The sequence below is a fragment of the Chryseobacterium sp. 2987 genome (assembly GCF_031456375.1).
In the GTDB taxonomy this organism is placed as follows: Bacteria; Bacteroidota; Bacteroidia; order Flavobacteriales; family Weeksellaceae; genus Chryseobacterium; species Chryseobacterium vaccae.
Genome location: NZ_JAVDUN010000013.1, coordinates 1 through 57,671 on the forward strand (window position 1 = coordinate 1; position 57,671 = coordinate 57,671).

Here is a 57,671-nt window from a genome sequence, read left to right on the forward strand (position 1 = left end):
AATACATTCTAATTTGAAAGCAACGCTAAATTTTTCTTTTCTATACATAAAAAAATGCCCCTAAAAAGTGTCTAACTTTTTGGGGGCAGTCCAAGAAAGCAGGATTTTTTTATGACAAAAAAGCAGGTCACAAATAAATGCGACCTGCTCTTAATTCGAAATTCATACAACCCATTTCTGATCTTATGATTTCGGTAAATTCTGTGATTGGTAGAGGGAACTAATTATGTTAAAAAAGGATCTCCGCCTGAAAGCAGTTATGGGTACTAATCATAAAAACATTCGGGAAAAAGTAGAAAATGATGGCGGAGACCATTAAACATAAATAAACTCTGTAAACCAGTCTTCCTCTGATTGACAAGAGCAGTACAAAAGTAGGATTCCGGGCTGTATTTATCCAAAAAAACCTGTAGAATTAAACAACACTTTCTGTAGAAGTAATTCTACCTTAGATTACGTAGAAATAACTAATGAAGGTATGTAAAATGCTTCCTATATGTACATTTATTACTTCTAACTTCTTACCCACCAGTGATAATAATTGTGTAGTCCGTCATATTCAAAACCACAGCGCGGATAAAGTGTATTTCCAATATCATTGGTTTTCTCTGTTTCAAGCATCAGTCCACAGGCTTCCGTTTCCTCGCACCATTGTTTACTTCTGTCTATAAGGCCAACTGAAATTCCTTTTCCTCTGTGATCTGGATGCACAAAAAGATCGCTTAAAAGCCATTGCTTCTGAAGTTTCGTGTAATGGAATAATTTGTAAAGCTGTACAAAACCAACGGCTTTTCCTTCTACAAAAGCAAGAAAAATATCCGATTCATTGTTCAGCAGTCTTTCTTTCAGGAAGGCTTTTCCTTTTTCCACATCAGATTCCTGACGATAAAAAATACGGTACAGATTAAAAAGTTCTGCAGCTTCATTCAGATCTTCAAGACCTGCTTTTTTAATGGTGTAATTCATTGTCGTAATTATTTTTAATTGACTGGAGCAAAAATATTTCTAAATAGGACTACATTTGTATTCCAGATTATAATTATCAAGTAGTCCAGTATGTTTCCATTTGAGCACCTTATTATTATTGATAAAGAAAGCAGTATGCCTATTTACAGGCAGATTGCAGTATCCGTCATTAATGCCGTCAGAAGCGGATCTTTAAAAGCAGGAACCCATCTTCCCGGAACCCGGGAGCTGGCCCGTACCCTAGGGCTACACCGTAAAACAGTTATTGCAGCCTACGAGGAACTTCATGCCCAAGACTGGATTACTATTGTTCCAAGAAAATATACTGCTGTGTCGAACCGGATCCCGGTATTCAAACCCAGGGAATGGTCTCACACGGGTTCTTTACCTGCTTATCAGAACAATTTTGATCTTCCGTTTAAAATGATTCGTGAAACCGAAATGACTGACGCCTGGAATACAGTTCCTGATATTATTATTGACGACGGGCATCCGGACATAAGGCTGTCTCCCATTGATGAGCTCCTGAAAACGTACCGCTCTTATACTTCAAAAAGACATACCATTAAAAATGCGGGTATCGGTACCGGACAAGGTACATTAAAACTCAGGGAAGAGCTTGCCCGTTATCTTTCTGAAACAAGAGGTCTCCATATTAATCCTGAGCATCTTCTGATTACTCATGGCGCCCAAATGAGTATTTATCTTTCAGCACAGCTTCTTTTAGGCCCAGAATCTGCTGTTGTCGTAGGAAAACCCAATTATCCTATAGCCAATGATGTATTTAAACAAACCGGTGCTTCTATTATTGAAATTCCCGTAGATGAGCACGGCATCAATACAGATCTTCTTGAAGACCTCTGTCAGAAGAGAAAGATCAGTGCTATATATGTTATTCCCCACCATCATTATCCAACTACCGTAACGCTCAGTGTAGACCGCAGAATGAAGCTGCTGGAACTCTCTATGCGGTTTTCATTCACCATTATAGAAGATGATTACGACTATGATTATCATTATACCTCTTCTCCATATCTTCCGCTGGCAAGTAGTAATCATAGCGGAAATATTATTTACATTGGTTCCTTTTCAAAAATTCTGGACCCGTCACTCCGTATAGGTTTTATGGTCGCGCCAAAAAATTTTATTGCCCAATGTATTGCATTAAGAAAACTCATTGATGTAGGCGGAGACGGCTATATGCAGAATGCCTTAGCCTCATTAATCAGACAGGGAGAGCTGAAACGGCATCTTAAAAAAGCAAAGAAAATCTATCATCAGCGCAGGAATTTTTTAGATATTGTATTAAAAGAAAAATTAGGGAATTCTGTTTCTTATCCCCTTCCTTCTGGCGGAATGGCCATTTGGATAAAGTTGAATTCCGAGTATTCAGTCCGAAAACTGGCACAAATTCCCGGCCTGGAAATTATCCGTACAGATGAAGAGCAGAATGCTTTCCGTTTTGGTTTTGCCTCAATGGATGAGAAAGAACTGGAGACTGCTGTGGATATTTTGAAAAAATACATTTTGAAGAAATAAAAAGTTGAAACGGGAGATTTTTTTATTAATCGCTAAGCTAAACAAGGAGAAATAATATCGGGCATTTTTTAAGATAAACAAGGCCGCTTCGCTTATATTTGAAATACAAGGTTATAAATAAAAAAGAGAAGCAGTATAGTACTGCTTCTCACTTTGTCTTAGTAGCGGGAACCGGACTCGAACCGATGACCTTCGGGTTATGAGCCCGACGAGCTACCTACTGCTCCATCCCGCGGTGTATTTTTAGAGTGCTTACCGAAAGCACTGTCCTAGTAGCGGGAACCGGACTCGAACCGATGACCTTCGGGTTATGAGCCCGACGAGCTACCTACTGCTCCATCCCGCGATATTGGATTGCAAATGTACGACTTTTTCTTTAAAATCCTAATTTTTCTTTTAAATAAAGGACTTTTATAAAAACTATTTTATTATTTGTATCTTTGTTCTATGGCAAAAATATTGAAAATCTATCCAGACAATCCACAGGAAAATCTTGTGAATGAGGTTATTAAAACACTCAACAACGGCGGACTGATCATCTATCCTTCAGATACGGTGTATGCTTTGGGCTGTAATATTTTTGACATTAAAGCCATGGAAAAACTGGCCCAGATGAAAAAAATCAAACTGGATAAGGCTAAATTCTCTATTATCTGTAATGATCTCAGCCATCTTTCAGACTTTACAAGACCTGTAGAGACCTCCGTTTTCAGATTTCTGAAAAGTCATCTTCCCGGACCTTTTACTTTCATTCTTGAAGCCAATAAAAGTGTGCCGCTGGCTTATAAAAACCACAAAACAATAGGTATCCGTGTGCCGGACCACCCAATCCCACAGCTTATCGTGGAAAAACTGGGACATCCTATTGCTTCTACTTCCATCAAAGATGATGACGAAATCATTGAATACTCTACTGATCCTGAACTCATCGCGGAAAAATATGACCACCTTGTAGATATTGTTATTGATTCCGGGTATGGAGACAATGTGGCTTCTACAATTGTGGATCTTACTTCCGGAGAACCGGAGATTATCCGTCAGGGAAAGGGTATTGTTTAATTCAGGATTTAAATTCAAAGTTCGAGGTTGACAGCTATGGAGCTTAATGGAAAATATTCTGTAGGAATTCTGCTTACTTTTGTTCTTCTGGCTGCTGTGATGCTCTATATTTTTCCTGTCATCAGTATGATCACAGGCGCAAAAAGTGTTACAGCAAACATTTTTTTCATCAGTAGGATCGTCATATGGATCGTTTTAGGGATCATATTTCTTTATGGTATTTTTGTAGAGAAAGGTCCTTTTCTGCTTTGGAAAGAAAAAAAATATCCAGTCTCATTTTATGCAAAAGCCATTATCAGCTTATATTGTATCTGTGCTTTCGGTGGTGCTTTTCTGAATGCAATGGTCAGGTTTTTAATGAATGAGGAAATCAGCGGTAAACTTCTTCAGCTTTCTTTGGTTTTTAAAAACAATTATTTGTTAATCGTTTTTACGTGTTTTACAGCCGGAGCGGTTGAGGAATTTCTGATGCGAGGATATCTACAACCCAGAATTGAGAAAATATATAACAGTCCGGTTTCAGGAGTTATTGTTTCTTCTATTGTATTCGGAATTCTTCACAGCACTTACGGAACCATAAGTCAGGTTGTTGTTCCTTTCTTCATTGGAGCCGTTTTTGCTTTGTTTTATAAAAAATATTCAAATATTAAAATTCTGATCATCTGTCATTTTATGATTGATTTTATTTCTTTGATGATGATGAATTTTATTGATTTTAAACATTTATCTGTATTTTAACATTATGAAAATTATCACTTCGCCGGCGAAATTGATGAACGTTGAGAATTCAACAGATCTTTTGAGATCTACTACTCCGAAATTCATCGAAGATGCGGCATTTATACACTCTTATTTAAAAGAAAAATCACCGAAATACCTTTCCGAGCTGATGGAAATTTCGGCTAAACTGGCGGATGAAAACTGGGAAAGAAACCAAAAGTGGAAAGCAAAACCCACGGCTAAAGAATCCGCTCCGGCTATGTTCGCATTTACAGGAGAGGTGTACAGAGGGCTTGATGCCAAAACGCTGGATCAGAAAGCAGTGGACTATCTTCAGAAAAATTACAGAATGCTTTCAGGGCTGTATGGCCTGCTGAAGCCTTCGGACAAAGTAATGCTTTACAGGCTAGAAATGGGACGCCCTTTTCAATTCGATCAATATAAAAATCTTTATGAATTCTGGAGAGAAAAGATTACAGAACAGCTGAATTCGGAAATGAAAAAAGGAGAAATCCTCCTTCATCTGGCCAGCAATGAATATGGTAAAGTAATCGACAGAAAAAAATTAAACCATAGGGTCATTGATTTTGATTTTTATGAATTAAAAGAAGGAAAGCTGAAAACCATCGTTGTTTATACCAAGCACGCCAGAGGACTTGTGGTAAGATTCTGTGCAGAAACCAATGCACAGACCCTTGATGATGTGAAAGCATTCCATTATGAAGGCTACCTGATTGATGAAGAAAAGTCTACAGATACTAAACTGGTTTTCACAAGATAAATGACTATATCAGCATTCAAAAAATATTTCAGCACTGAGCTTTCTGAATGGTATACCGATTCGGAAAGTGCTTTTCTGACGACCCTATTTATTCAGAAAATTGTTGGATTTGATTCGTTTCATCAGCGAAGATTTTCAGATCAGGAGCTTCTTAAAGCTGATGAGGAACAGCTTATAAAAGTTATACATGAACTAAAAACCGGAAGACCCTATCAGCAGATTCTTGGCGAAACAGAGTTTTACGGAATGATTTTTTTTGTAGATGAAAATGTCCTGATCCCACGTCCTGAAACGGAAGAGCTTCTTGAAATAGCCATCCATAAAATCCGGCATTCAGGGCTTGAGAAGGCTAGAATTCTGGATATAGGAACCGGAAGTGGTGTTATTCCTCTGGTTTTAAAAAAACATTTTCCGTATGCTGAGATCTCTTCAGTTGATTTCTCAGGAAAAGCTCTGCAGACCGCCAGAAGAAACGCTGAACATCATCAGCTGGAAATTAATTTCATTCATGCTGATTATCTCAACTTAGAACTGGATGGTGATTATGACATTATTATTTCCAATCCTCCGTATATCGGAATTGAAGAAGAAACCGAGATTGCAGATTCCGTTAAGGAATTTGAACCCCAAATGGCACTCTTCTCCCCTGTTGCGGATGCTTTGATTTTTTACAGGAAAATTGCTGAAGATTCTAAAAAATTTTTAAAAGACCGCGGATTTCTATTTTTAGAAATTAATCAGAAACTAGGACCGGAAACCTTAGATCTGTATCAATATTTCTCTGAAGCTCAACTCATCAAAGACCTGTCAGACAATAATCGTTTTATTTTCGGAATAAAATAAAAACACTGCACCATGAAAATTATTGCCCATTCAATCCGTTCTGTAAAAATTGCAGAAATAATTGCAGATGAAATCCTTATCAGATCGGCCGAAGATGGTCTGGATCTTCTCGGGGACATTTATTACCAGGGCTTTGACAAGGTTATTATCTATGAAAAGAATATCACGCCTGATTTTTTTGACCTTAAAACCAAAATTGCAGGCGAAATTCTTCAGAAGTTCTCCAATTACCGGATGGGACTTGCCATTGTAGGAGATTTCAGCCAATATGAAAGTAAAAGTATCAGGGATTTTATCTTTGAAAGCAACAAAACCAAGCATATCAACTTTGCAGAAACTATTGAGGATGCTCTTAAAAGACTATCTGAATAACAAAATTACAGGATCGGAAAATAATTTGTCCGAATCTCTCGTTATTGGGAAAACTAAACCATCTATAATGCTGAAAAAAATAAGTTTATTATCAGGAAGCCTTCTATGTTCTTTTTTCTCCGCACAGGAATTTACCCAATATAAAAATGGCCTGATCTACAGTGAAAACGCGATGAACAAGCTTGGGAAAGTTGTCGACTCGCTCAATTTAAAATATAAAACCTGCGATCTGACTAAAGTTTTTTATTCCCAGCTGCATACTATCGGATATGCTGTAAAAATGGATACAGGAAATGTATCAGAGGCTAAAAAAGATATGGACCTGAATATTCCTATTGAGGATTTCATCAGAAAATATCCGGAAGCGGTCATTGAAAAAGACCTTTTAATCATAAAATCAAAAGAAAAAGATGATGAGCGGAATGATATTATTCGGATCAGGGAAATTCCTGTCAATGGTTATTATGCGACGAGTATAGGGTTCAATTATACAAAAGAGCTGTATAATGGACCCTCAAAAAATAAATGGGCTTATAATTATTGGGAAAAAAGCTCAAATTCTGATGAACAGATTTACGGTTTTTTCTTTCCCGAAAACTTTAAAAGTATTCCTCTGGCTCCTAAATATTCCCGGCAGATTATCTATTCTGAATGTTTAATTGACCCTTCTGTTTCCAAATTCAAAGAAGATGCAAAAAGTGAAAGATTTGGTGTATCTTTTCCTAAAGGAGACTTGAAAAAACTTTCAAAACAGGAAAAAGAAAAATTGCTGGACGAATTAAGGTCAATAGAATTAATTGGCAACTGCAGCCAGGATTCGGCACCGAGAATGCAGGGAGTATATATGGCCCTTTTATCCGCAGAAACAGCCAATTGGGAAGTGTTTCTCAAATCGCATCTTGATATTGTGAATGACCGTTTTGAAAGGGTCTCCGATTCCGGATACGCCAGAGAAAGAAGAGGAACTTATATAAAAGAACTGGAATCCCTTAATATCAACGTACCTGATCTTTTGTTTGGAATAACATTCAGAATAGAAAACCCTGTAAACAATCATTATTTTGGAGATGTTTCAAGATTAGGAAAAGCTGTTTCAGAATCAAAAGATGTGGAACTGTTTCTCTCACAGCTTTTGTCCATGATTAGCGATAAAAACCTCGATGACTATAATAGAATTGCTGCCTATTTTTTCTATTTAAACTGTAATTACTCCATCAAAAGTAAAAGAGAAAGAAAGATCAACTCGATGAAACTGATAGAAGCTATAAAAAGGCTTCCAAAATATTTAACGGATCAGATTAAAATTGAAAGTATTCAGGTTTAAAAGAAAAGGAAAAATAAGAGCCTGTATTAAAGTTTTATCAGAACAGCATATTAATACAATATAATTATCAGGTCGCTCCTACGGAGCTCACCTTAGATCATGTATAAATTCTATGAACAGAGTACTCCTAAGGAGCACTTAAAAAGTTCAAATAACATCATATTTTTTTACAGAAATTTATAAATTGATCATCAATTATAACACTTAATATAAGTCTGATTTTCTTATCCCGAATTGAGGCTGACTGAGATAAAAATTTGAATGTTATACAAAAAATCAAATTAGAAATTTTCACAGGCTCTAAATGATTTGATAATAAATTTCTATCTCATCACTTATTTTTCTTTTCAAAAAAACGTACCGCATCTTCCACAGCCTGATCTACAGTCTGATAATGAACTCCCAGTTCCTCAGCAGATTTTCTGTTGGAGTAGAAATTATTGATCCGCAATGCTTTCATATTGGGAGAGCTGAGGCTGGTTCTGATCTTCAGTTTTCGAAGGCCGTCTCCCAGATAACCAAGAAATGCAAGTCCCGAATCAGGGATAGGAATCATTACAGGATTCCGGTTGGTCACCTGGTTTACTTTTTTGAAAAAGTCTTTATAGCTCAGGTTTTCTCCGGCCAGTAAATAATTTTCCCCATTTCGTCCATTTTCAAGGGCTTTTATAACCCCGTTGGCGGCATCTTCTGCGTGTACAAAATTTTTGCCTCCTTTTGGATAGAAGACCATTTTTTTATTCAGAGCCCAGAAGATAATTTTTCCGGAACTGGGCTTATGGTCATAGGCTCCGATCATAAAAGTAGGATTCACAATGATAATCTTTGTCGTCCTGTTCTGCTGAAGAAGATAATTTTCGGTTTCCAGCTTACTTTTGGCGTAGAACGAACGGGTAAAAGGATAGCGTTGTGGTGCTTTTTCACTCCCCCACACTTCTGTGCTGCCATATCCTAAAGTATTGGCTGTACTCACAAACAAAAACGTCCCTACTCCGGCTGCATCCGCCTGTGAAAACAGATGAATCGTTGCATCGTAATTTATTTTTCTGTATTCTTCATAATACAGCAGATCCTGAGCGGTTTCTGCGGCCATATGAATCATTGTATCTACTTCCTGCAGATGTCCTGAAATATCTGAAAACAAATCTCCTTCTACAAACCTGAGGTTTTCATTTTCTTCACCCAGCCAGCTGCTTTTCTTGCGCACCAGAGCAATAACAAAATAACCATATTCTAATAATTTTATAACGGTATTAGTTCCCAGAAGCCCTGTGGCTCCGGTTACAAAAACTTTTTTCATGCTTCGATTTCTTTTTTGATGGCACTGGTCATCAGGGGAAGCTTAATCCAGATCGGAAGGATTTTCATCATCAGCCAGCTAATTGGATTAACCATAATAACGGAATCTTTTTTAAAGAGCTGACGAATACAGTAAGCGGCCACTTTATCAGGATCCAGCAAAGTAAGCCTGCCTAAAAAACCTTGTTTTTCAATTCTCCGGCGCACATCAATATTGGTTTTCATGGCCCCGGGATTTACCACGCTTACACATACATTGGTATCTTTCAGTTCTTCGTGCAGTCCTCTGGAAAAAGAATGAATAAAGGTTTTTGAGGCCGGATATACAGTTTTAAAGCCAATCGGAGAGAACGCAGCCATACTGGATACGTTTAAAATATAGGCTTTGGGCTGTTTCAAGAGATTGGGAAGCAGCTGGTGTGTAATCAGGGAAGTTGCAGCAACGTTTACCTGAAGAATGGTATTGATATAATCCGGAGTGGCATCAATAAATTTTTTGGTCCCTCCCAGTCCTGCGTTATTGATCAGGATATGAATCTCGAAAGAAGTATTCAGCCAGTCTGTAAGCTTCATAACATTCTCGTTCACGGAGAGATCTACTTCATAATAATGAACCTTTATCCGGTAAACTTCTTCCAGCTCTTTGGAAAGTTCTTTTAAATGCTGCCCCGGCAGACTTACCAGAATAAGATTGATCTTATTTTTTGCCAGGTTTTCAGCAAACGATTTTCCGAGTCCCTGACTTGCTCCTGTAACCACCGCATATGATTCTTTGGTATCCATAACACAAAATTTATGGTACAAAGCTATTCCGGAATCTGTGCTGAAATGTTCAGGATTATCTGCGTGAACCTATTTTAAAGCACAAATAAACACAGATTCAAACAATTAAAAATCAACACATTAAACAAACAAGAACGTAAGACTTTATAAATCCGAACCATTTTTATATTCAGAAGGGGTCTGATTGGTCAGTTTTTTAAAGGTGGTATTGAAAGAAGTTTTGGAATTGAAGCCAGCTTCGTAAGCAATACCCAGAATCGATAATTTACTGTCTGCCTCTTTCAGAAGTTTTTTAGCATACTCAATACGGTATTCATTCACATACTGGAAAAAGTTTTTCCCAAATCCTGTATTGATCACATAAGAAAGCTGATGGGTGGATACTGAGAGAAGTTCAGAAAGTTTAATCAGGTTCAGTTCACTGTTGAGATAAGGTTTCTTTTTGTTCATAACCTCTTCAAGAAGCCCTTTGATCTTCAGCAGCTCTTCATCTGGAATCAGTTTTCGTTTGATTTCCTCTTCATCGGAATCATTGTTGATTGAGATCAGTTCTTCGCGCTGTTTTTCTTCTACAGGATAGATTTCCTTCTGCTTCAGGGAATAATAGCCTACAAAATAAATAACGAGCAGAAAGGCCCCGTTGATGAAGAAATTCAGGGAGACGGAATTATAAGACAGATTGTAAACTACATAAATAATGTTGATCACAAAAATGATCAGAATAATATATTCCAGCCAGTTCAGGTTGATTCCTTCTGTATTCGCAGAGAACTGCTGTATTCTTTTCTGGTGCTTTCTGATGGTAACATAAGACAGACCTGTATAAAATAACGCCTGAAAGAGAATCAGCCCAATAAAAACAAACTGAAAAAAAGAGCTGTTATCAACACCTAAGCGTGGCAGCAGAAGATTAATCAGAAAAATGACAGGAAGAATAGAATACTTAAGGTCTGTTACTTTAAATTTAAAAGAAGGATTGGTGAAGAACAAAACACTGAAGTAAAACATAATCGGGGTAAGAAACTGTACGACCTGAACAGAAAGGATGGAATGAATTTCCACCGGAACATCTTTCACCAGCGTTAACACCTCATCGAGCCAGAAACTCGACCACAAAAAGAGAAATATTCCGAACCAGAAATTGGCTTTCCGGTTTACTTTTAACGGATTGGACAGCTTCAGCAGAGACAACAAAACCAATGAGCCATAGATTAAGACAACGATGAAACGGTTTAATTCTGATGTGCTCATTGGTTTTGATATTTTAATCAAAGATAGCTTTTTATCTTATTTTTTTCCTTACAAAGATCTGGTAAGACAGATAAATCAATGGAAGCGACATGGCTCCCAGATAAAGCATATTTTCCACAGCCAGCTGCGGATGCACTGCCACGGCGTATACAAGTCCAAAAAATGCTCCTCCGAGGTGGGCGGCATGGCCCAGATTGTCCCATTGTTTAGGATTCAGCATCATGTAAACGGAGTATCCAAAATACAAAGTTCCGAATATCCAACCCGGAAGAAAGTTCACCTCAATAACGTTCGGGGCCATTGCTATAGCGGCAAAAATAATTCCGGAAACAGCTCCTGATGCTCCGATAGCGGAATACCACGGCTGATTTTTATAGATCAACAGGCTGAACAGGTTTCCAAGGATCATAGAACCGAAATAAATGATCAGAAAGCCTATATCTCCAAAAAAATGGGTTACGGCAGCCTGAAAGAAATACAGTGAAAGCATATTGAAGAACAGGTGCATAAAATCTGCATGCAGAAATGCTGAGCTGATCAATCTTATATATTCCTTACGGTTTTCAATGGCTGCCACATTGAATTTATATTTCTCAAATAAAGCAACATCATTGAAGCCTCTGTAGCTGAACAAACAGGTTGCGGCAATAATGACCAGAACTGGTATACTCATAATTTTTTAATTCTTAATTTTCAGATTCACCGTCCTGGAACAAATCTCCAATAACCCCTCCGTCTTCATCCACAATCCCGTCTCCGGTTTCAGGTTCTTCATACACTTCAGGTTCTTCTTCAGGAGGTTCAGGAATGGTAATATTAATGGCTTTTACTTTAAATTTTGTAAACTGGTTTCCGATAGCTTTTATTCCTTTTACAGCAATAAACTCATCGATATTAATCATTTCAGGATCTCGGTCTTTGCCTTTGTCTTTGGCAAAAATGATCTCAGCTGAAGCTCCATCCGCTACAATTACATTCTCGATAAAGGATTTGGAATGTTCAGACGGCATAAAGGTCTGTACATTCACTGTATTTTCCAGCAGGAATCTTTTGATGAAATAAATATCTTTTTCTCCATCATAATAGATGCAGGTTACCGGCTGCTGCGGCTTCCATTTTTCCAGAACCAGATATTCGTCATCAAAACGGTTACCAAGATCGAAAGAGACCAATTTTACTTCACCGTTGGTGTTAATTGTAAGAATTCGGTCATCACCTTTGAAGCTCCCCAGCAGGGTTCCTCTTCCATCGGCATTCAGTCTTCTCACTGTATCATCAAACCAGATTCGTCGTGGAGCCAGCGTAGAAACGCCTTCTTCTTTCATATCAACCTTCTTTACGGAGTATTTCGTCACCAGATTTCCTTTGGAATCTCTTCCTTTAATGGCAAGATCAGAGAAATCAATCTCCATTTTATTCTTTCTGATTCTTGGATTTGGTTTCAGCAATACAGTCACTGTTTCAGCTTCACCGTTAGGATTGGCTGAGAAATACAGGACTTCCGAACCTTTTTTATCAGAAGCCAGCGGATAATCCGTATTTCGTGTTACCGCAGTAACAAAGAAACGTTTCATATAATATGGTCCTTCTTTTCCTTCACGGTAAATCATGTTGTACACGGTACGTTTATCATTTTTCTTCCAGACTGCAACGTGCAGAATATCTTTTCCGATAAAGGTTTTGGCTTCCACTTTTACCACTTTCATGCTTCCGTCTTTCCTGAATGTAATGATATCATCAATATCTGAACAGTCGAACATGTATTGATCTTTTCGAAGGGATGTTCCGATAAAGCCTTCTTCAAAATTGGCATAGAATTTCTCATTGGCTACGGCTACTTTTGTTGCATCAATGGTATCGAAAATTCTAAGCTCTGTTTTTCTCTGCCTGTCTTTTCCGTATTTCTTCTGAATGTTCAGATAATAATCAATAGCATAAGCAATCAGGTTGCCAAGATTGAATTTAACCTGCTCTATTTTACCTTCAAGGGCGGCTATATTTTCTTTAAATTTATCTAAATCGAATCTTGAAATTCTCTTGATTCTGATCTCAGTAAGTTTTACAATATCTTCTTCTGTTACTGCTCTTAAAAGGTGCTTGGTATGAGGTTTCAATCCTTCATCAATGGTTTTCAGTACTTCATCCCAGCTTTTTACCTCTTCAATATCGTGGTAAATTCTGTTTTCGATGAAAATTCTTTCCAGAGAAGAGAAATGCCAGCTTTCCTGAAGCTCATGAAGTTCTATTTCAAGTTCTTTTTTAAGAAGCGAAACGGTGTGCTCCGTGTTCATTCTCAGGATCTCTGAAACATTCAGGAACATTGGTTTATCCCCAACAATCACGCAGGCGTTCGGAGAAATCGTTACCTGACAGTCTGTAAATGCATACAGGGCATCAATTGTTTTATCCGGTGAAACATCGTTATGAAGATGGATAAGAATCTCGACTGCATCTGAGGTGTTATCTTCAATCTTTTTGATTTTGATTTTCCCTTTTTCATTGGCTTTCAGGATAGAATCAATCAGGTCACTCGTCGTTTTGGAAAACGGCAGCTCGGAGATAACCAGAGTATGCTTATCCGTCTGGGTAATTCTGGCTCTGGCTCTTACTTTTCCGCCTCTGTGCCCGTCATTATACTCTGAAACATCCAGATAACCCGCCGTCAGAAAGTCAGGAAACAGTTCAAATTTCTTTCCTTTCAAGTGAGCTACAGATGCGGCAATCAGTTCATTGAAATTATGCGGAAGGATCTTTGTGGAAAGCCCTACTCCAATTCCTTCTACTCCCTGAGCCAGAAGTAACGGGAATTTTACGGGAAGGTCTATGGGTTCATTATTTCTCCCGTCATAAGACTTTGCCCATTCTGTTGTCTTAGGGTTGAAGACCACTTCCAGTGCAAAAGGGGTCAGCCTGGCTTCAATATACCTCGCTGCTGCCGCAGAATCTCCCGTATAGATATTTCCCCAGTTCCCCTGGGTATCGATCAGGAGTTCCTTCTGCCCGATCTGCACCATGGCATCGGTAATGGAGGCATCACCGTGAGGGTGATACTTCATGGTGTTTCCTACGATATTGGCCACTTTATTGTAGCGCCCGTCTTCCAGCTCCCTCATAGAGTGCATGATCCTTCTCTGTACTGGCTTCAGACCGTCAAATACTGAAGGGATGGCTCTATCAAGGATTACATAGGAAGCATAATCCAGAAACCAGTCTTTATAAAGTCCGGAGACTTTCTTTAAGCTCTCGCCCTCATGGGAGAATTCTTCTGTCGTCATCTGTTATTTTAATCGTTTTTCTCTTTATTGGTTTTTACTACTTTATTCAGAGAGAGTTTTAAATCGTTTACTTCTTTTCTGGTTAAATATGAGATATCATATTTAAGCATGGTAGAACCGTTATTCTTACTGGTAATCTTTACGTATAATCTTTTGAGGAAGAAAATACTCACGATCTCATATTCTATCAGTTTATATTTTGGAAATTCATCATGAAGAGGCTTATCCAAAAAAGGAATGATATTCCTGTTTTTAAAGTTCAGCGCTTCGCCGTCGCTGTCATATTCAAAAATCTGCCTTCCGTTCAGATAAAACACTCCCAGGATTAGAATGGGAACGATCAGCAATAGATAGCTTATCTTTCCTACAGCCTGAAATCTGTATTCATTTAATAAAAATGCAGTGATTCCAAATACGACCATCATCAGCAGCAATGTGTTTACAAAATTATAAACAGATGCTTTGTTGCGGTTGCTTAGTCTCATTTTGGTATTTTGGTGTTTGGTGTCTTTGGTTGTCAGCTTTTAGCTGGTTGCTGCTTCGTCTAAGATTTCTTTTTTATCAATATCAGTGTCTTCTACTACCAGATTTTCAAGGATGAATACCTGTCTGTCCGGAGTATTTTTTCCCATATAGAATTCCAGCAGCTGCTCTATGGTCTGGTCTTTACCTACGACTACAGGTTCCAGGCGGATATCTTTTCCGATGAAGTGCTTAAATTCATCAGGAGAGATTTCACCAAGTCCCTTGAATCGGGTAATTTCAGGATTTTTGCCTAATTCGTTCAGAGCTTTTATCCTTTCCGCTTCTGAGTAGCAGTATCTTGTTTCTTTTTTGTTTCTTACTCTGAAAAGTGGGGTTTGCAGAATGTAGAGGTGTCCGTTTTTGATTAGATCCGGGAAGAATTGCAGGAAGAATGTAATCATCAGCAGACGGATGTGCATTCCATCCACATCGGCATCGGTTGCAATAATTACCTGGTTGTATCTTAAGTCTTCCAGGCTTTCTTCAATATTTAGAGCCGCCTGAAGAAGATTGAACTCTTCATTTTCGTATACTACTTTTTTGGTCAGGCCATAGCAGTTCAATGGTTTTCCTTTAAGAGAAAATACCGCCTGGGTTTCTACATCTCTTGATTTTGTGATGGATCCGGATGCAGAGTCTCCCTCTGTAATAAATATCTGGGTATCTCCTTTTCTTTCAGCCTTCTGATCGTTATAATGCTGTCTGCAGTCTCTCAGTTTTTTGTTGTGTAAAGATACTTTTTTAGCTCTTTCTCTTGCCAGTTTCTGAATTCCGGAAAGTTCTTTTCTTTCTCTTTCGGAGATGAGGATCTTTCTTTGGATCGCTTCTGCAATCTCAGGGTTTTTATGAAGGAAATTATCAAGCTTGCTTTTCAGGAAATCAATGATAAAAGTTCTTACGGTTGGCCCGTTTGGTCCCATATCATTAGATCCTAGCTTTGTTTTGGTCTGTGATTCAAATACCGGTTCTTCTACATTGATGGAGATAGCCGCAATAATGGATTTTCTGATATCTGAAGCATCAAAACTTTTATTGAAGAACTCACGGATTGTTTTTACATAGGCTTCACGGAAGGCATTAAGATGCGTTCCCCCCTGTGTGGTATTCTGTCCGTTTACGAAAGAAAAATAGGTCTCTGTCTGGGATTTATCAGAATGGGTAATGGCCAGCTCTATATCATTGTCTTTCAAATGAACGATAGGATATAGAATTTCGCTTTCCAGTTCTTCTTCAAGTAAGTCTTTAAGTCCGTTTTCAGAATAATAGGTTTCTCCGTTGAAAAGAATTTTCAGCCCGGGATTCAGATACGCATAATTGCGCAGCATTCTCTCGATATATTCTTTTCTGTATTTGAAATGAAGGAAGATATCTCCATCAGGAATGAAGGAAATTTCGGTTCCGTTTCGGTCCGAAGTCTCTTTTTCATCATAGTTTTCTTTGATGAGACCTCTGGAAAATTCAGCCATCTTCATTTTTCCGTCACGGAAAGATCTTACCCGGAAGTAATCTGAAAGGGCATTAACGGCTTTAGTACCTACCCCGTTCAGACCTACAGATTTTTTGAAGGCTTTACTGTCGTACTTTCCTCCCGTATTCATTTTAGAAACGGCATCTACTACCTTTCCCAGGGGAATTCCACGGCCAAAGTCACGGATCGTAACTTTTCCGTCATCCAGTTTTATTTCAATTCTTTTCCCTGATTTCATTCTGAACTCATCAATAGAGTTGTCCAGAATTTCTTTTAGGAGGATATAAATACCGTCATCAGCGGAGGAACCGTCCCCCAGTTTCCCGATGTACATTCCGGGACGCAAACGGATGTGTTCCTGCCAATCGAGGGTTCTGATATTATCTTCTGAGTAGGTTGGATTTATTTCTTGTGACATATATGATTTCAGCAAACATACAAAAGTACGAAATTGTCTAAAATTATCCGAATTTTTTCAAGCTGATTTTTTGAATATTCAACCCTAAACCTTGTGTTTATTAACTTATCATATTATATATTTACATTATTATTCAACATCGCGTGATAAAAAGATTTATTTTTTGCTTTTATTTTATTTTTCCGGCGGTCCTGATTTTATTTTCAGCACAGATTCCCGGGATGGTAAACTATACTGAAGAAGATGGGTTAGAGAGCTCTTACACCTATCATCTAAGGCAGGATAAAAATGGTTTTATCTGGATTGGCAGTGATAACGGGTTGTTCAGATTTGACGGGAAAGAGTTCAAACAATACGGGAAAAAAGAGGGATTAAAAAACGTTGACATCATTTCCTGTGAACCTCTTCCCAATGGCGAGGTTTTCATCCTCCCCTTTCTGAATGACTTTGCTTATTTAAAAAATGGCAAGATGATCAATCTGAATATCAATGATTATATAAAAAATCAGTTTTCAGGTACTATCCCAAAAATCACCCGTGACGGAAACAGGCTTTATTTATATGGATATACTAATCCTCAGAATATTTTTATTTATGAAAATGGGAAAGTAAAAAGAATCCCCATTCCTTTGGACTATACACGAACATTTGGAACTGTAAAATTTGACTTTCAAACTCACAATCTCTATTTGCATGATGGCCTAAAAACTGAAATTCTGGTGTACAATATCGTCAGCGGAAAAAAAAGGACTATAAAAGCAGATAAGGCAGGTCTGATTTGTGAAAAAGATAATTTTCTGGTTTTTAATAACAAAGGAAAGATTGATATTTACCAGCAGTCCGATCCGTTTCATCTCAAGAAAATCCTGTCTTATGATACAAAAGAAAAAATATTCTATGGTGTTATTGATAAAAACAACAAGCTTTGGCTCAATCTTCAAAACGGCGGGGTTCTTTACTTCAACCAATCTTTGCTTGACAATAAAAAAAATCTGCCACCACCTGTAAAAATATTAAACAATTATGTCATCAATAATGTCCTGGTAGATAAGGATGATAATGTATGGTTCAATTCCAGAAACAACGGTGTTTTTTTTATCACAAAATCTCTTTTTACCAACCATATCAATTTATTGGTAAAAAACAACTCCGAATATATTAAGGCTATCGCGAAAGATAATGATAGGATTATCTTGGGATACAACAGTTCTTATGGGGCCATTATTGATAAGAATGGCAAAATACAGGATATGACGCTGGATAAGGATAATAAGGATGAGAACAGATCAGTCTATATCAACCATAATACCGCTATTTTTGGACTTTCAATTAAAATTATCATTCATAATTTTTCTAAAAACACCAATAAACAGCTATTCTATAATATAAAAAATATTGTCCCCTATACATCTGACTCTGTATTTTTCTGTACGGCTAATGATCTGATGGTATATAATTTAAAAAATGAAAAATTAACTACCCTTTTCAGTGAACGTACCTATACGGTTCTGCCTTACGATAAAGATAATTTATTCGTCGGCAGTTTCAGCGATCTGTATAAATTCAATATCAAAACGAAAAAAAAGACCTCATTTTTAAAAGGGTATTATTTTTCAGATCTCAAAAAATTACGGGAAAACACTTATCTGGGCGCTACCAACCTCAACGGGATTATTATTTTCAATGGTAAAGGGATTATAAGAAAGATTGAAAAAAGCAACGGGCTGATTAATGACCAGGTCAAGAAAATAGAAATAGAAAATGAAAATACATTCTGGGCAAGCACCAATTCCGGGATCTCCAGAATTGAATTAACAGAAAACAATCTCCGAATCAATAACTTTACCCAAACCGATGGTCTTCCGTCTAATGCGGTTGCCGGTTCTGTTATAAAAAATGATACCATTTTTATTGGCACCTCCAAAGGATTGGGAATATTCCCGATAAAAAAATTACTGGCTCAGGAGAAATCCATTCATAAAAAGGTCATTATCAATTCTGTAACCATTGAAGATAATGAATATCACAATCCAAAGGAAAACCTGACTGCCCATACCAATAATACGGTCATTTTCAACCTCAGTTTTCTTGATTATGCCTCCCAGGGAAAGATAAGCTATAAATATAAGATTGAAGGGCTTAATGACACCTGGCAAATAAGTAATTCCTCAAAACTCATATTCAGCTCTATACCTCCTGGAGATTATGTCCTGCGGGTTTACGGGTTAGGCTATAATGGAAAGCAGTCTTATGCTTCTACAGATTTTGCTTTTAAAATCAAACCCGAATTCTGGCAGACCTGGTGGTTTAAACTATTGCTGGCCGCCATCGTCACAATTATTCTATCTGCTCTGATTAATTCTTATCTGCAGAAAAAACGTAATAAAAAGCTGGAAAAATTCTATCATGAGAAGAAAATTGCAGAACTTGAACTGCAGGCTATTAAAGCGCAGATCAACCCGCATTTTATTTATAACTGCCTGAATTCCATTAAGTATCTGCTGTTTAAAGAAGATTATGAGGAAACTGAAAATTATCTGGATATATTTTCCCAGCTGATCAGGAAAACACTTCATTATTCTGAAAAAACCTTCATGCCTATCCGCGAGGAAGTAGAATATCTCTCTTTATATATGGATATGGAGAAGCTTCGCCAAAACGAACTTTTCGATTATGAAATCCATCTGTCCGAAGGGGTAAACACAAACTGGGTGATTCCTTCACTGCTCATTCAGCCTTTTGTAGAAAATGCGATCAAGCATGGGATTTCCGGTTTAAGATCTGAAAAAGGTTTCATCAGGGTATCTTTTGATCATACGAATTCTACCCTCTGCATAACGATTGAAGATAATGGCCGGGGAATCCAGTCTAAAAACGAATCTTCCGCCGATGAAAATTCCTTTGGATTAAAATTATCAAAAAAAAGAATCCAGACTTTTAAACAGCTTTTTGAAACCAATATTATCCTGGAAGTCATTAATCTTTCTGAAAAATACGGAAAGCAGGGCACCCAGATAAAACTTTACATTACGCCTTATGAAAACACAAATTTGCATCATTGATGACGAAAAACACGGTAGAGATTATGTCTCCCTGCTATTAAAAAAAGAATTCCCGGAAATCCAGATCAGTTTTGAGGCCTCCAGTGTGGAAGAAGCTTACATTTATCTTACCAAAAATTCACCGGATATTTTATTTCTTGATATCCGGCTGAGTGACGGTACTGCTTTCGATCTGTTATCTAAATTTAAAGAAATTACCTCTCAGATTATTTTTATTACCGCTTTTGAAAATTTTGCCATTCAGGCCATTAAAAACGGAGCCACAGACTATCTTCTGAAACCTATTAAAAAAATTGATTTTATTATTGCGGTTAATAAAGCTCTTGACAATATAAAAAAAATGCAGCCTACCCAAAATACAGTGCTTCAGGATCATAAAATCATCCTCTCTACTCTGCAGGGATTCAAAATAGTGGATATTTCCGATATCGTCCACTGTGAGGCCGATTCAAGCTATACAACCTTTCATCTCGCCAATAAAATTAAAATCATGGTATCTAAGACCCTGCATGAGTTTGAGGCGGTTCTTCTGGAGCATAATTTTTTCAGAATTCATCACAAGCATCTTATTAATATTGCCCATCTGCAGGAATACATTAAAGGCCGGGGCGGACAGGTGGTAATGAGCGACTGCTCCGTACTGGATGTCTCATACCGCAGAAAAAATGATTTCCTTTACAGAATAGGAAAAACGGACTAGTCTTATTTTACGACGCACTTACTTGCTCATCCGTCGCACTTATTAGTTATAAATACTTTTTCAACGGAGTCTTTTCTATTTTAGTCATACTAATCAATAAAAATATTATTATGAAAAAAATAACGGAAAAGGCTCTGAAAAAAAGTCTGATGAATTCCATTAAAGGCAGTAATGGCAGTATTACACCTGGTAATCCGGCCTATACTCCACCAGTTACTCCGATTGTAACACCCGCATATCCTATCAACAGTACGTATTATACACCACCTAATAATGGTCTTCCCAATAACGGCTGGGAGGTTCCGAAATAAAAAAGCAGATCTCGTTCCCCGGTTTGAGATCTGTTTTTTAGTAACATACCATATCAACCACTTAAAAATAAAAACATGAAAACAAAACTTATTCTTTTTAATAAGAGTATTGCCCTGATTCTATTCATATTTTGGGGTAATACTCTATCGGCTCAGGAAGCCCTGCTCAACCCTACAGCAACAGTTTATGATGGATTAAGTGATAATATAAGCACTTTTGAATGTCCTGCTTTCAGTATCGCGGAAACTTATGAGGAATATAATCAGCAGGAATCGGGAGCAGAACTTTTTGCCAAAAGATTTGATACTGATATCACAACATTGAATTCAGGGAAGTGGGAAAAACTAAATGACCTGCACGTATGGCGGTACAGAATCACCTCAAAAGATGCCTATTCTATGATGCTTATATTTAAAAATATGCGTCTTCCGGAGGAGAGCAGCCTTTTCCTTTATAATGAGGATATGAGCTATGTTGTAGGTCCAGTAACTCATACTTATAATACAGAAAGTGGTATATATCCTACTGAACTGATCCCAGGAAGCAGTATTATTGTAGAATTGGTTATTAAAGGAAGCAGCTATCAGGAAAACAATTCTTATTTTACCATTGGTAATGTATCCCATGATTTCTTAGATGTATTTGAGCTGGCAAGCGGAACTGCAGCCCCTGGAAAAATTCTGAAATGCCATAATGATATTAACTGCAGCGCTGGCAATGAATGGCAAACGCATAAAAGAGCTGTTGCTCTGGTTACTATAGGAGGGCAAGGGCTTTGTTCAGGTTCCCTGATTAATAATACAGCCTTTAACGGACGATCTCTTTTCCTTTCCGCTACGCATTGCTACGGATTATTTAACAGCCCGGAGAATAGTGTTTTTTATTTCAATCATGAAAAAGAAGAATGTAATGGCAGTAACCGGGATTACAGAAAGAATGATGATGTCATCAAAATATCAGGAGCCAGTCTGATAAGCTCCAATAATTACGCCGATATGCTTCTTCTTCAACTAAACGACAGAATGCCCTCTTCTTACAGACCTTATTTCCCTGGATGGGACAGATCTGAAGATAATCCTAAAAAAGGTGCTGTTATTCATCATCCTAAGGGAAATCCTAAAAAAATAACGTTGGATAATGATATTATAGCACCTAATACTTCTCCCGTATTAGCCTGGTACGCTGGTACTATGTGGGAATCATGGCCTGATAGCGGTACCATAGAAGGAGGTTCATCAGGGTCTCCCTTGTTTAATCAGAATGGAAGGATCGTAGGCCACACAACAGCAACCAAAATTAACGGATATGACTATGGTTTTTTTGGTGAACGGAAACCTATATATGTATGTCCGCCTAATAATATTTCTCACTTCGGCCGTTTATCTGCATCCTGGAATTATGCAGGGGCATCCAACCAAAGCCTTAAAGATCATTTAGACCCCAATAATACCAATCAAATGTCTATACAAGGGCTTATTCCTGCCGGATGGAGACATCATAAATTTCCGACCAATCTAAATAGCAGAAAAATGCAAAGCGGTGACTACGATGGTGTACACGTAGGATTGGGCAACCAGATATTCTACAGAGCTCTTAGCGGTCAGGTTCAGATGTATTACTGGACTTCTAACGGCTGGCAGCACGCTACTATTCAGCCTAATAATTCATATTCAAATCTGGTTGGTGGTGATATTGCCGTAGGTTTAGGAAACCAGATCTTTTACCGCAGTATGAATGGTAATGTACAAACAATGTACTGGGCGAATAATTCCTGGCAGCATGGTGTTGTAGGAGGTGCTGTTCACTCTGCACCGCACAGTCTGGCACTGGGCGAAAACAATAGTGTCTATTATCGGGGAACGAACGATAAATTGTACATTTTATACTGGAGTAATAATGCATGGCATTCTGGTGACATTTCGGGATCTGTCAGCAACAACACTAAAATTGCAGGAGATGTGGTTGTGGGCAACGGTGCTCAGATATTTTACAGAGGCGGGGACGGAAAGCTGCAAATGTATTATTGGGGTAATAATGCATGGGTACATACCTATGTAGATCCCGCCGGAAGCAATGCTTCTCCTCTTTATAATATACAAAATACTGCAGGAGCAATAAGTATTGATAAAGACAATAATAATACGATTTATTACCGTGGAACAGATAATAATATGCATAGATATTACTGGAACAATACATCCTGGCAGCACCAATGGTTAGGGAGCAACAATGATGCTAAAGTATATGGGGACATTACTGCCGGAGAAGGAAACCAGATTTTCTACCGTGGTATTGATGCAAAAATGCACCTGTATTATCTGGGCAGTAATAACTCATGGGTACATGATTGGATTGAAACCAGCCTGCAAACTCCAAATGCCCATAATGTAGCAGGTTCAATAGGCAAAGGTCCTGGAAACATTTTATTCTACAGAGGAAATAACGGATTTATGCAGCATTATTTCTGGAATGGTGCACAAATGTTGAAAAACAGTAAAGAAAATGAATATTTCAGCATGGATAAAACCCCTCCAAGTCCTACCATACCTAAAGAGATTCCTGCCGGTAACTTTTCAACCATGACTCCTAATCCTGCAAAAGATCATATTATATTAACAGCTGACTGTAAATCTCAAACTACGATTACTATTACCATTACAGATATGCTTGGAAAAACAGCAATGAATTCTTCCCATAAAGCAGATTCAGGAAAAAACACCATTACTCTGGATATTAATAAACTGAATACAGGTGTTTATTTCTTGAAAATACAAGACGCTCAGGGAGCATCTGCTGTACACAAACTAATTAAAGAATAATGAATGAAATGTATCCCGAAATTTAAGTAAGTTTAATTCTTTCAAAATAAATAATACGGAACTTAAATCCTGTAAAAAAGCACAAGACATCATAAAGTTCCAATATAAAGCAGTAGAGATCTTAGAATTTCTACTGTTTTTTTATTTAGCTCAACATAAAAATTCTGCAAATCCCGGAAACCTTTAATTTTTTAATGTTTGTCAATCTAAATATTTCATTAAATTCGATTTCAATAAAAATCGTTTTATGATACAACTTCCTTTATCAAAGCTTTCCAATGTAGGAACTACTATTTTCAGCCAGATGACCCAGTTGGCCAATGAAAATGAAGCTATTAATCTGTCCCAGGGATTTCCGGATTTTATGCCGGATTCTGAACTGCTGGATCATGTAGATTATTTTGTAAAAAAAGGCTTTAATCAGTATGCTCCATTGGGAGGAATGCCCGTATTGAAGGAAGAAATTGCCAGAAAAATAGAAAACAGCCATCGTGCAGTTTACCATCCTGATTCCGAAATAACCGTTACCGCAGGCGGTACACAAGCCATTTTTACAGCCATTGCTGCTTTTGTGAAAAAAGAGGATGAAGTGATTATTTTTGAACCCGCTTATGATTGTTATGAACCAACGGTAGAACTTTTTGGCGGCATTGTCAAACGTTTTGAAATGAAAGCTCCGGATTATAAAATCGACTGGACAGCGGTAAAAGGACTGGTGAGTGAAAATACTAAAATGATTATCCTTAATAATCCGAATAATCCTTCAGGAAAGATTTTAAAGGAAAAAGATCTGCAGGAACTTATCCAACTTGTAAAAGGGACTTCCATTCTTATTTTGAGTGATGAAGTGTATGAAAATATTGTTTTTGACGGAAAACAGCATTTAAGCATCTGTCAATATCCTGAACTTAAAGAAAGAAGTCTTTTGGTGGCTTCATTCGGAAAGCTTTTCCATGTTACAGGATGGAAAACCGGTTATTGTGCCGCTCCCAAAAACCTGACCGATGAGTTCAGGAAAGTACACCAGTTCAATGTTTTCTGTGTAAATACTCCCATCCAGCTGGCATTGGCAGAATACATGAAAAATGATGAACATTATCTTCACCTGAACGCGTTTTTCCAGGAAAAAAGAGATTTTTTGCGAAAGGGACTGGCCGGAACTTCTTTTAAGCTTCTCGACTGTGAAGGCACTTATTTTCAGGCGGTAAAATACGATGCCATTTCAGATCAGAATGATTTTGATTTTGCCAGCGAGCTTACCATCCGTCATAAAGTAGCCAGTGTTCCTTTTTCATCGTTCTATCAGAATAAGAGAAATGACCACGTAATCCGACTGTGTTTTGCAAAAAAACAGGAAACCCTGGAAAAAGCGATTGAACACCTTTCAAAAGTAAAGCCTTTTATATAAGCGGAGAAAGCAGCCTTGCCAGATGTTCAAAGAAGACTTTATATTTAGGTCTTTTTCGCCATGTATCAAGAAAAATCTCTTCACAGTCATTCATATCTTCGAGAAAAATGCTGTGAAGTTTTTCGTTGATCTTGTAATCAAATACCAACGCATTGACTTCAAAATTCAATTCCTGACTTCTGGCATCCATATTAGCAGTTCCAATACTTGAAAAATTGTTATCTATAAGCATGGTTTTAGCGTGGATAAAGCCTTTTGTATAAAAGAAAACCCGGACATTATTCTCTAAAAGCTCCTCGTAATAAGAATAGGCTGCTGCATTCACAATGACGGAATCGCCTGATTTCGGAACCATCAGCCTTACATCTAAACCGGAAAGTCCAGCCTGTTTAATGGCATTCAGTACTGTTTCTACCGGAATGAAATAAGGAGTAACCATATAAATCCTTTTTTTGGCTGCGAGAATAGCTGAATGTGTGCTCAACATAATGGCTGGTTTGGTATCCGGACCGCTGGCTGCCGTCTGTACCAATGAACTGCCTCCGCCAATAGTTTTATAATCAAAATAATCCTGCGAAATTTCGGGAAACTTTTCTGTAGCAAAAGTCCAGCTGCTTAAAAACAGAAACTGGAAGTAAAAAGCTGCTTCTCCTTTGATGTACAGATGTATATCCCGCCAATACTGTTTAGGATTGGGATTGATGTATTTATCTGACACGTTGATTCCCCCTGTAAAGACTTCAGATCCGTCCACAATAATGATTTTCCTATGGTCTCTGTAGTTCACCCTGTTGGCCAGAATCCTGAAGGTAATTTTATTTACCGGAGATACTTCCACACCACCTTCTTTAAGTCTTTTTAATAGTTTCTTCCCTATCTTTCCGCTTCCCATATCGTCATAAAGAAAACGCACTTTTAAACCTTCTCCTGCTTTTTTTATCAGAAGATCAGCAAGCCTGTTCCCTACTTCATCGTTATCATAAATATAGTATTCAAGATGGATATGATGCCTGGCTCTTCCAAGCACCTCAAACACTTTGGCAAACTTTTCCTCTCCGTTTACCAGTACTTCGGTGTGATTTCCCTGCGATAACGGAGAACGGGCAGCGTGATACAGAAAGTTAACCGTTGTGATAAAGTTCCAGACTTCTTCTTTATGTTCTTCAAGTGTTTTGTCATGGGTCTTTTGAATATATCCGGCCACTGTACGGTATACCTGTTCATTCCGTTCTATTTTAAAGGTGTAAAATTTATTTTTCCTGTAATTGACTCCAAATACAAAGTAGATAATAATTCCTGCTACAGGCAGAAATATAATGAGCATGAGATAAGCCAGCGTTTTGCTGGTCGTCCGAGTATCCATAATAATCTTACCGGCAAGAAAAACCGTTCCCAGAAGATATAAGATTTCAAGCCCAAGCAGGATATAGGGAAACTGATCAAAGAATTCTTTAAACATCTGGATAATATTGTAAGGTTGTGATATTAAAGATAGGAAAAAAGAAATAGTGTAAATTGGTGTATATCTAAAAGAAGAACCAATTTCATTCAATTGGTTCTTTTGCTTTTATTTATTTGCTTTGTCCGAAATATTCTATAAAAACATTCCTCCTGAAGCTTCAATTCTCTGTCCGTTAATCCAGCCTGCATCTTCTGTACACAGGAAGGCCACTACTCCACCAATATCATCAGGAAGACCTGCTCTGCCTAATGCCGTTATATTGGAAATCGTAGAATTGACTTCTTTATCGTCCCTGGTTCTTCCACCGCCAAAATCTGTTTCTATAGCTCCTGGTGCAATAACATTGGCCTTAATTCTTCTTGGCCCCAATTCTTTAGCCATATATTTGGTCAGCATTTCCACACCTGCTTTCATCGAGCCGTACACTGATGATCCGGGTAAAGCAAATCTTGCCAGTCCTGAAGAAATATTAATGATTCCTCCACCGTCATTCATAAAGGGAAGCATTTTCTGGGTCAGGAAAAACACGCCTTTAAAATGGATATCAACCATATCATCCAGCTGCTCTTCGGTTACTTCCATGATCGGAGCATATAGAGCTGTTCCTGCATTGTTAACCAGAAAATCTATTTTCGGGCTTCCTGTTTCCTGTTCAAGATGTTCTGTTATCTGCTTTACAAAAGCTGCAAAACTTTTCACATCTCTGGTATCCAGTTGAAAAGCTATAGCGTTCTGTCCCAAGGCTTTTATTTCATTAACGACTGTTTCCGCTTCTTCTTTACTGTTTTTATAAGTAATGATCACATCAAGTCCTTTTTGGGCGATTTTAAGAGCTGCGTTTTTACCAAGTCCGCGGCTTCCTCCTGTTACTAAAGCTATTTTTGTTTTTGCTGTCATTTTGTTTGATTTTAATAATACAAAGTTGGATTATTTCCGGGCAGGAATGTTTGCCCGAATCAATCTGAAATTTGCAAAATTCAAATTATAAGCGAAACTGAAGCGGAGTAAAGGATGTTTTTCTTTTAAAAAAGTTTGAAAAGTGGGCAATTTCCTCAAAACCGAGCGCATAGGAAATTTCAGACACATTCCATTGGGTCTGCCGAAGCATGATCTTGGCCTCCTGAATAAGGCGGTCTGCAATAAATTCTGTGGTGGTTTTCCCTGTATTTTCTTTTAATTTCTTATTCAGATAGTTTACATGTATAGCCAATCTGTCGGCATAGTCTTTTGCTGTTTTCAGCTGTAGCCGCTGTTCTGAAGATTCAATCGGGAATTGTCTTTCCAGAAGTTCTATAAATAGAGAAACTATCCGTAATGAAGCATCATTAGCTGTTGAAAGCGTAGCTGCCGGCTGCAATTTCTGTCCGTAATGAATCAATTCAAGTACATAATTCCTGATGAGATCATACTTAAAGATGTACTCGGAATCTATTTCCTTTTTAATCTTTGTGAATAAAATTTCAATTTCATCTGCCAGCTCATCCTCTATTTCAAACAATGGTACGTTTCCGGGCTGGAATATCGGCAGGTCTTCCAAAGAAAACATGGATTGGGATTTAACAAAAAAATCTTCTGTAAATACACAAAAACTTCCGGATTGATCGGGATCCTGGGGAACCCAATGGTAAGGAACTTTAGGCGTAGCGAATAATAAGGCATTCTTTTCTATAGGAATGATCTTATCTGCATATTCGGCCCTGTTTTTACCTCTGATTAAACTAATTTTGTAATATTTCCGCCTGTTATAAGGCATTTCTGAGGTTGTTTTTGTCCTTTCTATGGTCTGCCGGATATCAAATACATTAAAATGTCCGATGTCTTTATGAAGGCCCTTCGGGAAAATACTTTCGAGATCTTTTCCTAGCTTGGCGGTCATCTCTTTATAGAAATCTTCAAGTGATGCGTGGGATATTTTTTCCATTTCAGACAATTTGTACAATTCAAATATACGAAACTGCTCAGAATGGAAATTCATAAAAAAACATTTTTTTATCCACACAAAGTGATATATTTCATTTATTTTTTCTACATTCGTTATAACTAATACACTAAAAATCAAAACAATGAAAAAGCAAACCTTATCCAATGCAAAGAAGCTTAGCAAAAAGCAATTGAGAACTATCGCCGGAGGACTTCTTAACTGTATGGAACCGATATTGTGTACTAACCCACCGTGTGATCCGCCTTCTGACCCTAACGGATGTACCATGTATTCTCCTAAATGTGCACAAAGAGAGTGCAGAGTACCGATTGAGATCATTCCATAATTTTAATACAACGGGTTATGAAAGATTTCAAAAACGGCAGAAAACTAAATAAAAAAGAGCTAAGAACGGTTTCCGGCGGATTGATGAGGTGCCTTAATCTGGATACACGAAGATGTAGAACTACCGGAGTTACATGTGCAGAACCTGAATGCAGATATGTACCGGATCCGTTATATCCATAATATAATTTAAAATGATCACTTATAAAAAAACGTATCTGAATTTCCGGATACGTTTTTTTAAGTTACTTGAAATCAAATCATCTTAAAAAAGCTAAAAGCGACTTTTATGACTTTCCCTCTTCCAACTCTCAGCTTCAAGCTTGTATCAATCAGACCACTATACCTCCTACCCATTGTATTTCCCATTTTCCATTTTTGTATTCTGCCGAATAATCATTAGAAGAGCTGCTTCCGAATTCGTAAATATAGAATATGTCGGGATTTTTTGCATTCTTCTGTATTTTGGAAATGCCTCCGTCAGTGATATCCGTTATCCTTGTATAAGCAGTCTGCTTTCTTTTATCTTCTGAGATAAATAGTACCCTGAATCCCGGATTAACCTGATGAAAATAATCACAGCCACTTTCATATACCAGAAAAGAATAATTCCTTTTGTCCTGATTTTCTTCTCCATAACCATTATTTAGGAGCAGCAATTCATAAAGTTGGGTAAATTTATTTTTATCGGACTTATACATAGGATTCATATCTTCAAAATCATTAATGCCGTCTCCGTCTGTATCTTTATTATCCGAATTCAGACCTAAACTTTTCTCAAAAATATCGTTATAACCATCCTTATCTGTATCCTTCATTAAATCCTTCAGCTTTATTTTGAATAATTTCCCGTCTTCCTGCGCCGAATAATCATCATATCCCGGAAGTCCCGGCACTTTAATGATTTTCACCAGACTGCCTTCTATCTGAAGGTATTCTTCCTGAATAATAGGCTGTTCCTGAATTTTATTGAAATAGTAATGACTAAAACTAAGACCCAAAAAGTAAGCTGAAGGCTTATTATTTTCTATCTTTAATAACCAATACCCTAAATTATTTCTGGCCAGGGCATAAAGCACATTTCCTACCTTCTGTTGAGCAGTATACCAGAATTGTTTGGAAAACTTCTCATCAAACACTTTAAAATCAGTTTCTTTTCTTTTGAAGTTCTCTTCATATTCCTTATCGTAAGTATGGTCTGCTATGCTGTCTTTTTTAAAATCCCGGTATTTTGTCAGGTTTATAATTTCAAGGTAAGCGGGTTTTTCATTAAGGATCTGCTGTACTGTATAGGGTTTCTGCTCTTCGTATGGAGCATAAAGCTCGTCTTTACTGGCAACAAAACAGTTCTCTTCAGCAGATTTTGAACACGAAAAAAGCAGGGCAAGGACTGCAAAATATAAAATTTTCATAGTTAAAGTTTGCTACATGAATGCAAAAAACGCTCCCAAATTCATGGAAACGTTTTTTAATTATAACGAACTTTAATATTTTCTTATACGTTGAATCTGAAATGCATAATATCACCGTCTTTTACGATATATTCTTTCCCTTCTACGGAAAGTTTTCCGGCTTCTTTTATCTTCACTTCTGAACCGTAAGTAACGTAATCTTCATATTTAATTACTTCTGCACGGATGAATCCTTTTTCGAAATCTGTGTGAATTACCCCTGCAGCCTGAGGAGCTGTCCATCCCTGTCCTATGGTCCAGGCTCTAACCTCTTTTACTCCGGCTGTGAAGTACGTCTGAAGTTTCAACAGGTCATATGCTTTTCGGATCAGACGGTTTACTCCCGGTTCCTGAAGGCCAAGTTCATCAAGGAAGATTTCTCTTTCTTCAAAAGTTTCCAATTCATTGATGTCTGCTTCAATCTGAGCAGCTAAAACTACTACTTCAGCCCCTTCATTTTTAGCCATTTCTTCGATTTTACCAATCCATTCGTTTCCGTTTTTGATTGAATTTTCGTCTACGTTACAAACATAAAGAACAGGCTTATTTGTCAAAAGCTGCACTTCACCGATAATTGATTTTGCAAAATCATCTACAGCAAATTCTCTTGCATTTTTTCCATCTTCCAGGAATTTCTGCAGATTCTGAAGGGTTTCATAGGTAAGAATATCTTCTTTTTTCCCTGACTTAATGAATTTTTTAGCTTTTTCAACAGCTTTACCTACCGTTTCAAGATCTTTCAATTGCAGCTCGATATCGATAATTTCTTTATCTCTTAACGGGTCTACAGATCCTTCAACGTGAACGATATTCCCGTTATCAAAGCATCTTAAAACGTGGATGATGGCTTCACACTCACGAATATTGGCAAGGAACTGATTTCCCAGTCCTTCTCCTTTGCTGGCTCCTTTTACGAGACCTGCAATATCAACAATTTCCACAACAGCCGGCAAAACTCTCTCTGGCTTCACTATTTTTTCCAGTTCAAACAATCTCTGGTCTGGTACAGATACCGTTCCTAAGTTCGGTTCTATGGTACAGAAAGGATAGTTTGCTGATTGAGCTTTTGCGTTGCTTAAACAGTTAAAAAGGGTTGATTTACCTACATTCGGAAGGCCTACGATTCCACATTTCATATTGTAAAATTCAAAGTTTTAAGGTTTAGGTTTAAAGCTCAGTACATTAGGTTTAAAGTTTTCTTAAGACTTTTTGCTGCATTAATGAACCTTGAACTTTAAGCGTGCAAAGATAGTGATTTTAGAATGAGTTTCATAATAAAAAAATCTGCCAAATTCTGACAGATTTAAGTAATGTTCATCGGGAATAAGAATTTCTGGTTTATAAATTTATAAAGATGTGAAGCTGGGGGCAGGAAGAGGGAAGCTATTGAGCTTATAAATCATAAGTTTTTATCCTTTTTAAGACAATTAAATTGTATATGATCATTAATAATTATAAACAAAATTAACTTCCTGTCTCCCTCTTCCTGCTCAAGCATCTTAACCCTAAGTTCCAATCTGAAATCAGGTTAAATTTATTCAAAGGTTTTATGGATTATTCCCCGTGGCTTCCTGAGCCAGCGGCACGTCATTTGGTGCATCCTGCAGAACTCTGTCCAGTGTAAATAAGGACTCGTCTGTAGCATGGTCGCCACCTGCAATTTTTAATTTATCAATCAGATTTTGGGCCAATGTTTCCTCTTCAATCTGTTCCTGAACAAACCATTGCATAAAGTTCCATGTTGCCCAGTCTTTTTCTTCCAGTGCCAGATCTACAATTTTATAGATGGCCGTAGTGTTATCCACCTCATGTTTGAAAACACCGTCAAAGCAGGCTGATAGAGATTCAGGATCAGCTGGTGGTTCGGGAATAGCCTCTACTTTAGGTTTTCCGCCTCTGTTCAGAATGTATTCCATGAATTTAATAGAATGATTTCTTTCTTCCTGTGCATGCCTGTATAGAAAATTGGCAATTCCCTGATATCCTTTATCATCTGCCCAGATTCCGTAAGATAAAAAAACGTGTGATGCGTGAATTTCTTTGTTCATCTGAGCACTCAATGCTTTTTCCACATTGGTGGAAAGTCGGTTAGTATTCATAATGTTATATTTTGGTGATTATGGAATTTATCATGCAAAAATGGTTCCGATAAAGCATTTATGGTAAACAAAATTAAATCAACTACTATTATATCCTATTGAATTTCATCATTTTACAGTGATAATTTATAGTTATTCTAAAATAAATTGGCTGGTTCTCCCGTATTACCGTTTCAGTAAGCTGGCTGTTTTCAGATCTTCTCTCAGCTTTATAATGTAAATAAAACAATCAAATCAGAAAAAAGCGATGGCATCCCTACTTTTGAAGAGAAATTGAAAATTTCATCTAATGGGCTAAAATTGTGAATATTGGAAAACGCGGGGCGCAAAGCATTTTAAACTGTTATACGCATTTTAAGGCGCAAGAAAACCCAAGGTTTTCAGCCAGCTTTTATTCTCAATTAATCATTTAATTTATTGTGAGTGTATACATAAAAAATCTGCTTTATTTGCGGGAAAAACTCTCACAGATAAAGCAGATTGAACGGATTTATCATGAAGCAAACAACTTTCTGAATTTTGAATTATTCAATAGTTTTGCTTTTTTTAAGCAGGTTTATTTCACTTTCCTTGCTGAATAATCACTTTCGTTTCCTAGCCTGTCTACTGCTTTTATGGCCACAGCATTCAGTTTTTGTCCGTTTTTATTCTTCGGAATATCTTTAGAAAGGGTGTCAAGTGTGAGAATTTCAGTTTCCCAAACACCATTGTATTGAGTGAAAAGAATCCATTGGAAGACATCTCCTATATTTTTCGTACTCCATCTGGCCTGAGCGGCATTTCCACCATCTGTAATAAATAGAGTGGGAATTTGTAACGGATCTGCTTTAATCCATGGAGATTTCGGAACCAGAGCTTTTTCTTTGTAAGGTCCATTTTTCAGAACAGGAAGCATATTGGGATTTTTGGTAAGCCCTGCAATACTCCAATGTATTTCTCCGGCATCATTCTTTAAGACCTGCCTGGAAATCTCGATCTGATTTTTAATTTCAGTGGGACGGTCTGCTACCTTTATTTCAACGGTATTTAATCCCGGCCATACGTGGCGGTTCATTACATTTTCTGACTTCCACCAGTTCAGCAAAGCTTCAAATCCCTGTCCTTTAGAATCAATCGGCCAATACAGCTGTGGTGAAAAATAATCTACCCAGCCTTTATTCAGCCATAATTTAGCATCTGCATACAGTTCGTCATATTGGGAAGATCCTACGATTCCGGCAGGATAGCCAGGCTTCCAGATTCCGAACGGGCTGATTCCGAATTTTACATAGTTTTTTTCGGCATGAACTTCTTTATAGATTCTTTCTACAAATTTATTGACATTATCTCTTCTCCAATCTGCTCTGGATAATGTTCCCCCGTTTCTCAGATATTCATTCCATGATGCATTATCAGGAAAGTCTGCTCCTCTGTTATAAACGGCATAAGGATAAAAATAATCATCAAAATGAACGGCATCAATATCATATCTTTTCACAATGTCTTTTACTACATTGGAAACATGTCCCTGAGTTCTTGGATTTGCCGGATCAAACCAATACATTCCGTTCTTCAGCTTCACTACAATATCAGAGAGTTTACTGGCCATTGAATGCCCATTCACACTTCCTCCGTTTGAGTGATGAGCACGATAAGGATTTAACCATACGTGAAGCTCTAATCCTCTTTTGTGAGATTCTTCAATCCAAAATTGCAGGGGGTCGTAATTTGGATACGGAGGTGTTCCGGTCTGCCCGGTCAGGAAATACGACCAAGGTTCAATACTGCTGGTGTATAAAGCATCTGCAGAGGGTCTTATCTGAAAGATGACAGCATTGAAGTTATTTTCCTGAAGCATATTCAACATACTGATTGCTTCAGCTTTTTGCTGCTCAACCGATAAATTATTTCTTGAAGGCCAATTAATGTTTGCCACACTCGCAATCCAAGCTCCACGAAATTCACGCTTGATTACTGGAAGATTCACTTTAAAATCTTCTTCACCTAATGCTGTCGCAATAGGCGGAACTTTTGCAGGATTCGGAGCTTTAACCGTGTTATTTGATGACTTTACTGTTTTTGTCGTTTTGGATTTAGGTCCGTTTTCCCTCACAGCACAAGAAATGCTGAAAGATGCAAAGAAACCTAATATGCAGACTAATTTTATTTTAGTGATTTTCATAAAATGATATCAAGAAAGAATTTCTGAGTTGTAAAAGACAAAACTAATGATATAAAGATAATTTCAAAAATCTTACACTGTAAAATTTAGTTAAAAAAAAGGTGCAGAAAATTTCTGCACCTTAATTAAATGTAAATGAATGGATAATTTAAACTTCTGAAAGACTTTGGTTTGCCTTAGCATTCACTGTATCTACATTTTCTTCTTCGGTAAGATCTGTTTTGTAGGTTTCAGGAACAAACAAAATATTGACAATAATTGCAATAACAACCAATAAAACCGGATAAGCCAACCCAATGAAAGGAGTCAAAGCAACGCTTACCACAAATGAAGTCTTAATAAATTCAGTTACAAAGGTTGTCGCCCCACCGATAAAGCCGTTCCCCATGTTTTGAGCAAATCCCATACTTGTATAACGGATTTTGGTTGGGAAAATCTCAAGCATAAATGCACCTAAAGGCCCATAGGTTGCTGCTCCGGCTACAGAAAGAAGGAAACTGATTCCCATAATCTTTAAAGTTGCGGCAGTGCTGATGGCATGAACTTCCGTTAAGCCATCCGGATTTCCGATTTTCATAAATAAATAGAATGAGGTTGGAATTAAGATTAAACTTGAAATTAAACCGCCAATCAGTACTTTTTTCCGTCCGATTTTATCACTTAAAGCTCCAAAATATTGGTAGAAATAAGCACTGAACAAAGTAACAACACCTGTAATCATTAAAACTGTAGTTTCTTCTAATTTCACAGCACGCTGCATGAAGAAAAGCGTGACGAAAAGGCTGGTCTGCATTACAGAACTTTGTGCTGCATTACCTCCGAAAATAGCTTTCAGCATCAATTTAATATTTCCTTTTGTGGTAAACGCTTCTTTTACTGGAGCTTTACTTGTTTTTCCTGCTTTTTTAAGCTCTTCAAAAACCGGACTTTCATGAAGTTTTTTTCTGGCGAAATAACTTAAAAGAACCAAAACTGAACTTAATAAAAATGGAATTCTCCATCCGAAGCTATTAAAATCTGTTTCAGACATCATTGTTCTTGTCACGAAGATTACACTTAAACAAACCAAAAGTCCGATAGGAACCGTTGCCTGAATAAAACCTGTGTAAAATCCTCTTTTATTTGCCGGTGCGTGTTCTGCAACGTAAATTACAGCACCTGCATATTCGCCACTGATAGCTAATCCCTGCATTAATCTGCAAACTAAAAGTAAAATTGGAGCAGCCCAGCCAATGCTTGAAAAATTGGGAATACACCCAATCAGGAAGGTTGAAGCTCCCATTAAGATTAATGAAAGAAGGAAAGAGTATTTTCGTCCAATTTTGTCACCAATATTTCCAAAAATAAGTGATCCAATTGGTCTGAACATGAATGATGAAGCGACTACGGCCAATGTTTCTAAGAAGTGGGATGACCCGTCAGCAGGGAAAAGGTTTACCGAAAGTGAACCTGCCAGAATAATTGCCAGAAACATATCGTACCATTCGATCAAGGTTCCTGCAGATGACGCAATAATAACAGTCAGAATGCTGTTTTTTTGCTTTGATTGTGTTGTAATATCCATTTTAATTTTTCGTTTTAATTTTTAGAAATCATTTTTAGAACATAAAGAAAGTCGCGACGTGGAAGCGGTTGTTTCGTGCATTGTATTCGTTTCCGATACCTCTTCCGTTGCTTTGAGCATTTCCCCAGGTGGCTACTGTATTCTCAACCTCAAATCTCAGACGAATTGCTTTGCTCAAAATCCAATCAACACGCGGAACCACTCTCCATAAATGATCAACACTTCGCCCTCCTGGAGTTGCAGAAATTGCGCCCCAAGAAGAAGTTACACCATAAGTTGTCGCTACTCTTCCTTCAACAGGATCATTAGCACCCATGTTTTTCACATAACCTGCGAAAAGTCCGAATGCCACTTTTTTAGCAGTTGTCTGTTGAAAATCAATCCAACCGCTTCTTGTATTCATTGTTCTGAAAATATCTGCCTGTCCCGGTGCTGCATAGCCTATGAAACCTCCCAGCATCACGAGTGATGCAGAGTTTTGCCCCATCATTGCAGATGCACTGATTGTCAAAGGTTTTGTGATTGCTTTTGCGTATGCCATTGCTGTAAAGCTTTTCACACGGTTATTGTTCACGATTGGCGGTGTTCCTGAAGACAGTTGTGGTCTTAACTCTTCGTATTGTGCGGCAATTCCAGCAACAAATTTTGAAGATTTATATTGAAACTGTAAATGAGTCGAAGGCATTCCGCTGTCTCGGTAAGGTGTGGTGTTTGGGGTAAAATCACGCTGCGAGTTGATAGCGGCAATTACTTTAAATTTATCTGAAAGTTTATGTGTCAATCTTACCTGAGGATTTCTGTTTAATGCAAAAATCGGAGAACCTGTACTGTAGTTAACCACATTCGGAAGACAGTCAAGAATTACCATTGGATGCCAGTACTGCCCTACTCCAAGCTGTGTTTTTTCCCAGTCTAAAGTAATGTATGCATGTCTTAAACGAAACTCGTTGATTCCGCCTTCTGTGGCACCAAAAAATTCACCTTCCAAAATACCTGCTGTTTTTGCTCCTAAAACATCCGGACCTTTTACATTGATACCCGCTCGTGAAACGACTGAAAGCATATGAAATTTTGGGGAATCGTTGATATCCTCACCATTCACATCCAGTGCACGATCTCTTGGATAAAGCGGAACGATGTTTTCTCCTGCACCAATGTTTTGTCTGGTATCGTAGAAAATATCATTTCGGATGAAACCATAAAAGTCAACTTTTACTTTTGCTTCTTGAGGTTGAGCCACAATAACTGGCTTTGCACTAACTAAAGAGTCATTAATTGTTTTGTCTGATGTATTTTGCTGTGCATTTCCCAATATTGAAACACTCAGCAAAGCACCAGCTAAAGTGCGTTGTAAGAATTTTCTTTTCATATCTAAGTTTTTTTCAGTGAAGCCCTTATTGCTTCATTTCCAAACATACAAATTTTATTAAAACTAACAAGTGTTAGTTAGTATAATTAATAAAATGTATTTATTAAAATCATATGTTAAATTGAATTAAAGCAATGAAATTCATAAAAATACAAATCAAAACATACTGAAAACTCACACTTTACAACAAATAACAATTAAATTCGAAATAAACGGATTAACTATATTAAGTTTGCAAAGTTTTTTAAAAACAGTAATAAAAATATTTGAAAACTGACAAAAATCATAAATATGAGCATAAAAAAAGCCCCGAAAAATCGAGGCTAAATTATAATTTAAGAATTTCAGATTAAGCTTTTGCTGATCTTTCTACTCTTTTTCTTTCTTCTTCAGAAAGAAGTTTTTTACGCATTCTGATGAAGTTTGGAGTTACCTCGATACATTCATCATGCTGAATATATTCCATACACTCTTCAAGAGAGAATAAGATTTTTGGAGCAACACCAGTATCTTTATCTTTTCCAGAAGCTCTCATGTTGTTCAACTGCTTCGCTTCTACGATGTTTACAACAAGGTCGCCTGGTTTATTTTGTTCACCGATGATCATCCCAGCATAGATTTCCTCACCTGGATCTACGAAGAATTTACCTCTGTCCTGTAATTTAGCAATAGAGTATTCTGTTGCCGGACCTTGAGTTTTGCTGATTAACACCCCGTTGTTTCTTCCAGGAATAGCTCCTTTGAAAGGCTTATATTCTGTGAAACGGTGTGCCATAATAGCTTCCCCCGCAGTAGCAGTCAACATCTGAGAACGTAATCCGATTAATCCTCTTGAAGGAATTTCGAATTCCATATGCTGCATTTCTCCTTTCGTTTCCATAATGTGAAGATCTCCTTTTCTCTGAGTAGCTAAATCGATTACTCTTGAAGCGAATTCTTCAGGAACATCCACTACCAAGGATTCATAAGGCTCACATTTTTCACCGTCAATTTCTCTCAGGATTACCTGCGGCTGTCCGATAGTCATTTCATACCCTTCTCTTCTCATTGTTTCAATTAAAACAGATAAGTGAAGAATACCTCTACCGAATACAAGGAACGTGTTTGCATCATCAGTCTGCTGAACTCTTAATGCTAAGTTTTTCTCTAATTCTTTTGTTAATCTTTCTTTCAGGTGATTAGACGTAACATATTTACCGTCTTTACCGAAGAAAGGTGAATTGTTGATAGAGAACGTCATGTTCAATGTAGGCTCATCAATTGCCGTTCTTTCCAATGGTTCAGGATTTTCAAGATCAACGAAAGAATCACCAATCTGGAAAGCATCAAAACCTACTACGGCACAGATATCACCTGCCTGTACTTCGGTTACTTTTTTCTTTCCTAATCCTTCGAAAACATAAAGTTCTTTTACTTTACCTTTCAACACTTTACCATCTGCCTGAGCAAGACCAATCCACTGAGATTCTTTGATCTCTCCTCTTGTTACTTTCCCGATGGCAATTCTTCCTAAGAAAGAAGAGAAATCTAAAGAAGTAATCTGCATCTGAAGGTTTCCTTCTTCTACTTTTGGAGCAGGAACGTATTGTAAAATCCCGTCTAATAGTGGTAAAATATCTTCGGTCTGCTCTAATGAAGTGTTGAACCAACCTTGTTTTGAAGATCCGTAGAATGTAGGGAAATCAAGCTGTTCTTCAGTAGCTTCAAGGTTGAAGAATAAATCAAATACCTGATCGTGAACTTCGTCCGGACGGCAGTTTGGCTTATCTACTTTATTGATTACCACTAATGGTCTCAATCCTAATTCCAGAGCTTTCTGAAGTACGAATCTTGTCTGTGGCATTGGTCCTTCGAACGCATCCACCAATAGAATAACTCCATCAGCCATTTTCAATACTCTTTCTACTTCTCCACCGAAATCGGCGTGACCAGGAGTATCAATTACGTTAATTTTTGTGTCTTTATAAGTAACAGAAATATTCTTGGATAAGATGGTGATCCCTCTTTCTCTTTCAAGATCATTGTTATCCATAATTAATTCCCCGCTTTCCTGATTTTCACGGAAAATGTTGGTAGCGTGAATGATTTTGTCAACCAGAGTCGTCTTCCCGTGGTCAACGTGTGCGATAATCGCAATATTTCTAATGTTTTGCATATAGGATTTTTACGGGTGCAAAAATAGTGATTTTAAATGAATTAATTAAAAAGTTTATGCAATATTTAACAATTTCATAATGAGAAAATTAGATAAAATCCTTTTAAAATCTCCGGAAAAGGGATGGGACATCAGGTTCTGTTATTTCTTTATTTTACCGTTTGTACCGATAATTTCATGCAACTATAGGATCAATCTACCCGGAAAATACTTTGAATATTTGTATTGGATGTTCATTTTTTTTATCTCTATAAATTTCAAATATTATTTTAAAAAATTCAATGATAATATAACACGTCAAGTTCTGTCGCTGTCTCCTATTACTTTTGTCTCAGAAGTTTTCCTGCAGGAAACGGAATAGTAATAACATCAAAAAAAACAAAAAATGGCAACAATTGAATTAAATGATCCCTTCACCGGAGAGTGGACTGTTTTTACGGAAGCAACCCATAAATATGACGGAACTCTTATTACAACAGGGTAATACAGATGATATTATTTATAAAAATGTAAACAATGTATTTTACCGCAGAGTACTTCCCAATGACACTGTAAACGTAAGATGGTTTGGAGCTTCCGGAGATGGAAACACCAATGATAATCAGGCTGTACAGAATGCTTGTAATATCAGAAAAAACATTTATTTTCCCGAAGGGATCTACCGTGTTAATATTGAAGTAAAACATAAGGCTAAAATATTTGGAGCCGGCAGCAGCACTACCTTTATAAAACCTTATGATTATAATGAACCTGCTATGATTTTAAATGACCAAAAGGCTCCTTACTGGCAGTATGCAACAATTATTGAAGAATTAACTTTCGAAGGCGGAAATCAAACAGATTGGAAAGGCTATGGTATCAGTATGGCTAAAGCTCACGAATCAGAATACAGTTCTCAGGATGAATTCAATGGTAATATCACTTTCAGGAATGTAGATTTCAAATTTTTTAATAAGGGATTACAGGGGTTATTCGGAAACATTGGAATGGATTTTTATTCTGTGGGAATTCATCATAATAAATACGGGATGTATTTTCTTGATAATAAATTTGGAACCAGTCTGGATATTATGCATGCTGGTAATAAGTATTTTTATAGCGGTGAAATATCCGGAAATGAAGTAGGTATATATATTCATAATGAAACGGAAGGGTTTGGAGGAGTAACTTTCAGTAATGTTATCTTTGAGCACAATGATATCAATACCTATATCAACGGTAACAATGCTATTACTCCAATTGTTATTGAATCGTGTTGGAATGAAGGATCCGGGACTGTCAAAAAGACTACTCCTATATCAATAGACACATGGTCCGGCAGCACAAAGGGGCAGAAAAACATTAATCCGCACACTCATATTTTTGAAGGAAAAAACTTAAACTGTAACGTAAATAATTCATTTGTATCTGATTATTATATCAATGGAGAGAACATCATTGTAAAAGCTACAAACTGTTATACAGAATCTAACATCGGAGTTAACGCTGCAGAGTCAAAGGTTGTAGGGTACAATAGTAATTTAATTTTATATCGACCTTCCACAATTTTCGGTCTTCCTAAAAATGACAATATTATCTTGGCAGATAGTCTTGATTACAGCCGGACAGTACACATCAATAATAACAGCAACAGTGCTGTTACGCGTCCAGCCATCAGCACGCCGAGGTTTAACAAAGTTGGAAATATCAAAAATAAATTAAAATCTGTAACCCTGGAAACCTCCGAAATTCTTACAGGTAATCTGGCTCCGGTAACAGGAATGGTCGTAAATGATGGTGTTATTTTTGAAACATGTAATCAGTTCAACATTCCTTTTCCGACTTTGCCATCAGGCGGTGATCCTAACTATGTTACAAGCTATATGCGACTGGAAAACAGCCTGGTAAATACTCATCCAAACAAAGGAGGATATTATGTAATCACTTTTGACATGAAAGTTAATTCCGGTGATCCTACTTTTTTTGTGTGGAATGAAAATGAATATCAAGTCATGCAGTATACCCCAACAGTCAAAAATAAATGGCAGACCATCGTAGGTTATGCTTCAGCAGATCCTTTGGACACTCATCTTAGCTTTTTTCTGGATATATCAGCTCTGGCACCAGTAGACATCCACTTATCAGCCTATCAGGTTTTAAGATTTGACACTTCAATTGAAGCGAAATCGTTCCTGGAAAGTAAAGTATTTGCTTTGTAAATGATCATAAAAAGCTCCCCAAAAAAGGGAGTTTTGTCCTTTTTCAATGCCTCATCAACCTATACAGCAGCACCAAATCAATTAAAACCACCAGAAAAAACTTGACAAGAAATGATTTTTTTGAAGTTTTATGATTGAAAATGATCATTCCTGAAGCAGCTCCTATGATTCCTCCCAGAAGTGAAAGTCCTAAAAGGGCATTTTCAGAGATCCGTCTTTTATGGCTTTTAGAAAGATACTTATCATAACCGTAAACAATGAATACGATTATGTTTATAAGAAAGAGATACAATAACATTCCACAAAAATACTTGTTCTGGAAAAACAAATAATGTATTTTTAGTCATTATTAAAAAAAAATTCAATCAGTAAATAAACAAGATGTCAAAAAAACTAATACTATTATTTACTTTAAATGTATTCATGGGCCTTTCAGCTCAGGATAAAGCAGAATTGGCCATCCAGACCCTTGAAGAAAAATATCCTCAGGAAAAAATACATTTATTGCTGAATAAAAGCAGCTATTTAGCAGGAGACCATATATGGTTCAAATCTTTTGTATTTGATGGATACACTCCTTCTGATATTTCGACCAATCTTTTCGTAGAATTATATGACAGGAATAAAGTACTCATTGATAAAAAACTAGTTCCTTTATTCGATGGTCAGGGCAACGGAAGCTTCACTCTTCCTGAATCTATGAAAGAAGACGTGTATTATATGAGAGCCTATACTACCTGGATGACTAACTTCAGTGAGGGCTTTCAACTGGTAAAAGAGATTCCTGTCTATAATCCGGCTTCTCCTGAAAAACTGGAGCTTAACATCAATTCTCCATGGACAGCTTCTGTTTACCCTGAAAGCGGTACATTTATCAACGGAATCAATACAAAGCTTGCTGTAAGAATACAATCTAAAGGGGCTATACCTTCCGGTTGGAATGGTTATGTTGTTGATACGGCAAAACCCGATGAGAAGATTGTAAGTTTTAAAGGTTTTGATGAAAATGTAGGCTCATTCCGAATGACTCCCCAAAGCGGTAAAACATATAAACTTTTTGTAGAGGACGCAAAAGGAAACCAGCAAAGCATTAATCTTCCTGCTGTTTCATCTTCCGGAATTAATCTTCAGGTTGAAAGCAGGACAGATGGTATCAAATATTCATTAAAATCAAAAAACATAGCTAATCCCAGTACTTTTTACAAAGTTATAGGTACAATTAATAATCAGTTGGTTTTTAAGTCTGTCATCAATACATTATCTGACGAAAAAGTGTATACGATACCTGCCGGACAACTTGTTAACGGAATTCTCCAGATCATTGTTATTGATGACAAGGATGCTGTTATTACCCAGAGACTTTGCTTTGTAAAGCCTGACCAGCTAAAAGTGAAACAGCCTACCCTGTCTTCTTCATTAAATGAAGCCCCGCGTGCTTTAAATTCTTTCAAAATAAATACAGATAATAGTGTGTCTCATTATACTGTAGCTGTGGCGGATGGCCGTTTTCAAAGTACAGAAGACGACAACAGCCTTTTAAGCACATTATGGCTTACGGGAGATATAACTTCGAAACTGTCTTCTCCTTATCAGTATTTTACAAAAGGGCATAATTCCGATGCACTGGATGCTGTTCTAATTTCTGAAAAATGGAAAAGATTTGACTGGAAATCTGTTATGGCAGGAGATTTCCCGATCATCAGAAATAATCCGGAACAATATATTTCTTACAAGGGAAAGGTATCTGTATTAGGAAAGCCGGCCCCTAATGCCACTTTAAACTTAATATTTAACACAGAAAAGCAAAGCATGGGCCTTTATCCTGTGAAAACAGATGCGAATGGATTCTTCACATTGGGCGGACTGATTTTTCACGATCTGTTTAAATTTCATTATCAGTTAAATGGAGAGAATAAAGAAACCAAAGTTCCTAAAGAGCAGGTTCAGGTTATTTTTCAGCCCAATTATAATTTTGTCCCGTACAGAAGCAGTCTGCCTGAAAGCAGATACATTCTCACGAAGCGCTTACCCAATGATCCTCTTCCTGAAGAGATTACCCGCTCCATAACTACAAAAAGCAATCAGAAATTGATTAATGAAAAAATAATCAATATTCAGGAGGTAAAATTAAGAGCACAGAAAAAAGACCTGACCAAGAAACTCAATGACGAATTAAGCAGTCCTTTATTCAGGAGCAGTAATGAAACCGTATTTGATTTTGTTAATGATGAAGGTAAAGCTCAGGGACACACGAATGTGATGCAATGGCTGCAAGGCAGGGTTGCAGGTCTTCAGATACAGCAAAGAGAGGGTGCTTTTGTTCCTTTAATCAGGGGGGGCCAGCCTATGATCTATCTGGATGAGATGATTATTAGCCCTGAGCAGATTTCATTTCTTTCCATGTCTGATGTTGCTATGGTAAAGATTATCAAAGACTACTTCATGGGAGGATTTGGCGGTGGATCCGGCGGTGCTATTCTCATCTACACCAAAAGAGGCGGAAGCCAGGGGAAAATCCCCACTTCTGAGATGTTTACCCAGCTCAAGCAGGTTTCACTCAGAGGATATGACAAGCCTGAGCTATTTAATAACCTGGACTATTCAGGCGGAGCATTTAACCGTATTCAACAAGACAGCCGAAGCACTCTTTACTGGAATCCAGCCTTTGATGAGGACTCCAGCGAAGATACTTCCATTAAATTTTACAACAATGACGATGCTAAAAATTACCGGATCATTATTATAGGATTTGATAAAGACAATAATCTTCCTGTATATTATAATGAAACCGTTAAATAATCAGCTTAAAAAAGGTTGGAAGATGGAAGAATGGAGGCTGGAAGTCGCTTTTTGTTATAGATACAGAAAACCTCTGTAAAATCAGATTAGCTAAAAAGAAGGCTGTCTATTATTGATGACCTTCAGAACCTCCCTCTTCCGGCTCCCAGCTTCCAAGCTCTATAAATCAAAAATTCTTATCCCGAACTGAGATTAAATAACAAGGATTTTCCATTCAGAAATATCCGGACAAAAAAAACCGCTTCATTTTTCTGAAGCGGTTCTTTGTTATGTATAATCTGACAAGCTTATTTCTTAGCCTTTACATCCACAGCAATCTCGATATCTTTGCTGATCATCCATTCTGCAGGATCTGCTTCTGAAGTACCGAATTTGATTCCCCAGTCAGCTCTGTTTACAGTGAATTTAGCCTGAACAGCTGCTGTACCTTCAGCTACATCTACTTTAGCAGGGAAAGTTACGTTCATTGTTTTTCCTAATAAAGTAAGGTTTCCGCTTACTGTTTTATTAGCTCCTGCTACGGCATCTTTAGGAGCTTCTTTAAGATCAGCTACGCTTGTGATTTTAAAATCTGAAACCGGATTTTTTTCAACGTTAAAGAAATCTTCATTTTTTAAGTGAGCTACAAGATCTTCAGGTTTTTTATCTTTTTCAGTTACTGAAGCCGGATCAACTTTCAGAGACTTCATATCAATTACGAAGTTTCCTGCGGTAACCTGTCCTCCTTCAACACTTAAATCTCCTGATTTTACATTAAGTGTACCCCAACGTGGAGCAAAACCTCCTTTATGGAAAGCTTTCCAGTTTACGATAGAAGCCACAGTATCCACTGCCAATACTTCTCCTTTGCTTTCTGCAACAGTCTGCTCCTGAGCTGCACCCGGAGTTTCTGCTGATTTTTCTTTATTACATGATGCTGCAAGCAATCCTACTCCTACTAATGCAATTACGCTAAGTTTTTTCATACTATTTAGTTTGTTTAAAAAATTTTCTTTACTTAAAGTTTAAAAATTCAAAATCATCAATTTTGAGATTCCAAAAATAGAAAACCTCATCCTATTATCACCTTAACATACATCAAGAAATAAATTTATTGCTCTGATTTTTCTAATAAGGCAAGTAAAACAGTGAAAACCTTTATCAGATATCTCGATGATTTCAGCTCTATTCTTTATTTATACTCCACTTTATGATTCAGTTCTATCGGGTTATTTTGTGCGCGGATATGTTTCTTCATCATTTCTCTCATCTCTCTTAAATCAGTTTTCACGACATTTCCTGCCTCATCATAGTTGGTAATAGCAGATGGTTTTACGGCAGAAAGCGGATCACTGTAAAAGTCACTCTGAAGCTTTTCATAATCGCTCCACGCAATCATTTTTTCAATTTTTGCAGGATACAGCTCTTTCCAGTTGGAGTTCTTTACCTGAACCAAATTAAACTGAAAATCGGATTTTTCATCATTTATTTTTACAATTAATCCGGGTAGCCCTTTAAAAATATAAGGTCCGTCAGAAATGGCTATATCTGTGGTAAACCATGCTTCCCAGTTTCTTCCTCCATAACTTACTTCAGCTTTCTGACAGTTATAGCTGCCGATCATTTGTTTCTCATCTGAAATTTTCCAGTCAAGCTGATCTGTAATATCAATAGCATATGTTTTATATACTATCGGAACAAAAACATATCTTTTGGTTTCATTAGACGTGAAATTCTTTTTGACATATAGCTGTCTGTTATTAAATTGGGTATCATATCCTTCAGGAGTTCCTCTCTTTACCCTCAATGAATCTGATCTCCTGAACTTGTTGGAACGAAACAGGGACTCCTTTTCCCTTACGTCCAGATAATAGGTAAGTTTTTCAGTTTTGGTGCTGTCTGAGTTCGGTTTGTATCTCAAATCATAAATAAAGCTTGAATTCTGTCCGAAAAGGAACGAAGAAAATAAAATGAGAATGATTAAATGTACTTTCATGGGTTATTATTTAATAGTTTTTATGGTTATCGTTTATAAAGAAACTGACTGCCTGGACAAAAATAATTTCATAATAATAGGCAGTTTGTAAGTGCTACAGGCGGTTTGTTGTAATGATCTTTATCACAATGCGGCTGATCTCACTTCTGTTTCATTAAAAAGTATTTTTTTTGCATCAAAAATAAAGCCATGAAAAAAATTCTATTCCTGTCCCTATCTGCCAGCCTGCTTAATTCCTGCAGTTCCGACATTGACGAGCCGGTAATCATTACAGATCCTGTAAAAGAAATTTCTCAAAAATTATTATCTTCGTGATTAGTCACAGCTAACAAGGGATTATGTTTATAAATTCTGGAGTTGTGAATTGCTTTCAAAAATTATTATCTTCGTGATTAGTCACAGCTTTAAAAAATAAAATGTTAAGTAGAGATAAGTTGTGAATTGCTTTCAAAAATTATTATCTTCGTGATTAGTCACAGCTATTTCCGGAAGTAAAGGGGCAAAGAAGTGTTGTGAATTGCTTTCAAAAATTATTATCTTCGTGATTAGTCACAGCGAATATTCTCACCTCTTTATTTCCTCCTTGGTTGTGAATTGCTTTCAAAAATTATTATCTTCGTGATTAGTCACAGCTCAGATTCCGTGTCATAATTTACTGGAAACGTTGTGAATTGCTTTCAAAAATTATTATCTTCGTGATTAGTCACAGCTAAACCAATTAACGAAACGGCGGAAAGTGTGTTGTGAATTGCTTTCAAAAATTATTATCTTCGTGATTAGTCACAGCATTATTTGTTCTATCTGTATATAGTTTTTCGTTGTGAATTGCTTTCAAAAATTATTATCTTCGTGATTAGTCACAGCACAGAGACGTCAGAAATGACTATTCTATGAGTTGTGAATTGCTTTCAAAAATTATTATCTTCGTGATTAGTCACAACTTAGGTTCAGATATTGGAAATATGTTTTTAGTTGTGAATTGCTTTCAAAAATTATTATCTTCGTGATTAGTCACAACGCTGGCCGATTTTCTTTGTTTCAGTAATTAGTTGTGAATTGCTTTCAAAAATTATTATCTTCGTGATTAGTCACAACAGGTAGAGTTGCTGAGCGTTCTTTCTGCTCGTTGTGAATTGCTTTCAAAAATTATTATCTTCGTGATTAGTCACAACTGTTTTTGAAACTTAAAGATGGTGATTTTGGTTGTGAATTGCTTTCAAAAATTATTATCTTCGTGATTAGTCACAACATTTACGAGCAAATGACATTCAGGGAGGTTGTTGTGAATTGCTTTCAAAAATTATTATCTTCGTGATTAGTCACAACCTCCAACCCATGAAGATTGGAGTGCTTACAGTTGTGAATTGCTTTCAAAAATTATTATCTTCGTGATTAGTCACAACTGTAGATAATCTAGAATGGATAAACAGGCAGTTGTGAATTGCTTTCAAAAATTATTATCTTCGTGATTAGTCACAACCTAAGCCAATCAGTATAAGACATATCTTCCGTTGTGAATTGCTTTCAAAAATTATTATCTTCGTGATTAGTCACAACTTAGGTTCAGATATTGGAAATATGTTTTTAGTTGTGAATTGCTTTCAAAAATTATTATCTTCGTGATTAGTCACAACGCTGGCCGATTTTCTTTGTTTCAGTAATTAGTTGTGAATTGCTTTCAAAAATTATTATCTTCGTGATTAGTCACAACTAAAAGCAAGGTTCTCATGATGCTAATCTTGTTGTGAATTGCTTTCAAAAAATTATTATCTTCGTGATTAGTCACAACTTGTTTATAAAACGGTTGAACATATTGAGGGTTGTGAATTGCTTTCAAAAATTATTATCTTCGTGATTAGTCACAACGGCCCGAAGGATCACCATAATTAAGACGATGTTGTGAATTGCTTTCAAAAATTATTATCTTCGTGATTAGTCACAACAATCCATTTTGACTGTATTTGCTCTACAGTGTTGTGAATTGCTTTCAAAAATTATTATCTTCGTGATTAGTCACAACTGGGCTCAGACATCGGTAATATGTTTTTACGTTGTGAATTGCTTTCAAAAATTATTATCTTCGTGATTAGTCACAACTAGTCTTACCCAAGAGCAAGTTAATAAAACGTTGTGAATTGCTTTCAAAAATTATTATCTTCGTGATTAGTCACAACGATGAACCTGTTTATCGTTATGAAGTGACCGTTGTGAATTGCTTTCAAAAATTATTATCTTCGTGATTAGTCACAACAACTAGCAAGATAAAAGTAGAAACTCCTATGTTGTGAATTGCTTTCAAAAATTATTATCTTCGTGATTAGTCACAACTTGTTGTTGACACATCAGATTGGCAAAACTGTTGTGAATTGCTTTCAAAAATTATTATCTTCGTGATTAGTCACAACTACGACTTCTGTTAACTGACTATACAACGAGTTGTGAATTGCTTTCAAAAATTATTATCTTCGTGATTAGTCACAACAATAAAACAAAACAGGACAAGACATATGTGGTTGTGAATTGCTTTCAAAAATTATTATCTTCGTGATTAGTCACAACATTCATGTACACTTTCTAGTGAGCCTACTAGTTGTGAATTGCTTTCAAAAATTATTATCTTCGTGATTAGTCACAACGCTGCGCTTTACGAAGAGCGAACAAATATCGTTGTGAATTGCTTTCAAAAATTATTATCTTCGTGATTAGTCACAACTTATTACGCTGGCCCTGACAAAGACTTGCGGTTGTGAATTGCTTTCAAAAATTATTATCTTCGTGATTAGTCACAACATAAGTAAATGCATATGGCAATGTTTAAGTGTTGTGAATTGCTTTCAAAAATTATTATCTTCGTGATTAGTCACAACTGTTTTAGATTCATATATTCATGCAACTAGTTGTGAATTGCTTTCAAAAATTATTATCTTCGTGATTAGTCACAACGATAAAGCGGCTATGGAAGAAGCCCAACGTGTTGTGAATTGCTTTCAAAAATTATTATCTTCGTGATTAGTCACAACACTATATCGGCATTGCCATTTATGGCATATGTTGTGAATTGCTTTCAAAAATTATTATCTTCGTGATTAGTCACAACTTACGAAGATTTAAAAACATATCAGAAGGTGTTGTGAATTGCTTTCAAAAATTATTATCTTCGTGATTAGTCACAACGATATAATACCAATAACATAGCCGTGTTCTGTTGTGAATTGCTTTCAAAAATTATTATCTTCGTGATTAGTCACAACGATATAATACCAATAACATAGCCGTGTTCTGTTGTGAATTGCTTTCAAAAATTATTATCTTCGTGATTAGTCACAACCTTGTCCTTTCGGTATTCATTCCACTCTTTGTTGTGAATTGCTTTCAAAAATTATTATCTTCGTGATTAGTCACAACAAACCCTGTTTATTTGTCCCCACATAGGCAGTTGTGAATTGCTTTCAAAAATTATTATCTTCGTGATTAGTCACAACTTAGTCATAATAAATCTATTTTTTGTTTGTGTTGTGAATTGCTTTCAAAAATTATTATCTTCGTGATTAGTCACAACTGTTGCTTCCATATATCTACCACCAGAGTAGTTGTGAATTGCTTTCAAAAATTATTATCTTCGTGATTAGTCACAACTCTATATATATCTTCTGATAAGCAAGAAACGTTGTGAATTGCTTTCAAAAATTATTATCTTCGTGATTAGTCACAACTAACATTCTTAGGATCATTGTACTCAGTCTGTTGTGAATTGCTTTCAAAAATTATTATCTTCGTGATTAGTCACAACCTCTTACGCTAGCTAAACGCATCTCGTTATGTTGTGAATTGCTTTCAAAAATTATTATCTTCGTGATTAGTCACAACCTTTACCTTCATATGCACGTCCCTGAGGAAGTTGTGAATTGCTTTCAAAAATTATTATCTTCGTGATTAGTCACAACTTAGTCATAATAAATCTATTTTTTGTTTGTGTTGTGAATTGCTTTCAAAAATTATTATCTTCGTGATTAGTCACAACTTTTTGAATAATTTCTTAGTAATCTATTGTGTTGTGAATTGCTTTCAAAAATTATTATCTTCGTGATTAGTCACAACCTGCATTTGTTGCTGAATCCTTTCAACTCCGTTGTGAATTGCTTTCAAAAATTATTATCTTCGTGATTAGTCACAACCTCAAAAAACAATCTACTGAAAATCAGTAGATTGTTTTTGTTTTTAGGATTTAAAAATTAGAATAATTCAAGCTGTTGAAAGGTTGGAGGAGGTTCTTCTTTATTTCTGGCAAAGAATATTTCAATATCTCCAAACTGTTTGTCGGTAATGCACATAATAGCTACTTTTCCGGCTTTTGGAAGCATGAACTTTACTCTTTTAATATGGACTTCAGCATTTTCACGACTTGGACAATGCCTTACATACATTGAAAACTGAAATAACGTAAAACCATCATCAAGCAAAGATTTACGAAAGCGGCTAGCGTCTTTCATATTGGCTTTAGTCTCTGTCGGCAAATCATATAATACTAAAACCCACATAATTCGGTAGGCATTAAACCTTTCGGCATTCATATCAGTTCAGGATAAGAGATCAGGCGTTTTTCTCCCGTATAACATTTATACAGTGATGTGGCTGTTGTTTTTACGGCTACCAGCAATGGTCTGGTTTTATCATCTATTTTCACATCTTTAGTTGCAATCTGTAAGACAAAAGCTTTAAATTCTTTCGTTAGTTCTTCCGTTTCTGAATGGATTTCAAGCCATTGCATTACCAATAAATCGATAAAAGGGCGGTAAGGCTCCATCAGATCATCGGCAAGACAGTAAGGATTGTATTTATTTTTATGAAAAACCCCGAGAACAGGAAGCAATCCGGTCTCTACAATCGCTCTTGCCACAATGCTTCTGAGAACCGAATATCCAAAATTGAAAAACTGATTGGGTGAATCTCCAAAACGCTGTCTCAAAAAATCCAGACTGATGAGATACTTCCAGTAATGCTGTGCTGCAATACCTTCCATATTGGTAATATCACCACTTTTTACATTATTTTGGTAATCAATCATTGGTTCGTAATAATTTCCTAACCGTTTTAAAACCTCTTTCTGGTTTTCAATCTTAGATTCTACAGTTTGTTTCCAAAGTTGTTTTTTGAGAGGTTCACTGGCTTCTAATTGATCTTTAATTCGATCAGAATGTTCAGTGTGTCCATAAAGCGGAAGCATAATTCCATGTGGTAAATGATGACCATCACAACTCACCACTACTACATTATTTCCCATCATTTTCTGAATCAATTGATGTGAGATCGTAATCTGGAAGTGATCCAACATCAATAATCCCAAATCTTCCACCGGAACTTTACCCTTCATTTCTTTAGTGGAAGGCTCTAAAATATACATCTGTTCATCTTTAAGTTTAAGATAAGCAGGGTTACCGATGTAGATGGAACGGGTGATCATAAAAAAGGATTTATGATTTTTAATTTTTTATCGACAATCATTCCATTACACATATCTTCTGAAAGTAAAATAGTACAGTCATTAAGTATTGAATCTGAAAGTATAAAAATATCACTCAATCCATAATTATATTTTAGGGTCAAAAAATAGGCATAATTATACATATCGCTATGTTGTGACAGTGGAAATACCAATTCATCAAGTATTTTAATAGTAAGTTTTGTAACTTCTTTCTTATCCTTTTTCCATTTTCTTTCAAGAATTTTTATAAATTCAAAAAGAACTAATTGAGTAACAAATGGTCTTTTAAGCAATATCTCTACCGCCTTATCTTGCTTTTTAATATCCTTATTATCAAAAGCATATAAAAGAACATTTGTATCAATTGCAATATTATCTATATTCATCAAACATTTTTTTAATTTTTTCTTTTGTTAGAATATTTATATCACCTAGTCTATCACAATCAATTTTAAGGCAAACATCTGCAATTTTGGTTCTATCCTCTGACATTGTGACTTGAAGTTTATTCTGGCTTTCCAATTCTCCAATTTTAGTTTTCGCATCGTATTGCTTTATTAGAAAAGCAATATCTTGACGAACGAAGTAACATTCAGTACCTGAAGTTTTTTCAACTTTATAAATTCTTTTAATTTGTTCTTTATTTAAATCATTCAAATTAAAAACTCTTCCTGTAAATTCACCTTCTTCGGGAACATAAACTAAATCATTAGGAGATAAGTGAAATAATAGTTTATGTCCCTTTTTATTTTCTAACGGAACTGAATTCAATCCTTGTTTTTGTCTTTCAATAACTTCATTCAAAGGAATTGTTTCGTAACTTCTTTTTCCGCTTTTATCTTCATAAATTGCAAAAAATAAGTTAGTTCCTTTAGCTGCTTCTACATATTTATTTTTCTTATTACCTGATTGTCCAATTGAAAATCTTCCCGTTCCTTTTTCAAATACCCTTACTTTAAAAATTGGCTGATGAAATATTCCATCATTTAATTCAATAATGTTTTTATTCATCTCCTCTATGGCTTCTGGTGTAAACGCAAGTATTTCCGGAGCGATTTCTTTTCCTTTATCATCTAAAGTTCCTTTATATTTTTTCAAATGTGCTAAAAGTATTTTTTGTATACCAGTATCCGTTATTGAATTGCTAATTTTTTTCTCATCGAAACTTATATCCAACGGTTTTCTAATTGCAGTTAATATCTCTTTACCACTAACTTTTACCCAAGGTAAATTCACTTTTGCATAAACAAATTCTTTATGCATTGGTTTTCTTATCGCCCAATTCGTTCCAGTCTGCTCTACCCTTTCTTTGATTTTCACGCCATCTTTCTCAACATATTTTTCATAATGATTCGTAGCTTTATTAATTACACGAAGATTTTGTTTAAAGCTTACAATGATTTTCTCTAAATTATTTTTAGCTTCAACAGTAAAGTTTTCCCAAGGTTTCAAAAAATGTTTCGGTACTTCCCGTTCTATTCTTTCATTAGTTTGGGGATGATTGTACACTGATTTTTCAAATTTCATCAGTTTCTTTTTCAAATCATATCGTTTCGTGTCTGATTTAGCTGATTGATTGTTGAGTAAATTCACATGATCTTTTGTAGCACAAGCAATAACTAAAGCATCTAAAGCGTGATGGCGATGATCAATTCTTTTCTTTGAAAACCCTTTTGAAAACTCAACCGGAACCGTTGGTAAAAACTTCTGATAATTTTCATTCCAGGTAGTAAAATCAGTTGAATTGGTCAATTGATTCATCCTTTCAAAACGTGGCAATATCAATTCATTCCAAACATCATTCAGACCCCAATCTTGTTTTAATTGTGATGTTATTTTTCCATTTCCGGACACAACATTTTTGGAATTCACCCCTTCATCTGTACCATCTTCCACTCTCACAATGTTGGAAAGAACACCGGAAATATATTTACTGATATGACGAGTATCATTCATCTGGCGTTCAATCATTTTATCTGGAATATCTTCTAAAAGGAGTTTGCTTCTTTTTCCCCTATTATTGGCATAATGCTTTTTTACAAAATCTTCATATTCTCCGGCTTCAAAGACTTTTACACTTCTCCCAAAGCCACATTCAACCATTGTGCCTCCAAACTGTTTAATAAATCCTAAACCAATATAATTATCTTTCAATTTATTAACTGCCGATTCACAGATGATCTTATTGTTAAAACTATCATCAAAATATCTACTTTGTGGAATAATATGTTCAATCTCATATTCCGGGGTAAATAACTTATTTAGTGGAATGATCTGTCCTGTATAAGGTGATTTATACCTCTGTTCCAACCAAAGTTTGTATCTTTTTAAATCAGATGAAGAAGGCTGGGCTGTTTTACTTATTTTCAGAATGTCATCGTCAATTTCTATGTCAGATCTTAAAATTCCATCTTCATAAATCTTCAGAATTTCATGCTGCATTGGAGAATATGGGCGAACATTCTCAACAGAATTATCATTCATCATTTCTGCCAGTAAAGCTTTGATACGAAGATTTGTATTTTCATTCTCCGTTATTCTTTTTGTTGTATCTGCTCTTTCATCTTTTGTCTGTTTCATTTCTCTCCCTAGCTCAATATGAATTTCGCTGAAGAAATCTTTAGCTCCCTTTCCGTATTTCAACCAGATATCTTTTACCACGCGAAGCGTTTCTGTAATTACCTGCTCTACAATAGGGTTACGAAGCGAGTGCTGTTTAAATTCATTTAAGAACTTTTCCAAATCATCAGCAGAATTCCATTTACCAATCATTGATGCCTCTGAATGTCTTCCATAAACAATGTATTGAGCCAACCATAATTGCAGACCTTGAAAATCATTTTCTACCTTAAGATGAGTTGACTTTTCTCTCACTCTATTCTTGATATTTTCATCAAATTCACCGGTAATAATTTTCTGAATCCTGTCTTTTGAATGCTCATTGATATTTTCGTACTCCCAGTATTTACCCAATCTCATCAAAGGCAGCAGTTTCTTAATCGCTTTTTCAGAAAAGGAACCATATTCGCTTTTAAATGGTGGAAATTTTCTGAACACCTCGAGGAAAGAATTTTCATCAAGATTATTTTTCACAGCAAAAGTTTTCAATGCTTTTTCGTATTCAATTTTGTCATTTACAGAATAGATGATATGCCAAATTTTTTGTTCGAATTCTCTTGTCAGAAAATCAATAGAAATATTTTCGACCTTATCCAATCTAGACAAAATCATTGTTCTGGTTTCGTTGCAAGGATATTTTTTATCTTCAACATAATTCCAACGGTATTTTTCGATTTCGGCACTTAATAACTTTCCTTTAAAATCTTTTTGTTCTAAGAGAAATTTAAGTAATGGTTTCTGTTCAATTTCTTTACGGTTATTCAAGAACTCAAATAGATTTTCAAAATCTTCAATTGTATTTAAAAATTCTTTTGTAACATTAGAATCATCATCTTTTTTATAAATATTCAGGTTGAAAATCCATTGCCAGATACGGAATTCCTGATAATACGGATTAGATTTTGGGATAGCTTTTAAAAACTGTGTATGCTCTACTCCATTTTCATCCCTATACTTTCTGAATTCCAAAGTACAATTGGAGATAGACGATTTTTGGCTTCTCAAAGGCCTTTGGTAAAAAATAATATCATCCATAAAAAGATGTACAAATTCCTTTTTACTTAAAGTCAACTGATGTGACTCGTTATTTCGATACAACTCACGCACACAATCATTGTACAAATCATCATTCTGTAATTCATGATGAAATTCTTTCTGTTTTTCTAAAATCTGTTTGAGTTCTTCTTTGTAAAACTTTCTCTCGATGGTACGAACAAGTTTTCCTTTGATCTTCTGTTTCGGGTTTTGAAGAAGAGCTTCGTAAATATATGTTCCAACAGTTTGGTGGGATTTGTCGATTTCTTGTTCAGTCATTGTTTTTATTGCAATCCAATCGTTTTCAGAATCTACAGCTTTAAAGGTTCTCTTTATATCACCATTTTTTAAAATAGATTCCGTAACGATGAATTCTTTCGTACGTCCTATCCAATCTTCAGTTTTTACAATCTGCTTTTCATATTTCCATCCATTTTCAAAATATACATCATAAAGAATTTTTCCTTTAATGTTTTCTCCAGAATCAACAATTCTGTCTACTTTCAATCTGACAAATACTTTGTTCTTCTCGTCTTCAAAATCTTCACCTCGCAATTGATAATATCCACGTTTTTGATTAAAATTCAATAGAATCCAAGCAAGTTCTTCTTTTTGTATTTTATGATAGAGTGCCTTTTTGCGGAGATAATAAATTGTCCAGTCATAAGGAATCTTTTTGTTATTCGCTAGAAGTTGAGGTTGATGATTTTTAAAATCAGTAAGCATTTCTTCAAAAGAATTCTTAAAAATAAACCCATCATTATTGTAAGCCAATTTCGGTTCAGTTTCCTCTTTGAACTTTCCAAATCGTTTTTTAAAATCAATCTGCGAAGCATAATGTTCCGGAAGAAAATTTAAGACGTTTAAAACTCTGTGAAGCCTTTCTCTTCTTAACAAAAATCGTTCACGTAACCTTCTCACTCCCCTATAATCGGTTCTTGCAGCAGTTTGCGAAACAGAATTCCCTTTTCCGAATTCTCCTAAAACATCCTGTGACATTGGGATAATTCGGCTTCCCATCCCAAGAATTTCGCCATACTTATTTTCAAAATTTTGTTTTATCAAAGCCCAGCCAATGGAGTTGGTTCCCAAATCTAATCCAAGTATATTTTTAATCATCATTTTAATTTTTGATACTACATAAAAATAGAAATAAAAAAAACATCCGAATTACGGATTTCCATAATTCTATTAAAGATTTTTTCTTCTATATTTGTATTAATAATTTTGAAAAGCAATTCACAATAAGGATTATTCCGTTGTGAAAACATTCAAGGCGGGGTAACTCGCCTTTTTTCGTTTTAAAATCCTATTTTAGCCATCCGAAAACAGAACAATGACGACCGTAGAATTTATACAGAAGCAGCTCAACATTTCTGAAAAGAGCATCAACAATACTTTACAATTATTAGCAGAAGACTGCACCATTCCTTTTATTTCGCGTTACCGGAAGGATAAAACCGGGAATCTGGATGAAATACAGATTGAACAGATTTCAAAAATCAGTAAACAGTTTGATGAAATTGTAAAGAGAAAGGAATCCATTTTAAAGTCTGTTGAGGAACAGAATGCTTTAACGCCTGAGCTTCGTCAAAGGATTGAAGAGAGCTATGATCTACAGGAGCTGGAAGATTTATACCTGCCTTTCAAAAAACGGAAGAAAACCAAAGCGGATGCGGCTAAAGAAAAAGGATTGGAACCTTTAGCCAAAATCATCATGAGTCAGAAAAACAATGATGTTCTGTTTCTTGCATCAAAATACCTTAATAATGAAGTTCCGTCTGAGGAAGAGGCTCTTCAGGGCGCCAGAGACATCATGGCAGAATGGATTAATGAAAATATGTACGTCCGTAAGAATCTCCGCCGGATCTTTCAGCGTAAGGCTGTAGTAACCTCTAAAGTGGTAAAAACCAAAAAGGATGAGGAAGAAGCGCAAAAGTTTTCCCAGTATTTTGAATGGGAAGAAAACCTTGGCAGAACTCCCTCCCACCGACTTCTGGCCATGTTAAGAGCCGAAGCAGAAGGCTTTGTGAAAACAAACGTCAGCATTGACAAAGAAGAAGCCATCGATTTCATTGAAAAAGCAATCATTAAATCGAATAACGAAAGTTC

General features: G+C 36.4%; 43 protein-coding genes, 2 tRNA genes and 1 CRISPR repeat array (1 of these 46 running past the window's edge). Of the genes, 18 read left to right on the forward strand and 27 right to left on the reverse strand.

What is annotated here, in order from left to right; genetic code table 11:
- Positions 1-513 precede the first annotated feature (513 nt).
- Positions 514-966 carry a GNAT family N-acetyltransferase gene (locus J2Y40_RS22775; RefSeq protein ID WP_153393012.1) on the reverse strand — a complete coding sequence of 151 codons (453 nt, stop codon included), beginning with the start codon at positions 964-966 and terminating at the stop codon, positions 514-516.
- Between the two features lie 90 nt (positions 967-1,056).
- On the opposite strand from J2Y40_RS22775, the gene J2Y40_RS22780 reads away from it, so the two are divergent.
- Positions 1,057-2,505 carry a PLP-dependent aminotransferase family protein gene (locus tag J2Y40_RS22780; protein WP_310001588.1) on the forward strand — a complete coding sequence of 483 codons (1,449 nt, stop codon included), beginning with the start codon at positions 1,057-1,059 and terminating at the stop codon, positions 2,503-2,505.
- 162 nt (positions 2,506-2,667) lie between these two features.
- Here J2Y40_RS22780 and J2Y40_RS22785 read toward each other — a convergent pair.
- Together J2Y40_RS22785 and J2Y40_RS22790 are read right to left on the reverse strand one after the other, a co-directional pair.
- Positions 2,668-2,740 (reverse strand) — tRNA-Met (locus tag J2Y40_RS22785).
- A gap of 38 nt (positions 2,741-2,778) precedes the next feature.
- Positions 2,779-2,851, reverse strand: a tRNA-Met gene (locus tag J2Y40_RS22790).
- Between the two features lie 101 nt (positions 2,852-2,952).
- Between J2Y40_RS22790 and J2Y40_RS22795 the strand changes: the two genes are divergently transcribed.
- The 6 genes from J2Y40_RS22795 (at position 2,953) to J2Y40_RS22820 (ending at position 7,604) form a co-directional block, all read left to right on the forward strand.
- Positions 2,953-3,564, forward strand: a complete 612-nt coding sequence (locus J2Y40_RS22795) for an L-threonylcarbamoyladenylate synthase (RefSeq protein WP_153393018.1) — start codon at positions 2,953-2,955, stop codon at positions 3,562-3,564.
- Between the two features lie 36 nt (positions 3,565-3,600).
- Positions 3,601-4,302, forward strand: coding sequence for a CPBP family intramembrane glutamic endopeptidase (locus J2Y40_RS22800; protein ID WP_153393020.1), 702 nt, complete (start codon positions 3,601-3,603; stop codon positions 4,300-4,302).
- A 4-nt stretch (positions 4,303-4,306) separates the two neighbouring features.
- Entirely contained in the window at positions 4,307-5,065 is a 759-nt protein-coding gene (gene yaaA, locus J2Y40_RS22805) for a peroxide stress protein YaaA (RefSeq protein WP_153393023.1), read from the forward strand.
- The gene (gene prmC, locus J2Y40_RS22810; RefSeq protein WP_153393026.1) at positions 5,066-5,908 is read left to right on the forward strand and encodes a peptide chain release factor N(5)-glutamine methyltransferase; all 843 of its coding nucleotides are present in this window, start codon (positions 5,066-5,068) and stop codon (positions 5,906-5,908) included.
- Between the two features lie 12 nt (positions 5,909-5,920).
- Positions 5,921-6,280 carry a DUF4180 domain-containing protein gene (locus tag J2Y40_RS22815; RefSeq protein WP_310001591.1) on the forward strand — a complete coding sequence of 120 codons (360 nt, stop codon included), beginning with the start codon at positions 5,921-5,923 and terminating at the stop codon, positions 6,278-6,280.
- 67 nt (positions 6,281-6,347) lie between these two features.
- Positions 6,348-7,604, forward strand: a complete 1,257-nt coding sequence (locus J2Y40_RS22820) for a hypothetical protein (RefSeq protein WP_310001593.1) — start codon at positions 6,348-6,350, stop codon at positions 7,602-7,604.
- A 331-nt stretch (positions 7,605-7,935) separates the two neighbouring features.
- On the opposite strand, the gene J2Y40_RS22825 is transcribed toward J2Y40_RS22820, so the two are convergent.
- The 7 genes from J2Y40_RS22825 to J2Y40_RS22855 all read right to left on the reverse strand — a co-directional run bounded on the left by J2Y40_RS22825 (position 7,936) and on the right by J2Y40_RS22855 (position 16,623).
- On the reverse strand, positions 7,936-8,904 hold the full coding sequence (locus J2Y40_RS22825; RefSeq protein WP_310001595.1) for an NAD-dependent epimerase/dehydratase family protein: 969 nt from the start codon (positions 8,902-8,904) through the stop codon (positions 7,936-7,938).
- Complete coding sequence (locus J2Y40_RS22830) at positions 8,901-9,686, reverse strand: SDR family oxidoreductase (RefSeq protein WP_153393038.1); 786 nt, start codon at positions 9,684-9,686, stop codon at positions 8,901-8,903. The genes J2Y40_RS22825 and J2Y40_RS22830 overlap by 4 nt, the downstream gene beginning before the upstream one ends.
- Positions 9,687-9,830: 144 nt before the next feature.
- The gene (locus tag J2Y40_RS22835; RefSeq protein ID WP_153393041.1) at positions 9,831-10,937 is read right to left on the reverse strand and encodes an AraC family transcriptional regulator; all 1,107 of its coding nucleotides are present in this window, start codon (positions 10,935-10,937) and stop codon (positions 9,831-9,833) included.
- Positions 10,938-10,968: 31 nt separating this feature from the next.
- On the reverse strand, positions 10,969-11,610 hold the full coding sequence (locus J2Y40_RS22840; RefSeq protein WP_153393044.1) for a rhomboid family intramembrane serine protease: 642 nt from the start codon (positions 11,608-11,610) through the stop codon (positions 10,969-10,971).
- A gap of 13 nt (positions 11,611-11,623) precedes the next feature.
- Entirely contained in the window at positions 11,624-14,212 is a 2,589-nt protein-coding gene (locus J2Y40_RS22845) for a DNA gyrase/topoisomerase IV subunit A (protein ID WP_153393047.1), read from the reverse strand.
- An 8-nt stretch (positions 14,213-14,220) separates the two neighbouring features.
- Entirely contained in the window at positions 14,221-14,697 is a 477-nt protein-coding gene (locus tag J2Y40_RS22850) for a hypothetical protein (RefSeq protein ID WP_153393050.1), read from the reverse strand.
- 39 nt (positions 14,698-14,736) lie between these two features.
- Positions 14,737-16,623: a DNA topoisomerase IV subunit B gene (locus tag J2Y40_RS22855; protein WP_153393053.1), complete on the reverse strand. Its 1,887-nt coding sequence runs from the start codon at positions 16,621-16,623 to the stop codon at positions 14,737-14,739.
- A gap of 221 nt (positions 16,624-16,844) precedes the next feature.
- On the opposite strand from J2Y40_RS22855, the gene J2Y40_RS22860 reads away from it, so the two are divergent.
- From J2Y40_RS22860 to J2Y40_RS22880, 5 genes are all read left to right on the forward strand, one after another.
- Positions 16,845-19,685: a histidine kinase gene (locus J2Y40_RS22860; RefSeq protein WP_310001598.1), complete on the forward strand. Its 2,841-nt coding sequence runs from the start codon at positions 16,845-16,847 to the stop codon at positions 19,683-19,685.
- Positions 19,660-20,385, forward strand: coding sequence for a response regulator transcription factor (locus J2Y40_RS22865; protein WP_310001600.1), 726 nt, complete (start codon positions 19,660-19,662; stop codon positions 20,383-20,385). Before J2Y40_RS22860 ends, J2Y40_RS22865 begins: the two co-directional genes overlap by 26 nt.
- A 110-nt stretch (positions 20,386-20,495) precedes the next feature.
- Positions 20,496-20,696 carry a hypothetical protein gene (locus tag J2Y40_RS22870; RefSeq protein WP_310001602.1) on the forward strand — a complete coding sequence of 67 codons (201 nt, stop codon included), beginning with the start codon at positions 20,496-20,498 and terminating at the stop codon, positions 20,694-20,696.
- 75 nt (positions 20,697-20,771) lie between these two features.
- A complete protein-coding gene (locus tag J2Y40_RS22875) occupies positions 20,772-23,516 on the forward strand; it encodes a T9SS type A sorting domain-containing protein (protein ID WP_310001603.1) in 2,745 nt (914 codons plus the stop codon).
- Positions 23,517-23,763: 247 nt separating this feature from the next.
- A complete protein-coding gene (locus J2Y40_RS22880; protein ID WP_310001606.1) occupies positions 23,764-24,924 on the forward strand; it encodes a methionine aminotransferase in 1,161 nt (386 codons plus the stop codon).
- Here J2Y40_RS22880 and cls read toward each other — a convergent pair.
- The 3 genes from cls to J2Y40_RS22895 all read right to left on the reverse strand — a co-directional run bounded on the left by cls (position 24,917) and on the right by J2Y40_RS22895 (position 28,307).
- On the reverse strand, positions 24,917-26,383 hold the full coding sequence (gene cls, locus J2Y40_RS22885; RefSeq protein WP_310001608.1) for a cardiolipin synthase: 1,467 nt from the start codon (positions 26,381-26,383) through the stop codon (positions 24,917-24,919). The genes J2Y40_RS22880 and cls overlap by 8 nt on opposite strands.
- Positions 26,384-26,518: 135 nt before the next feature.
- The gene (locus J2Y40_RS22890) at positions 26,519-27,283 is read right to left on the reverse strand and encodes an SDR family oxidoreductase (RefSeq protein ID WP_310001610.1); all 765 of its coding nucleotides are present in this window, start codon (positions 27,281-27,283) and stop codon (positions 26,519-26,521) included.
- Positions 27,284-27,368: 85 nt separating this feature from the next.
- Entirely contained in the window at positions 27,369-28,307 is a 939-nt protein-coding gene (locus J2Y40_RS22895; RefSeq protein ID WP_153393077.1) for an AraC family transcriptional regulator, read from the reverse strand.
- Positions 28,308-28,449: 142 nt separating this feature from the next.
- Here J2Y40_RS22895 and J2Y40_RS22900 point away from each other — a divergent pair, with 142 nt between their 5' ends.
- Both J2Y40_RS22900 and J2Y40_RS22905 read left to right on the forward strand, forming a co-directional pair.
- The gene (locus J2Y40_RS22900; RefSeq protein WP_153393080.1) at positions 28,450-28,653 is read left to right on the forward strand and encodes a hypothetical protein; all 204 of its coding nucleotides are present in this window, start codon (positions 28,450-28,452) and stop codon (positions 28,651-28,653) included.
- Positions 28,654-28,670: 17 nt separating this feature from the next.
- Positions 28,671-28,835, forward strand: a complete 165-nt coding sequence (locus J2Y40_RS22905) for a hypothetical protein (protein WP_310001611.1) — start codon at positions 28,671-28,673, stop codon at positions 28,833-28,835.
- A gap of 149 nt (positions 28,836-28,984) precedes the next feature.
- Here the strand turns inward: J2Y40_RS22905 and J2Y40_RS22910 are convergent, their stop codons facing one another.
- From J2Y40_RS22910 to typA, 7 genes are all read right to left on the reverse strand, one after another.
- Entirely contained in the window at positions 28,985-30,064 is a 1,080-nt protein-coding gene (locus J2Y40_RS22910) for a hypothetical protein (protein ID WP_310001612.1), read from the reverse strand.
- An 83-nt stretch (positions 30,065-30,147) separates the two neighbouring features.
- Positions 30,148-31,239 carry a redox-regulated ATPase YchF gene (gene ychF / locus J2Y40_RS22915; RefSeq protein ID WP_153393085.1) on the reverse strand — a complete coding sequence of 364 codons (1,092 nt, stop codon included), beginning with the start codon at positions 31,237-31,239 and terminating at the stop codon, positions 30,148-30,150.
- 411 nt (positions 31,240-31,650) lie between these two features.
- Entirely contained in the window at positions 31,651-32,202 is a 552-nt protein-coding gene (locus J2Y40_RS22920) for a ferritin (RefSeq protein ID WP_310001614.1), read from the reverse strand.
- A gap of 556 nt (positions 32,203-32,758) precedes the next feature.
- Positions 32,759-34,363, reverse strand: a complete 1,605-nt coding sequence (locus J2Y40_RS22925; protein ID WP_153393091.1) for a glycoside hydrolase family 10 protein — start codon at positions 34,361-34,363, stop codon at positions 32,759-32,761.
- Positions 34,364-34,511: 148 nt separating this feature from the next.
- Positions 34,512-35,927: an MFS transporter gene (locus J2Y40_RS22930; protein ID WP_153393094.1), complete on the reverse strand. Its 1,416-nt coding sequence runs from the start codon at positions 35,925-35,927 to the stop codon at positions 34,512-34,514.
- 34 nt (positions 35,928-35,961) lie between these two features.
- Entirely contained in the window at positions 35,962-37,296 is a 1,335-nt protein-coding gene (locus J2Y40_RS22935) for a DcaP family trimeric outer membrane transporter (RefSeq protein WP_153393097.1), read from the reverse strand.
- A gap of 349 nt (positions 37,297-37,645) precedes the next feature.
- On the reverse strand, positions 37,646-39,451 hold the full coding sequence (typA, locus tag J2Y40_RS22940; protein WP_153393100.1) for a translational GTPase TypA: 1,806 nt from the start codon (positions 39,449-39,451) through the stop codon (positions 37,646-37,648).
- 455 nt (positions 39,452-39,906) lie between these two features.
- Between typA and J2Y40_RS22945 the strand changes: the two genes are divergently transcribed.
- Positions 39,907-41,649: a glycosyl hydrolase family 28-related protein gene (locus J2Y40_RS22945; protein WP_310001616.1), complete on the forward strand. Its 1,743-nt coding sequence runs from the start codon at positions 39,907-39,909 to the stop codon at positions 41,647-41,649.
- Between the two features lie 43 nt (positions 41,650-41,692).
- Here J2Y40_RS22945 and J2Y40_RS22950 read toward each other — a convergent pair whose 3' ends face one another.
- Positions 41,693-41,947: a DUF1294 domain-containing protein gene (locus J2Y40_RS22950; protein WP_153393108.1), complete on the reverse strand. Its 255-nt coding sequence runs from the start codon at positions 41,945-41,947 to the stop codon at positions 41,693-41,695.
- An 83-nt stretch (positions 41,948-42,030) separates the two neighbouring features.
- Here J2Y40_RS22950 and J2Y40_RS22955 point away from each other — a divergent pair, with 83 nt between their 5' ends.
- Positions 42,031-44,448 (forward strand): hypothetical protein, encoded by a 2,418-nt coding sequence (locus J2Y40_RS22955; RefSeq protein WP_310001618.1) that lies wholly within the window; start codon positions 42,031-42,033, stop codon positions 44,446-44,448.
- 287 nt (positions 44,449-44,735) lie between these two features.
- Here J2Y40_RS22955 and J2Y40_RS22960 read toward each other — a convergent pair whose 3' ends face one another.
- Positions 44,736-45,413 (reverse strand): YceI family protein, encoded by a 678-nt coding sequence (locus J2Y40_RS22960; RefSeq protein WP_153393117.1) that lies wholly within the window; start codon positions 45,411-45,413, stop codon positions 44,736-44,738.
- A 206-nt stretch (positions 45,414-45,619) separates the two neighbouring features.
- Positions 45,620-46,423 (reverse strand): GLPGLI family protein, encoded by an 804-nt coding sequence (locus tag J2Y40_RS22965; RefSeq protein WP_153393120.1) that lies wholly within the window; start codon positions 46,421-46,423, stop codon positions 45,620-45,622.
- 189 nt (positions 46,424-46,612) lie between these two features.
- Between J2Y40_RS22965 and J2Y40_RS22970 the strand changes: the two genes are divergently transcribed.
- Positions 46,613-46,738 (forward strand): hypothetical protein, encoded by a 126-nt coding sequence (locus tag J2Y40_RS22970; protein WP_310001622.1) that lies wholly within the window; start codon positions 46,613-46,615, stop codon positions 46,736-46,738.
- Between the two features lie 41 nt (positions 46,739-46,779).
- A CRISPR array of direct repeats spans positions 46,780-50,598; the repeat unit is 47 nt; unit sequence GTTGTGAATTGCTTTCAAAAATTATTATCTTCGTGATTAGTCACAAC.
- A gap of 57 nt (positions 50,599-50,655) precedes the next feature.
- Here the strand turns inward: J2Y40_RS22970 and cas2 are convergent.
- Genes cas2 through cas9 form a run of 4 tightly spaced genes read right to left on the reverse strand, consistent with a single transcriptional unit; the run spans position 50,656 to position 56,681 of the window.
- Entirely contained in the window at positions 50,656-50,994 is a 339-nt protein-coding gene (gene cas2 / locus J2Y40_RS22975; RefSeq protein ID WP_153393122.1) for a CRISPR-associated endonuclease Cas2, read from the reverse strand.
- Positions 50,991-51,884, reverse strand: coding sequence for a type II CRISPR-associated endonuclease Cas1 (cas1, locus tag J2Y40_RS22980; RefSeq protein WP_310001626.1), 894 nt, complete (start codon positions 51,882-51,884; stop codon positions 50,991-50,993). Before cas1 ends, cas2 begins: the two co-directional genes overlap by 4 nt.
- On the reverse strand, positions 51,881-52,291 hold the full coding sequence (locus J2Y40_RS22985) for a PIN domain-containing protein (RefSeq protein ID WP_310001628.1): 411 nt from the start codon (positions 52,289-52,291) through the stop codon (positions 51,881-51,883). Before J2Y40_RS22985 ends, cas1 begins: the two co-directional genes overlap by 4 nt.
- The gene (gene cas9, locus J2Y40_RS22990) at positions 52,278-56,681 is read right to left on the reverse strand and encodes a type II CRISPR RNA-guided endonuclease Cas9 (RefSeq protein WP_310001629.1); all 4,404 of its coding nucleotides are present in this window, start codon (positions 56,679-56,681) and stop codon (positions 52,278-52,280) included. The genes J2Y40_RS22985 and cas9 overlap by 14 nt, the downstream gene beginning before the upstream one ends.
- A gap of 214 nt (positions 56,682-56,895) precedes the next feature.
- On the opposite strand from cas9, the gene J2Y40_RS22995 reads away from it, so the two are divergent.
- Positions 56,896-57,671, forward strand: the 5' portion of a protein-coding gene (locus tag J2Y40_RS22995; RefSeq protein WP_310001631.1) for a Tex family protein. 1,348 nt of this gene lie beyond the right edge of the window; the window shows 776 of its 2,124 coding nt (coding positions 1-776); the start codon lies at positions 56,896-56,898; its stop codon lies beyond the right edge, outside the window.

What these genes read in the sequence shown, in the direction of transcription:
- J2Y40_RS22865 (WP_310001600.1), top strand. Translation starts at nt 19,660, where the DNA reads ATGAAAACACAAATTTGCATCATTGATGACGAAAAACACGGTAGAGAT.
- J2Y40_RS22920 (WP_310001614.1), bottom strand. Translation starts at nt 32,202, where the DNA reads ATGAATACTAACCGACTTTCCACCAATGTGGAAAAAGCATTGAGTGCT.
- yaaA (WP_153393023.1), top strand. Translation starts at nt 4,307, where the DNA reads ATGAAAATTATCACTTCGCCGGCGAAATTGATGAACGTTGAGAATTCA.
- cas9 (WP_310001629.1), bottom strand. Translation starts at nt 56,681, where the DNA reads ATGATGATTAAAAATATACTTGGATTAGATTTGGGAACCAACTCCATT.
- prmC (WP_153393026.1), top strand. Translation starts at nt 5,066, where the DNA reads ATGACTATATCAGCATTCAAAAAATATTTCAGCACTGAGCTTTCTGAA.
- J2Y40_RS22795 (WP_153393018.1), top strand. Translation starts at nt 2,953, where the DNA reads ATGGCAAAAATATTGAAAATCTATCCAGACAATCCACAGGAAAATCTT.
- J2Y40_RS22910 (WP_310001612.1), bottom strand. Translation starts at nt 30,064, where the DNA reads ATGAAAATTTTATATTTTGCAGTCCTTGCCCTGCTTTTTTCGTGTTCA.
- J2Y40_RS22840 (WP_153393044.1), bottom strand. Translation starts at nt 11,610, where the DNA reads ATGAGTATACCAGTTCTGGTCATTATTGCCGCAACCTGTTTGTTCAGC.
- J2Y40_RS22985 (WP_310001628.1), bottom strand. Translation starts at nt 52,291, where the DNA reads ATGAATATAGATAATATTGCAATTGATACAAATGTTCTTTTATATGCT.
- typA (WP_153393100.1), bottom strand. Translation starts at nt 39,451, where the DNA reads ATGCAAAACATTAGAAATATTGCGATTATCGCACACGTTGACCACGGG.
- cas1 (WP_310001626.1), bottom strand. Translation starts at nt 51,884, where the DNA reads ATGATCACCCGTTCCATCTACATCGGTAACCCTGCTTATCTTAAACTT.
- J2Y40_RS22970 (WP_310001622.1), top strand. Translation starts at nt 46,613, where the DNA reads ATGAAAAAAATTCTATTCCTGTCCCTATCTGCCAGCCTGCTTAATTCC.
- J2Y40_RS22820 (WP_310001593.1), top strand. Translation starts at nt 6,348, where the DNA reads ATGCTGAAAAAAATAAGTTTATTATCAGGAAGCCTTCTATGTTCTTTT.
- J2Y40_RS22800 (WP_153393020.1), top strand. Translation starts at nt 3,601, where the DNA reads ATGGAGCTTAATGGAAAATATTCTGTAGGAATTCTGCTTACTTTTGTT.
- J2Y40_RS22925 (WP_153393091.1), bottom strand. Translation starts at nt 34,363, where the DNA reads ATGAAAATCACTAAAATAAAATTAGTCTGCATATTAGGTTTCTTTGCA.
- J2Y40_RS22850 (WP_153393050.1), bottom strand. Translation starts at nt 14,697, where the DNA reads ATGAGACTAAGCAACCGCAACAAAGCATCTGTTTATAATTTTGTAAAC.
- J2Y40_RS22945 (WP_310001616.1), top strand. Translation starts at nt 39,907, where the DNA reads ATGACGGAACTCTTATTACAACAGGGTAATACAGATGATATTATTTAT.
- J2Y40_RS22825 (WP_310001595.1), bottom strand. Translation starts at nt 8,904, where the DNA reads ATGAAAAAAGTTTTTGTAACCGGAGCCACAGGGCTTCTGGGAACTAAT.
- J2Y40_RS22855 (WP_153393053.1), bottom strand. Translation starts at nt 16,623, where the DNA reads ATGTCACAAGAAATAAATCCAACCTACTCAGAAGATAATATCAGAACC.
- J2Y40_RS22845 (WP_153393047.1), bottom strand. Translation starts at nt 14,212, where the DNA reads ATGACGACAGAAGAATTCTCCCATGAGGGCGAGAGCTTAAAGAAAGTC.
- J2Y40_RS22930 (WP_153393094.1), bottom strand. Translation starts at nt 35,927, where the DNA reads ATGGATATTACAACACAATCAAAGCAAAAAAACAGCATTCTGACTGTT.
- J2Y40_RS22890 (WP_310001610.1), bottom strand. Translation starts at nt 27,283, where the DNA reads ATGACAGCAAAAACAAAAATAGCTTTAGTAACAGGAGGAAGCCGCGGA.
- J2Y40_RS22960 (WP_153393117.1), bottom strand. Translation starts at nt 45,413, where the DNA reads ATGAAAAAACTTAGCGTAATTGCATTAGTAGGAGTAGGATTGCTTGCA.
- J2Y40_RS22955 (WP_310001618.1), top strand. Translation starts at nt 42,031, where the DNA reads ATGTCAAAAAAACTAATACTATTATTTACTTTAAATGTATTCATGGGC.
- cas2 (WP_153393122.1), bottom strand. Translation starts at nt 50,994, where the DNA reads ATGAATGCCGAAAGGTTTAATGCCTACCGAATTATGTGGGTTTTAGTA.
- J2Y40_RS22835 (WP_153393041.1), bottom strand. Translation starts at nt 10,937, where the DNA reads ATGAGCACATCAGAATTAAACCGTTTCATCGTTGTCTTAATCTATGGC.
- J2Y40_RS22860 (WP_310001598.1), top strand. Translation starts at nt 16,845, where the DNA reads ATGGTAAACTATACTGAAGAAGATGGGTTAGAGAGCTCTTACACCTAT.
- J2Y40_RS22965 (WP_153393120.1), bottom strand. Translation starts at nt 46,423, where the DNA reads ATGAAAGTACATTTAATCATTCTCATTTTATTTTCTTCGTTCCTTTTC.
- J2Y40_RS22895 (WP_153393077.1), bottom strand. Translation starts at nt 28,307, where the DNA reads ATGGAAAAAATATCCCACGCATCACTTGAAGATTTCTATAAAGAGATG.
- J2Y40_RS22870 (WP_310001602.1), top strand. Translation starts at nt 20,496, where the DNA reads ATGAAAAAAATAACGGAAAAGGCTCTGAAAAAAAGTCTGATGAATTCC.
- ychF (WP_153393085.1), bottom strand. Translation starts at nt 31,239, where the DNA reads ATGAAATGTGGAATCGTAGGCCTTCCGAATGTAGGTAAATCAACCCTT.
- J2Y40_RS22775 (WP_153393012.1), bottom strand. Translation starts at nt 966, where the DNA reads ATGAATTACACCATTAAAAAAGCAGGTCTTGAAGATCTGAATGAAGCT.
- J2Y40_RS22900 (WP_153393080.1), top strand. Translation starts at nt 28,450, where the DNA reads ATGAAAAAGCAAACCTTATCCAATGCAAAGAAGCTTAGCAAAAAGCAA.
- J2Y40_RS22905 (WP_310001611.1), top strand. Translation starts at nt 28,671, where the DNA reads ATGAAAGATTTCAAAAACGGCAGAAAACTAAATAAAAAAGAGCTAAGA.
- cls (WP_310001608.1), bottom strand. Translation starts at nt 26,383, where the DNA reads ATGTTTAAAGAATTCTTTGATCAGTTTCCCTATATCCTGCTTGGGCTT.
- J2Y40_RS22780 (WP_310001588.1), top strand. Translation starts at nt 1,057, where the DNA reads ATGTTTCCATTTGAGCACCTTATTATTATTGATAAAGAAAGCAGTATG.
- J2Y40_RS22880 (WP_310001606.1), top strand. Translation starts at nt 23,764, where the DNA reads ATGATACAACTTCCTTTATCAAAGCTTTCCAATGTAGGAACTACTATT.
- J2Y40_RS22935 (WP_153393097.1), bottom strand. Translation starts at nt 37,296, where the DNA reads ATGAAAAGAAAATTCTTACAACGCACTTTAGCTGGTGCTTTGCTGAGT.
- J2Y40_RS22830 (WP_153393038.1), bottom strand. Translation starts at nt 9,686, where the DNA reads ATGGATACCAAAGAATCATATGCGGTGGTTACAGGAGCAAGTCAGGGA.
- J2Y40_RS22875 (WP_310001603.1), top strand. Translation starts at nt 20,772, where the DNA reads ATGAAAACAAAACTTATTCTTTTTAATAAGAGTATTGCCCTGATTCTA.
- J2Y40_RS22950 (WP_153393108.1), bottom strand. Translation starts at nt 41,947, where the DNA reads ATGTTATTGTATCTCTTTCTTATAAACATAATCGTATTCATTGTTTAC.
- J2Y40_RS22815 (WP_310001591.1), top strand. Translation starts at nt 5,921, where the DNA reads ATGAAAATTATTGCCCATTCAATCCGTTCTGTAAAAATTGCAGAAATA.